Source organism: Mesorhizobium metallidurans STM 2683, assembly GCF_000350085.1.
Classification (GTDB): Bacteria; Pseudomonadota; Alphaproteobacteria; order Rhizobiales; family Rhizobiaceae; genus Mesorhizobium; species Mesorhizobium metallidurans.
In genome coordinates this window covers 1-49,865 of the sequence record NZ_CAUM01000008.1, presented here as the reverse complement: position 1 = coordinate 49,865, position 49,865 = coordinate 1, and the positions used below count along the sequence as shown (strand labels likewise).

At 63.8% G+C, this 49,865-nt stretch carries 41 protein-coding genes; 19 read left to right on the top strand and 22 right to left on the bottom strand.

Translation table 11 applies throughout. The features are described from left to right. Window positions 1-89: 89 nt before the first annotated feature. Window positions 90-512 carry a Cu(I)-responsive transcriptional regulator gene (cueR, locus tag MESS2_RS02265; protein ID WP_008872436.1) on the bottom strand — a complete coding sequence of 141 codons (423 nt, stop codon included), beginning with the start codon at window positions 510-512 and terminating at the stop codon, window positions 90-92. A 228-nt stretch (window positions 513-740) separates the two neighbouring features. Between cueR and MESS2_RS02260 the strand changes: the two genes are divergently transcribed. Then, the gene (locus MESS2_RS02260) at window positions 741-1,358 is read left to right on the top strand and encodes a L,D-transpeptidase (RefSeq protein WP_040591859.1); all 618 of its coding nucleotides are present in this window, start codon (window positions 741-743) and stop codon (window positions 1,356-1,358) included. A 172-nt stretch (window positions 1,359-1,530) separates the two neighbouring features. Here the strand turns inward: MESS2_RS02260 and MESS2_RS02255 are convergent, their stop codons facing one another. From MESS2_RS02255 to MESS2_RS02230, 6 genes are all read right to left on the bottom strand, one after another. Then, window positions 1,531-2,100: a NifU family protein gene (locus MESS2_RS02255; RefSeq protein ID WP_008872432.1), complete on the bottom strand. Its 570-nt coding sequence runs from the start codon at window positions 2,098-2,100 to the stop codon at window positions 1,531-1,533. A gap of 141 nt (window positions 2,101-2,241) precedes the next feature. Then, window positions 2,242-2,733, bottom strand: a complete 492-nt coding sequence (locus MESS2_RS02250) for a universal stress protein (protein WP_008872431.1) — start codon at window positions 2,731-2,733, stop codon at window positions 2,242-2,244. A 106-nt stretch (window positions 2,734-2,839) separates the two neighbouring features. After that, window positions 2,840-3,907 (bottom strand): tryptophan--tRNA ligase, encoded by a 1,068-nt coding sequence (trpS, locus tag MESS2_RS02245; protein ID WP_008872429.1) that lies wholly within the window; start codon window positions 3,905-3,907, stop codon window positions 2,840-2,842. A gap of 118 nt (window positions 3,908-4,025) precedes the next feature. Further along, a complete protein-coding gene (gene murJ, locus MESS2_RS02240) occupies window positions 4,026-5,633 on the bottom strand; it encodes a murein biosynthesis integral membrane protein MurJ (protein ID WP_008872428.1) in 1,608 nt (535 codons plus the stop codon). 66 nt (window positions 5,634-5,699) lie between these two features. Beyond that, the gene (locus MESS2_RS02235; protein ID WP_008872427.1) at window positions 5,700-8,501 is read right to left on the bottom strand and encodes a [protein-PII] uridylyltransferase; all 2,802 of its coding nucleotides are present in this window, start codon (window positions 8,499-8,501) and stop codon (window positions 5,700-5,702) included. 33 nt (window positions 8,502-8,534) lie between these two features. After that, the gene (locus MESS2_RS02230; RefSeq protein WP_040591857.1) at window positions 8,535-9,386 is read right to left on the bottom strand and encodes a glycosyltransferase family 25 protein; all 852 of its coding nucleotides are present in this window, start codon (window positions 9,384-9,386) and stop codon (window positions 8,535-8,537) included. A 190-nt stretch (window positions 9,387-9,576) separates the two neighbouring features. On the opposite strand from MESS2_RS02230, the gene MESS2_RS02225 reads away from it, so the two are divergent. The 3 genes from MESS2_RS02225 (at window position 9,577) to MESS2_RS02215 (ending at window position 13,445) form a co-directional block, all read left to right on the top strand. After that, complete coding sequence (locus MESS2_RS02225) at window positions 9,577-12,081, top strand: heavy metal translocating P-type ATPase (RefSeq protein ID WP_008872424.1); 2,505 nt, start codon at window positions 9,577-9,579, stop codon at window positions 12,079-12,081. Window positions 12,082-12,123: 42 nt separating this feature from the next. Then, a complete protein-coding gene (gene copM, locus MESS2_RS02220; protein ID WP_008872423.1) occupies window positions 12,124-12,504 on the top strand; it encodes a CopM family metallochaperone in 381 nt (126 codons plus the stop codon). Window positions 12,505-12,599: 95 nt separating this feature from the next. Further along, on the top strand, window positions 12,600-13,445 hold the full coding sequence (locus MESS2_RS02215) for an aldo/keto reductase (RefSeq protein ID WP_008872422.1): 846 nt from the start codon (window positions 12,600-12,602) through the stop codon (window positions 13,443-13,445). A gap of 228 nt (window positions 13,446-13,673) precedes the next feature. On the opposite strand, the gene mutS is transcribed toward MESS2_RS02215, so the two are convergent. Continuing rightward, complete coding sequence (gene mutS, locus MESS2_RS02210) at window positions 13,674-16,403, bottom strand: DNA mismatch repair protein MutS (RefSeq protein ID WP_008872421.1); 2,730 nt, start codon at window positions 16,401-16,403, stop codon at window positions 13,674-13,676. Window positions 16,404-16,562: 159 nt separating this feature from the next. Here mutS and MESS2_RS02205 point away from each other — a divergent pair, with 159 nt between their 5' ends. Further along, window positions 16,563-17,756: a glycosyltransferase family protein gene (locus MESS2_RS02205; protein WP_008872420.1), complete on the top strand. Its 1,194-nt coding sequence runs from the start codon at window positions 16,563-16,565 to the stop codon at window positions 17,754-17,756. Window positions 17,757-17,890: 134 nt separating this feature from the next. After that, window positions 17,891-20,170, top strand: coding sequence for an NADP-dependent malic enzyme (locus tag MESS2_RS02200; RefSeq protein ID WP_008872419.1), 2,280 nt, complete (start codon window positions 17,891-17,893; stop codon window positions 20,168-20,170). Window positions 20,171-20,246: 76 nt separating this feature from the next. Here MESS2_RS02200 and MESS2_RS02195 read toward each other — a convergent pair whose 3' ends face one another. Together MESS2_RS02195 and MESS2_RS02190 are read right to left on the bottom strand one after the other, a co-directional pair. Continuing rightward, window positions 20,247-20,900: a hypothetical protein gene (locus MESS2_RS02195; protein ID WP_008872418.1), complete on the bottom strand. Its 654-nt coding sequence runs from the start codon at window positions 20,898-20,900 to the stop codon at window positions 20,247-20,249. 442 nt (window positions 20,901-21,342) lie between these two features. Further along, window positions 21,343-22,335 (bottom strand): adenosine kinase, encoded by a 993-nt coding sequence (locus MESS2_RS02190; RefSeq protein ID WP_008872416.1) that lies wholly within the window; start codon window positions 22,333-22,335, stop codon window positions 21,343-21,345. A 255-nt stretch (window positions 22,336-22,590) separates the two neighbouring features. On the opposite strand from MESS2_RS02190, the gene MESS2_RS02185 reads away from it, so the two are divergent. Both MESS2_RS02185 and MESS2_RS02180 read left to right on the top strand, forming a co-directional pair. After that, on the top strand, window positions 22,591-23,493 hold the full coding sequence (locus MESS2_RS02185; protein ID WP_040591855.1) for a DMT family transporter: 903 nt from the start codon (window positions 22,591-22,593) through the stop codon (window positions 23,491-23,493). A gap of 115 nt (window positions 23,494-23,608) precedes the next feature. Beyond that, complete coding sequence (locus MESS2_RS02180; protein ID WP_051069018.1) at window positions 23,609-24,379, top strand: sulfate transporter family protein; 771 nt, start codon at window positions 23,609-23,611, stop codon at window positions 24,377-24,379. Here MESS2_RS02180 and MESS2_RS02175 read toward each other — a convergent pair. From MESS2_RS02175 to MESS2_RS02155, 5 genes are all read right to left on the bottom strand, one after another. Continuing rightward, window positions 24,310-25,308, bottom strand: a complete 999-nt coding sequence (locus MESS2_RS02175; protein ID WP_008872413.1) for a proline racemase family protein — start codon at window positions 25,306-25,308, stop codon at window positions 24,310-24,312. The genes MESS2_RS02180 and MESS2_RS02175 overlap by 70 nt on opposite strands. A 12-nt stretch (window positions 25,309-25,320) precedes the next feature. After that, window positions 25,321-26,124 carry an isocitrate lyase/PEP mutase family protein gene (locus tag MESS2_RS02170; RefSeq protein ID WP_008872412.1) on the bottom strand — a complete coding sequence of 268 codons (804 nt, stop codon included), beginning with the start codon at window positions 26,122-26,124 and terminating at the stop codon, window positions 25,321-25,323. Between the two features lie 152 nt (window positions 26,125-26,276). Continuing rightward, window positions 26,277-26,933, bottom strand: a complete 657-nt coding sequence (locus MESS2_RS02165) for an HAD family hydrolase (RefSeq protein ID WP_008872411.1) — start codon at window positions 26,931-26,933, stop codon at window positions 26,277-26,279. Window positions 26,934-26,937: 4 nt separating this feature from the next. Continuing rightward, a complete protein-coding gene (gene dut / locus MESS2_RS02160; RefSeq protein ID WP_008872410.1) occupies window positions 26,938-27,423 on the bottom strand; it encodes a dUTP diphosphatase in 486 nt (161 codons plus the stop codon). A gap of 84 nt (window positions 27,424-27,507) precedes the next feature. Continuing rightward, window positions 27,508-27,978 carry an Lrp/AsnC family transcriptional regulator gene (locus MESS2_RS02155; protein WP_008872409.1) on the bottom strand — a complete coding sequence of 157 codons (471 nt, stop codon included), beginning with the start codon at window positions 27,976-27,978 and terminating at the stop codon, window positions 27,508-27,510. Window positions 27,979-28,092: 114 nt separating this feature from the next. Here MESS2_RS02155 and MESS2_RS02150 point away from each other — a divergent pair, with 114 nt between their 5' ends. Together MESS2_RS02150 and MESS2_RS02145 are read left to right on the top strand one after the other, a co-directional pair. Continuing rightward, complete coding sequence (locus MESS2_RS02150; RefSeq protein ID WP_008872407.1) at window positions 28,093-28,347, top strand: DUF6356 family protein; 255 nt, start codon at window positions 28,093-28,095, stop codon at window positions 28,345-28,347. Between the two features lie 592 nt (window positions 28,348-28,939). Continuing rightward, window positions 28,940-30,313, top strand: a complete 1,374-nt coding sequence (locus MESS2_RS02145; RefSeq protein WP_008872405.1) for an amidase — start codon at window positions 28,940-28,942, stop codon at window positions 30,311-30,313. An 88-nt stretch (window positions 30,314-30,401) separates the two neighbouring features. Here the strand turns inward: MESS2_RS02145 and MESS2_RS02140 are convergent, their stop codons facing one another. Then, a complete protein-coding gene (locus tag MESS2_RS02140; protein ID WP_008872404.1) occupies window positions 30,402-31,475 on the bottom strand; it encodes an NAD(P)/FAD-dependent oxidoreductase in 1,074 nt (357 codons plus the stop codon). Between the two features lie 141 nt (window positions 31,476-31,616). Between MESS2_RS02140 and MESS2_RS02135 the strand changes: the two genes are divergently transcribed. After that, on the top strand, window positions 31,617-33,209 hold the full coding sequence (locus tag MESS2_RS02135; protein ID WP_008872403.1) for a peptide chain release factor 3: 1,593 nt from the start codon (window positions 31,617-31,619) through the stop codon (window positions 33,207-33,209). A 45-nt stretch (window positions 33,210-33,254) separates the two neighbouring features. Here the strand turns inward: MESS2_RS02135 and MESS2_RS02130 are convergent, their stop codons facing one another. Then, on the bottom strand, window positions 33,255-33,725 hold the full coding sequence (locus tag MESS2_RS02130; protein ID WP_008872402.1) for a VOC family protein: 471 nt from the start codon (window positions 33,723-33,725) through the stop codon (window positions 33,255-33,257). Window positions 33,726-33,977: 252 nt separating this feature from the next. On the opposite strand from MESS2_RS02130, the gene ilvD reads away from it, so the two are divergent. Continuing rightward, on the top strand, window positions 33,978-35,822 hold the full coding sequence (gene ilvD, locus MESS2_RS02125) for a dihydroxy-acid dehydratase (protein ID WP_008872401.1): 1,845 nt from the start codon (window positions 33,978-33,980) through the stop codon (window positions 35,820-35,822). A gap of 158 nt (window positions 35,823-35,980) precedes the next feature. On the opposite strand, the gene MESS2_RS02120 is transcribed toward ilvD, so the two are convergent. After that, window positions 35,981-37,735 carry an ABC transporter ATP-binding protein gene (locus MESS2_RS02120; protein ID WP_008872400.1) on the bottom strand — a complete coding sequence of 585 codons (1,755 nt, stop codon included), beginning with the start codon at window positions 37,733-37,735 and terminating at the stop codon, window positions 35,981-35,983. A gap of 177 nt (window positions 37,736-37,912) precedes the next feature. Between MESS2_RS02120 and MESS2_RS02115 the strand changes: the two genes are divergently transcribed. Both MESS2_RS02115 and MESS2_RS02110 read left to right on the top strand, forming a co-directional pair. Continuing rightward, the gene (locus MESS2_RS02115; protein ID WP_008872399.1) at window positions 37,913-39,196 is read left to right on the top strand and encodes an amidohydrolase family protein; all 1,284 of its coding nucleotides are present in this window, start codon (window positions 37,913-37,915) and stop codon (window positions 39,194-39,196) included. 118 nt (window positions 39,197-39,314) lie between these two features. Beyond that, window positions 39,315-39,587, top strand: a complete 273-nt coding sequence (locus MESS2_RS02110; RefSeq protein ID WP_008872398.1) for a hypothetical protein — start codon at window positions 39,315-39,317, stop codon at window positions 39,585-39,587. Window positions 39,588-39,589: 2 nt separating this feature from the next. Here the strand turns inward: MESS2_RS02110 and MESS2_RS02105 are convergent, their stop codons facing one another. Then, window positions 39,590-40,135, bottom strand: a complete 546-nt coding sequence (locus tag MESS2_RS02105) for a hypothetical protein (protein WP_157357578.1) — start codon at window positions 40,133-40,135, stop codon at window positions 39,590-39,592. 216 nt (window positions 40,136-40,351) lie between these two features. Here MESS2_RS02105 and MESS2_RS02100 point away from each other — a divergent pair, with 216 nt between their 5' ends. Next, window positions 40,352-41,275, top strand: coding sequence for a DMT family transporter (locus MESS2_RS02100; RefSeq protein WP_008872396.1), 924 nt, complete (start codon window positions 40,352-40,354; stop codon window positions 41,273-41,275). An 11-nt stretch (window positions 41,276-41,286) separates the two neighbouring features. On the opposite strand, the gene MESS2_RS02095 is transcribed toward MESS2_RS02100, so the two are convergent. Further along, window positions 41,287-42,189, bottom strand: a complete 903-nt coding sequence (locus MESS2_RS02095; protein ID WP_008872395.1) for a phosphotransferase family protein — start codon at window positions 42,187-42,189, stop codon at window positions 41,287-41,289. A gap of 114 nt (window positions 42,190-42,303) precedes the next feature. Here MESS2_RS02095 and MESS2_RS02090 point away from each other — a divergent pair, with 114 nt between their 5' ends. After that, entirely contained in the window at window positions 42,304-42,936 is a 633-nt protein-coding gene (locus MESS2_RS02090; protein WP_008872394.1) for a class I SAM-dependent DNA methyltransferase, read from the top strand. Window positions 42,937-42,938: 2 nt separating this feature from the next. On the opposite strand, the gene MESS2_RS02085 is transcribed toward MESS2_RS02090, so the two are convergent. Together MESS2_RS02085 and MESS2_RS02080 are read right to left on the bottom strand one after the other, a co-directional pair. Beyond that, a complete protein-coding gene (locus tag MESS2_RS02085) occupies window positions 42,939-45,392 on the bottom strand; it encodes a GcvT family protein (protein WP_008872393.1) in 2,454 nt (817 codons plus the stop codon). Then, window positions 45,389-46,279: a phosphotransferase family protein gene (locus MESS2_RS02080; RefSeq protein ID WP_008872392.1), complete on the bottom strand. Its 891-nt coding sequence runs from the start codon at window positions 46,277-46,279 to the stop codon at window positions 45,389-45,391. The genes MESS2_RS02085 and MESS2_RS02080 overlap by 4 nt, the downstream gene beginning before the upstream one ends. A gap of 436 nt (window positions 46,280-46,715) precedes the next feature. On the opposite strand from MESS2_RS02080, the gene MESS2_RS02075 reads away from it, so the two are divergent. From MESS2_RS02075 to MESS2_RS02065, 3 genes are all read left to right on the top strand, one after another. Next, the gene (locus MESS2_RS02075; protein ID WP_008872391.1) at window positions 46,716-47,492 is read left to right on the top strand and encodes a DeoR/GlpR family DNA-binding transcription regulator; all 777 of its coding nucleotides are present in this window, start codon (window positions 46,716-46,718) and stop codon (window positions 47,490-47,492) included. A 48-nt stretch (window positions 47,493-47,540) separates the two neighbouring features. Beyond that, on the top strand, window positions 47,541-48,467 hold the full coding sequence (locus MESS2_RS02070; RefSeq protein WP_008872390.1) for a LysR family transcriptional regulator: 927 nt from the start codon (window positions 47,541-47,543) through the stop codon (window positions 48,465-48,467). A 127-nt stretch (window positions 48,468-48,594) separates the two neighbouring features. Next, window positions 48,595-49,749: an ABC transporter substrate-binding protein gene (locus tag MESS2_RS02065; protein WP_040591848.1), complete on the top strand. Its 1,155-nt coding sequence runs from the start codon at window positions 48,595-48,597 to the stop codon at window positions 49,747-49,749. Window positions 49,750-49,865: the final 116 nt, after the last annotated feature.

Here is a 49,865-nt window from a genome sequence, read left to right as displayed (position 1 = left end):
ATAGCGGTGCAGATGGTGTTCGGCGCAATGCTGGTAAACGCCCTTCATGCCGCGCTTGAAGATCGAATAATAGCCTTCGACGGTGTTGCCTACACTGCCGCCGAAGCGCCCTTATTGCCGTCCTCCGCACCACCCGCGATATCATCCAAAATCGGGCAGTCCGGCCGGTCGTCGCCGTGGCAGGCGTGGATCAGTTTCTGCAGGGTCGTGCGCATCGACTGCAACTCGCGCACCTTCTCCTCGATGGCGCTGACATGGGCGGCCGCGATCTCGCGCACGTCGTGGCTGGCGCGGCTGCGATCCTGATAGAGCGCCATCAACTGGCGGCAATCGTCGATGGAAAAGCCCAGGTTGCGCGCGCGGCGCAGGAAAGCCAGCCGGTGGATGTCGTCGCCCGTATAGTCGCGGTAGCCATTGCCGGCGCGCCGGGGACGAATCAGGCCGATCTCCTCATAGTAGCGGATGGTCTTGGCCGGCAGGCCGGAACGGTGGGCAGCATCGCCGACATTCATGGTGACTTCCTCGACTTCCGGCAGCCTTGACGAACTGCCCCCATTGATTTTGCTTCACAATCCCCTGAGGCCTGTTGCCGAAATGCCATAGTAACGTGGTTACCGGCACGTAAGCCCTCGCATATAGGCATCGCGCGCTTGGCAAGCAAAGCAAATGCCAGCATGAATGATGGCGACAAAGCGGCCGTAACGAGCCGCACTATTTTGGGCGGGGCATCGGACCTTTTTATGCGCTTGAAGTCATTTGCAATCGTCGCTGCACTTGCGCTGTCGACCGCTATCAGCGGTTGCAGCACCATCGGCTCGCGGGTGTTCTCTAACGACTATGGCGCGATGACCGATGCCGGTTATTCATTGCCGCGTATTCCGATCGAAAAAGTGCCGTTCAAGTACCGCCGGCAAGTGGTGGATTACGACACCAGGGAAAAGCCGGGCACCATCATCGTCGATACGCAGAACAAGTTCCTCTATTTCGTCATGAGCGACGGCGAGGCGATGCGCTACGGCATCGGCGTCGGCCGCGAAGGCTTTGAATGGAATGGCACCGCCCGCATCGCGCTGAAGCGCGAATGGCCGACCTGGACGCCGCCCGGAGCGATGATCAAGCGCCAGCCCGAGTTGGCCAAGTTCGCCGGCGGCATGGAGCCGGGGTTGAATAACCCGCTCGGCGCGCGCGCCATGTATCTGTTCAACAGGGGCGGCGATTCGGGCTACCGCCTGCATGGCAGCCCGGAATGGAACTCGATCGGCAAGGCGGTGTCGTCGGGCTGCATCCGGCTGATGAACCAGGACATCATCGACCTCTACGACCGCACATCGGTCGGCACCAAGGTCATCGTTTTATAGGACCATGATCCCGAAAAGTGGAAACCGGTTTTCGGAAAAGATCATGGTCAAACAAGAAGATTTTCATACGCGGACCGTCTAGGCAACAACTGACGTCCAAAACAGAAAACCGGGCAATTCGGCCCGGTTTTTTGTTTTGCCCGAAGGCGAATTGTTCCTGGTCGTCTGTCTCTCAGGAGACCTGTTCGACCTGCTGCACTTCGGGCACGAAATGCCGCAAAAGGTTCTGGATGCCGTGCTTCAGCGTCGCCGTCGATGACGGGCAGCCGGCGCAGGCCCCCTTCATGTGCAGGAACACGGTGCCGTTCTCGAAGCCGCGGAAAGTGATGTCGCCGCCATCCTGGGCGACGGCCGGGCGCACCCTGGTATCGAGCAGTTCCTTGATGGTGATGACCAGTTCCTCGTCGGCCTTGTCGTAGAATTCGCCGGTCTGGCTGGTTTCGGCGGCGGGTCCGGCCTTGGCCATTACAGGCGCGCCGGACATGAAATGCTCCATGATGGCGCCGAGGATCGCCGGCTTCAAATGCTGCCAGTCGGGGCCGTCCTTGGTCACGGTGACGAAGTCATAGCCGAAAAAGACGCCGGTGACGCCAGGGATCTCGAACAGCCGGCCGGCCAGCGGGGAGGCAGCAGCGGCGCTGGCGGCGTCGCGAAAATCGGCGGTGCCTTCGACAAGCACTTCCTTGCCGGGCAGGAATTTCAGCGTCGCGGGATTTGGCGTCGATTCGGTCTGGATGAACATAGCCGTCTCCATGCCCGTTTCGGGCAGATAGTTTGGAATAATTCTAAATAGGCTTTATCGGCTGGACATTCAAGCGAAACGCATCGCCGGAATGGCTGGCTGGCGGAATGTTTTGCCAGGGGTCTAATCCCTGCGTCTGCTCTAAGCCAGGCTGTCGATCTCCTCATCGGAAAGATTCTGCGGCACCACGGTCACCGGGATGGGGAAGGCGGCGCCCTTGCCGGCGACCGCGCCGACCAGCGGTCCGGGTCCCTCCTTGCCGGCGCCGGCCGCCAGCACCAGTATGGCGATGTCCTGGTCTTCCTCGATCAATTTGTGGATTTCTTCCGTCGGCTTGCCTTCGCGCACCACCAGTTCCGGCTCGATGCCGAGCTTCTGGCGCACCTTGTTCGCGTAGCTGTCGAGGGCCGCGCGGGCCGTCGCATTGGCCTCCTCGCGCATGATCTTCTCGACGCCCAGCCAGTGCTGGAAATCGTCCGGCTCGATCACGTAAAGCAGCACCAGCACACCGCTCGTGCTCTGCGCGCGCTTCGAGGCGTAGGCGACGGCGCGCTCGCATTCCGGCGTGTCGTCGATGATCGCCAGGAACTTGCGGCGATGGCCGGCTTCGCGGCTGAGGCGTTTGGAGACCATGTCTATCTACTCGGTATCGTGTGGCCGCAATCTGCCACCGCCGCAGACCGGCCGCAAGCGGTCGGCCATTGCTGCGGTATTAGGGGCGGCAATGTCAGGACAGGGGTCAATCCTGCAGCAGGCCGATGATGTCGCGCACCGTCTTCATCGTCGCCTCGGCCAGGACGCCGGCGCGTTCGCCGCCATCCTTCAAGACGGCGTCGACATAGGCGCGGTCGCCGGAAATACGGCGCATTTCGGCAGCGACCGGCGCCAGTCTTTCCACGGCAAGGTCGGCCAGCGCCGGCTTGAACACGGAAAACTGCTGGCCGCCGAACTCCTTGAGCACCGCCTCCTTCGAGATTTCGGCCAGACCCGCATAGATGCCGACGAGGTTTTCCGCCTCCGGCCGGCCAGCCAGGCCGTCCAGTTCGCCCGGCAATGCTTCGGGATCGGTCTTGGCCTTGCGGATCTTCTTCGAAATGGCGTCGGCATCGTCGGTCAGATTGATGCGCGACAGGTCCGACGGATCCGATTTCGACATCTTCTTCGAGCCGTCGCGCAGGCTCATGATGCGCGTCGCCGGTCCGCCAATGACCGGTTCGGTCAGCGGGAAATAGCCGTTCACCGTCTCCTCGCCGACCGGCATTTCCACGCCGACGCCAAGGCGGGCGATGCGATCCGAGAAATCATTGTTGAATTTCTGCGCGATGTCGCGGGTCAGCTCCAGATGCTGCTTCTGATCCTCACCCACCGGCACGTGGGTGGCGCGATAGAGCAGAATGTCGGCAGCCATCAGGCTCGGATAGGCAAGCAGCCCGAGCGAAGCATTCTCGCGGTCCTTGCCTGCCTTGTCCTTGAACTGCGTCATCTTGTTCATCCAGCCGATGCGCGCCACGCAGTTGAAGATCCAGGCAAGCTCTGCGTGCTGCATGACCCGCGACTGGTTGAAGACGATGTGCTTCTTCGGGTCGATGCCGGAGGCGAGGAAGGCAGCGGTGATCGAGCGCGTCTGGTCGGCAAGGTCGTCATGGACGAGCTGCGCGGTCAGCGAATGCAGGTCGACGACGCAATAGATGCAGTTGGATGTGTCCTGCAGGGCGACGAATTTCTTGATGGCGCCGAGATAATTGCCGAGATGCAGGTTGCCGGTCGGCTGGACGCCGGAAAAGACGAGTGGCTTGAAGGCGGTCATGATGTCCTCATGGCTTGTGGAGGGCCGTTTCGCGCGCGGCGAAAGTCTTGCGACGGCGCGCTTATGGACGAGAGCGGCGGCCCGATCAAGACCCGTCGCAGTCGCCGGATCGGGCTGTCTATTCGTCCAGATCGGCTTTTGCGACGGGCGTTGCGTTCGGCGTTCTGCCTCGTTTGATGTTCCGCCTAATCATGCCGAAATCGGCGCCGCCGCTGGCGAAGGCGGTGACGAAGTAGAGCAGCGCTCCGCCGGCGACGAGCGCAAGCAGCGTCGTTGCCTTGATCAACAGCGGTGAGCCAGGGCCGAGCCTGGCGGCAAACCAGTGCTCGGCGAAATAGAGCGCCGCCGCCATCACCGCCGCCGACAGCACCAGCCTGGGAATCCGTTTCAGCAGCGGAACGTCGCGGCCCCAATGGCCGCGCCGGATCAGCACGGCGAGCAGCATCAGCGCATTGACCCAGCCGGCGACGGCCGAAGCGACCGCGATACCCGGCGCGCCCATCGACGGGAACAGTGTCAGCGCGGTGGTGACGTTCACAGCCACCGAGATGGCGGCGAAGATCATCGGCGTGCGCGTGTCCTCGCGGGCGAAATAGCCTGGCGTGAATGCCTTGATCAGCACGAAGGCCGGCAGGCCGAGGCCGAAGATCGCCAGGATCGCCGCCACGGTCGGCGTCGAGTTGTTGGCGGCAAAGGCACCGCGCTCGTAGACCAGCCGCACGATCGGCTCGGACATGACAAGCAAGGCGGCGGCAGCGGGCAAGGTCATGAACAGCGTGAACTCGACCGAGCGGTTCTGCAGATTGGCCGCTTCGATCAGATTGCCCGACTTCAGCGCCCGCGACAGTTCCGGCAACAAAACGATCGCGACGGCGACGCCGACGACACCGAGCGGCAACTGGTAGATGCGGTCGGCATAGGCGAGCGACGACACCGCGCTGTCCTGCGCCGACGCGATCGCGGTGCCGATCAGCTGGTTGATCTGGGTGATGCCGCCGGTGATCGCCGCCGGCAGCGCCAGAATCAAGAGCCGCTTGACGCTGGGCGTCATCCTCGGCCGGCGAAAGCCGATCGAGATGCCGGCATGGCGCACCGCCACCCAGACGATGGCGAGTTGCACCAGCCCCGCCGCCAGCACGCCCCAGGCCAGCCCGAAGCCGACCGTGCGGGCGTCCGATCCCTTGTACCAGGCATAGGCGAGCACGCCGATCAGGATGATGTTGAGGAATACCGGCGCCACAGCAGCCGCGAAATAGCGGCGCAGCGAATTCAGCATGCCGGCCATCATGGCGCCCAGCGACATGCAGATCAGGTAGGGAAACATGATGGTCGCAAGCCGGACCGTCGTCTCGAACTTTCCCGGCGTGTCGGCAAAGCCCGGCGCCACCAGATAGCGCACGATCAGCGGCATCGCCAGTTCCATGGCGATGGTCAGCGCCAGAAGTGCCGTGAACAGCACGCCGAACACTTCTTCGGAAAAGCGCTTGGCGCCGTCGGTGCCGTGGGTCTCGATCTCCTTGGCGAAGAGCGGCACGAAGGCGGCGTTGAAGGCGCCTTCGGCGAACAGCCGGCGGAAGGTGTTGGGAAACTGGAAGGCGGCGTTGAAGGCGTCGGCGATCGGCCCGGTGCCGAGTGCGGCCGCCATCAGCATCTCGCGGCCGAAGCCGAGGGCGCGGCTCATCAGCGTGCCGGAAGCGACGGTGGCGAATTTTTTGACCAGGCTCATTGTTGTGAAGATGGGCTCATTTGTGTGGAGATTGCCTGCGAGATGAGGAAAAATCGAGGACGGCGTTCACTCGGCCGCGGCCTTGGCCTTGCCGCCGCGTTCGGGCGCGGTGCCTTCGAGTGCTGCGACCAGCCTGTTGTGGATGGCGCTGATGCGCGCCGGGCTGTCGATCTTCTGGCCGGTGAGATCGGTGACGTAGAAGGTGTCGATGACCTTCTCGCCGAAGGTGGTGATATGGGCCGATGCGATGTCGAGCGACAGGTCCGACAGCGCCCCGGTGATCTCTGAAAGCAGGCCCGGCCGGTCCAGCCCCTCGACCTCGATCACGGAAAACCGGTTCGACAGCGTGTTGCGGATTTCGGCGCGCGGCGGAATGCGGAACACCTTGGCGCCGCGCCGAGGCTTGGTTCGCTTTTCGATCATCTCGGGCAGCCAGCTCTTGCCCGACAGCACGTCCTCGATCAGCCGGCCGACGCGCTCGGCGCGGCGGCGCTCGTCCTCGTCGCGATCGAACTCCCGCGAGATCAGGATGGTGTCCAGTGCGCGGCCGTCGGACGTGGTGAAGATCTGCGCGTCGACGATGTTGCCGCCGGCTGCCGCGCAGGCGCCGGCAATGACCGAAAGCAGCCGGGGATGGTCCTGCGCCAGAACGGTGATTTCCGTCACCGCCTCGAACTGGTGCGTCTTGACCATGGTGACGAGCTTCTTGCCGGCGGCGTCCGCCTCGCGGATGAACTCGGCATGGCGGAGCTGGTCGGCGAGATCGACCGCCAGCAGATAGTTCTCGTAATGCAGGCCGGCATAACGCTTTCGGGCCTTCTCGGGCCATTCGGCGAGCGCCTCGGCGAGCGCCTCCCGTGCCGCCGCCGTCCGCTTGGCGCGCGACACTTCCGAGAATCCGCCGGTCAGCAACAGCTCGGTCTCGTAGTAGAGCGTGCGCAGCAACTGCCCTTTCCAGCCGTTCCACACGCCCGGGCCGACGCCCCTGATGTCGCAGACGGTGAGGATCAGCAGCAGCTTGAGCCGCTCGACCGATTGCACGACCGCCGCGAAATCCTCGATCGTCTTGCGGTCGTTGAGGTCGCGGGTCTGCGCCGTCATCGGCATGACGAGATGGTTCTCGACCAGCCAGGCGACCGTTTCGGTGTCGGCCGGCGAGAGCCCCATATGCGGGCAGATGCGCCGCGCGATCCGGGCGCCCACCTCGGAATGGTCCTCCGGTCGTCCCTTGGCGATGTCGTGCAGCAGCACCGCGACATAGAGCGCCTCGCGGCTTTTCCGCAAGCCCGGCAACAGCGTGTGCGAGAGCGGATGGAGCTTCTCGCCGTCACCGCGCTCGATCTCGGCCAGCACGCCGATGCAGCGGATCAGGTGCTCGTCGACCGTGTAGTGGTGGTACATCGAAAACTGCATCATGGCGACGATCTTGCCGAAATCCGGGATCAGCTTTGCAAGCAAACCCGCCTCGTTCATGCGCCTGAGATTGAGCTCGGCGTTGCGGTCCGAGGTCAATATGTCGAGGAACAGCCGGTTGGCCTCCTCGTCGCGGCGCAGCGCCTTGCCGACAAGGCCGAGCGACCGGGTCAAAAGCTTCAGCGCATCGGGATGGAATTCCAGCCCGTGCTTGTCGGCGAACCAGAACAGCCTCAGAAGATTGACCGGATCGCGCTCGAACACCTGGTCGTCGGCGATGTTGATGCGGTGGTTGTCGACAATGAAATCGGAGGTGCCGGCAAGCTTGCGCTTGCGGCGCGAGAAGGTGAGGAAGATGCGGTTGAAACCCGGCACATGCTTGGCCTGCTCTTCCTCGAGCGCCGCGCAGAAGATGCGGGTGAGGTCTCCGACATCCTTGGCGACGAGGAAGTAGTGTTTCATGAAGCGCTCGACCGCCGACAGGCCCGGATGGGTGGTGTAGCCCAGCCGCTCGGCGATCTCGCGCTGGATGTCGAAGTGCAGCCGCTCCTCGGCCTTGCCGGTGAGGAAATGCATGTGGCAGCGCACGGCCCACAGGAAATCCTCGGCCTTTTGGAATTCCCGGTATTCGGCGTCGGTGAAGACGCCCTTGTCGACCAGTTCCTCGCCGGTGCGCACCCGGTAGAAATACTTGCCGATCCAGAACAGCGTCTGCAGGTCGCGCAGGCCGCCCTTGCCGTCCTTGACATTGGGTTCGACCAGATAGCGGCTTTCGCCGGCCTTGGCATGGCGCTCGTCGCGTTCGGCAAGCTTCGCCTGCACATATTCGGGGCCGGTCGTGCGCACCACCTCGCGGTCGAAGCGCAGCAAGAGCTCGTCATAAAGCTTCTGCTCGCCCCACAGGAAGCGCGCTTCCAGGATCGAGGTGCGGATGGTGATGTCGGTGCGCGACAGTCTCAGGCATTCGTCGATGTTGCGTGTGGCGTGGCCGACCTTCAGTCCGAGATCCCACAGCATGTAAAGCATGTATTCGACGATCTGCTCGCCCCATGGCGTCTGCTTGTAGGGCAGCAGGAACAGGAGGTCGATGTCGGACCCCGGCGCCAGCGTGCCGCGGCCATAGCCGCCGACCGCGACGACGGCCATGCGTTCGGCCGAAGACGGGTTTTTCACGCGATAGACATGGGTGGCGGCGAAATCGTAGAGCGCGCGGATGATTTCGTCCATGAGATGCGACAGGCGCGCGGCGCAGGCACTGCCGCTGCCATCCTCCATCAGCATGCGTTCGGCGATCGTGCGACCGTCGGCCAGCCTGCCCTTGAGAAGCTGGAGAACGCCCTTACGCGTAGCCTTGCCCGAGCCGTCGCCTGCCGTGGCAGCGGTCAGCGCGGTCATGTCGCGGCGCAAGGCTTCGCCGTCGATCAATTCGTCGAGCTTCAGGGCTATTTTTGCCATAAGTGCTGTTCGGCCTCGCCGTTTCGGCGGCGTCTATAGCGCGTTTTCGCGGCGCTGGGTATGGGGCGGGCGGATACGCTCACCGCGATAGTCGAATGGGATGATCGTCTCTTGCCGCAGCCGGCAGAGGTCGAACATCTGCTCTCCTATCCGCTTGATCTCGGTCCTGATTTTGTTCAATCCAGTCTTCCTGCGTCTTTTGATCATCTCGATTATTTCACGCTGCTCGCCGCGATCCTGCTTGAGCATGCTCGGCAATCCGACGGCAATGTCACCCAGGAACTGGTCCTGCACGCACAGTGCCGGAACGAGCTGGTAGATGGTCTTGCTGGACGACGTTGTCAGGCTTGGATTGAAGACGATGTGGTCGACCGGTATACCGATATCCCCGGTGGCGTCGACGAGATCGCATGCGGCCTGCCTTGAAAGGATGTAGCCGGCTGTCCCGATATGGGTTCGGTGGAGCCTGGAAACGGAAAAGCCGTGGCCTGCCGAAACGCGCTTTCGCGCGATGGTGGTTTTCTTGAAGAACGTCTCCAGCTTGACGATATCGGCATCGGCCGGAATCCAGCCGGTATCGGCAAGCAATGCGCCGGCTTTCGCCGAAAAGACGATATCGTCCTCGAAGATAGCGCCGTAGGCAGCGTCGCCGGTCGCGATGATCGCCCAGCAGGCCCTGTGGCTGAGCAGGCAGGCGATCTCGGCGTCCGTCATGCGCAGCGGCGATTTGCGCTTGACGCGCAGCGGCATAAGGGCGAGGTCGGGCCGATTCCGTGCGTCGATCGCCGCAAACCGTTCGAACCCAACGCCGATCCTGGCAAACTCGGCCGTCATATGGGCGAGCCTGTCGCGGGACCGATCGAGATTGATGACCAGACATTTCATTTTGAACGGGATCGACGCGCGGTTGGCCAAAAGTGGTGGCGTCCATAGCACACCGGCGCAATTGCGTGCGGTTTTTTCCTCCATGCGGTTCTGTGAGGGGCAGGTTCGAAAAATTGAAACTGGCCCCTTGACCTTCCAGTTACTGGAGGCACTACCTCCGCCTTGAGATTGAGACACAGAGGCTTTTCGCATGACCCATTCCGGCCACGATCATCACGCGCATGGCGGTTGCTGCTCGCCGAAAGCAGCTCCGTCCGCCGCGGAAGCTGTCGCCCGCGATCCGGTCTGCGGGATGATTGTCGATCCGGCTGCCGGCAAGCCGACGGCCGGACATGGCGGCCAGATCCTCCATTTCTGCAGCGAGCGCTGCCGCCAGAAATTCGTCGCCGAGCCGCGGAAATATCTGACGGCCACCGATCCCGTCTGCGGCATGAGCGTCGACCGCGCCATCGCGAAGCACTTTCTCCGGCACGAGGGCCAGGGCTTCTATTTCTGTTCGGCTGCTTGCCAGGCGAAATTCGCAGCGGAGCCGGCAAAATATCTCGGCAATAGGCCGGAATCGCCGGCGATGCCTAAAGGAACGCAATACACCTGCCCGATGCATCCCGAAATCGTGCGCGACAAGCCCGGCTCCTGCCCGATCTGCGGCATGGCGCTGGAGCCCATGGGCGTGCCGACCGGCGAAGTGGGCCCGAACCCGGAGCTGGTCGACTTCACCAGGCGCTTCTGGGTAAGTGCCGTGCTGTCCGTGCCGTTGCTGGTCATTGCCATGGCGCCGATGCTCGGTCTGACCTTTCCAGCCTTCATCGACGATCGGACGAAGGTCTGGCTAGAACTGGTGCTGGCGAGTCCGGTGGTGCTGTGGGCCGCCTTTCCCTTCTTCCATCGCGGCTGGGATTCGGTTCTCAACCGCAGCCCCAACATGTGGACGCTGATTTCGCTCGGCGTCGGCGCGGCCTATGTCTACAGCGTCGCCGCCACGCTGTTTCCGGGTATCTTCCCGCACCAGTTCCGCGGTCATGGCGGCACGGTGCCGGTCTATTTCGAGGCCGCCGCCGTCATCGTGACGCTGGTCTTCCTCGGCCAGGTGCTGGAATTGCGCGCCCGGGAAAAAACCGGCTCGGCGATCCGCGCACTGCTCGACCTGGCGCCGAAGACGGCGCGGCGGATCGGCGAGGACGGTTCCGAGAGCGACGTGCCGCTCGATGCGGTCAATGCCGGCGACCGCCTGCGCATCCGTCCCGGTGATGCCGTTCCGGTCGACGGCATCGTGCTCGAAGGTCGCTCCTCCGTCGACGAATCGATGATATCGGGCGAGCCGCTGCCGGTCGAAAAAACTGAAGGCGATGTTTTGACCGGCGGCACGCTCAACAGACAAGGCTCGCTTGTCATGCGCGCCGACAAGGTCGGCGCCGAGACGATGCTGGCGCGCATCGTCGAGCTCGTCGCCAAGGCGCAGCGCTCGCGCGCGCCGATCCAGGGGTTGGCCGACCGCGTCTCCTTCTACTTCGTGCCCGCCGTCGTGCTGGTCGCGATCCTTGCCTTCGTCGCCTGGGCGGTCTTCGGCCCACCGCCCAGCATGATCTTCGCCATCGTCTCGGCGGTCTCGGTGCTGATCATCGCCTGTCCTTGCGCGCTGGGCCTGGCGACGCCGATGTCGATCATGACCGCCACCGGGCGCGGCGCGCATGTCGGCGTGCTGATCAAGGAAGCGGCGGCGCTCGAACGCTTTGCCTCCGTCGATACGTTGATCGTCGACAAGACCGGGACGCTGACCGAAGGCCGGCCGCGATTGACCGATGTCGTCGCTGCCAGAGGCATCGAGGATAATGAATTGCTGGCGCTCGCCGCTGCTTTGGAGAAGGGCTCGGAGCATCCGCTGGCCGAGGCGATCGTCGAAGGCGCCGGCGAGCGGGGATTGAAAATCACTGACGCCAATGACTTCGAGGCGGCCACCGGCAAAGGCGTTTCCGGCACGGTGTCGGGCAAGAAGGTCGCGCTCGGCAATACGGCCATGATGGCCGATCTCGGCATCGACACCGCGCCGCTCGGTGAACAGGCCACGGCACTGCAGGCGGACGGCAAGACGGTGATGTTCGTTGCCGTAGGGGAAAAGCTGGCCGGCATCGTCGCCGTCGCCGATCCGGTCAAGGCGACGACACAAGAAGCGATCAAGGCGCTGCATGACAGCGGGCTGAAGATCATCATGGCGACCGGCGACAATGAGCGCACCGCCAGGGCCATCGCGAAAAGCCTCGGTATCGACGAAGTGCGCGCCGGCCTGCTGCCGGAACAGAAGGGCGCGCTGGTCGAGGAACTGCGCGCCGGGGGCGCCGGGGTGGCGATGGCCGGCGACGGCGTCAACGATGCACCCGCGCTTGCCGCCGCCGATGTCGGCATCGCCATGGGCACCGGCGCCGACGTCGCGGTCGAAAGCGCCGGGATCACGCTGGTCAAGGGTGATCTCAACGGCATCGTCCGGGCCCGCACGCTCGCTCAGGCAACGATCCGCAACATCCGCCAGAACCTGTTTTCCGCCTTCCTCTACAACGTACTTGGCGTGCCGGTCGCGGCCGGCGTGCTCTATCCGCTTACCGGGACGCTTTTGTCGCCGATGCTGGCGGCAGCTGCGATGAGCTTGTCCTCGGTTTCGGTCATCGCCAACGCGTTGCGGCTCAGGACGTTGAAACTCTGAGCCAAGCCCCAGCTAGAAATCCGTTCAAAAAGGAGACAATGAATGACCTTGGCCAAGAAGATCGTGCTGCTGCTGATGGCGGCTGGAATGCTGATTGCCGTTTTCCTCGAAAGCATGCCGGCGCAGTCCCAGGAAATGAAACACGACATGGGCGCGATGAGCGCGCAAAGCCCCTCGACCGACGGCTACAAGGCGGCGATGGACAAGATGCACACCGAAATGATGGCGATCGAATATTCCGGCAATGCCGATGTCGACTTCGCCCGCGGCATGATCCCGCATCACCAGGCGGCCATCGAGATGGCCAAGATCGAGCTTGCCAACGGCAAGGATCCGGAAATGCGCAAGCTGGCCGAAGCTGTCATCGCCGCGCAGGAAGCCGAGATCAAGCAGTTGCAGGCCTGGCTCGCCGCCTATCGGTAGAGTAGGGCCTGCCATGATTCCGGAATCCGGTGGAAGCGCTTTCCGGATTTCTGCCGTCGGCTATGATAAGTTCCGGTCCCGGCTGGAGCACATGGATGCCATCGACGATCAGAACCACCATGCTGCCCTCCGGCGAAGCCGTCCAGGTGCTTGGCCAGGGCACGTGGAAGATGGGCGAGGACGCCCGCAGCCGTGCCGACGAGGTCAACGCCCTCAAGCTGGGGCTGGACCTTGGCGTCACGTTGATCGACACGGCTGAAATGTATGCCAGCGGCGGCGCCGAGGAGGTGGTGGCGCAGGCCATTGCCGGGCGCCGCGCCGAGACCTTCCTGGTTTCCAAGGTGCTGCCGTCCAACGCTTCGCGCGCCGGCGTGGCGCGCGCCTGCGAGAACAGCCTGAAGCGCCTCTCCACCGACCGCATCGATCTTTATCTCTTGCATTGGCCCGGCAGCGTACCGCTGGCGGAAACCGTCGAGGCCTTCGAAGCCTTGAAGAAGGCCGGCAAGATCCGCCACTGGGGCGTCAGCAATTTCGACACCCACGAGATGGAGCAGCTGGTCGACCTGCCTGGCGGCGGCAATGTCCAGACCAACCAGATCCTCTACAATCTGTCCCAGCGCGGCCCCGAATTCGACCTTTCGCCCTGGAGCCGGCAGCGCGGCATGCCGCTGATGGCCTATTCGCCGGTCGATCAGGGCACACTGGCGCGCAACGCCAGGCTCGAAGCCATCGCTGCCCGCCACGATGCCACGCCGGCGCAAATCGCCCTTGCCTGGGTGATGCGCCAAGACGGCGTCATCGCCATTCCGAAGGCCAGCCGGCAGGAGCATGTCCGCCAGAACGTCGCCGCGCTCGACATCAAGCTCACTTCGGAAGATTTCGCCGACCTCGACCGCGCCTTTCCGCCGCCGACCCGCAAGCGCGGGCTGGAGATGATTTAAGGATGACGGCGCGGGACCAGAAGCAAAGGTCGCGTTCCTTCGCGCCCCGCTCTGTCCTGCCGGACATCCCCCTCAAGGGGGGAGATCGGATACCACCTCGGCTTTCGCCAATTACCAGCGTTAAAAGGTGAGCTGAACGTAGAACCTGCCAATCTCCCCCCTTGAGGGGGAGATGTCCGGCAGGACAGAGGGAGGCGCCGTAGAGCGCTATCGGACGAAGCCCACGGTCTACTTCCCCACCATACCCTTCAGCCGGTACAGCACCTCCAGTGCCTCTCTCGGCGTCATCTCGTCGGGGTTGATAGCGCTGAGCGCCTCACCCAGCGCATCGTTCCTGGCCGGCTTGGGCGCCTCCCGCTTCAGCGCCACCGAAAACAGCGGCAGATCATCGACCAGCCGGTTTGCCTTGCCCGAAACTTCGCCGGCTTCGAGCTGGTGCAGCACCTCCTTGGCCCGGCCGACCACGGCTTCCGGCAGGCCGGCCAGGCGCGCCACCTGCACGCCATAGGAGCGGTCGGCCGCACCCTTGCCGACCTCGTGCAGGAAGACGACGTCGCCCTCCCATTCCTTGACCCTCATGGTGACGTTGTGCAGCCGCGGCAGTTTCCCGGCCAGCGCCGTCATCTCGTGGAAATGGGTGGCGAAGATCGCCCGGCAGCGGTTCTTCTCATGCAGATATTCGACCGCCGCCCAGGCGATCGACAGGCCGTCGAAAGTCGCGGTGCCGCGGCCGATCTCATCGAGGATGACCAGCGCGCGCTCGCCGGCCTGATTGAGGATCGCCGCCGTCTCGACCATCTCGACCATGAAGGTCGAGCGGCCGCGCGCCAGATCGTCGGAGGCGCCGACCCGCGAGAACAGCCGGTCGACGACGCCGATATGGGCTGATGTCGCCGGCACGAACGAGCCGGTCTGGGCAAGAATGGCGATCAGCGCGTTCTGCCTGAGGAACGTCGACTTGCCGCCCATATTGGGACCGGTCAGCAGCCAGATCGCGCCGTTCTTCGCTCCACCTTCCGGTGACAGGTCGCAATCATTGGCGACGAACGGGCCTTCGCCCGAACGCCGCAGCGCCTGCTCGACCACTGGATGGCGCCCGCCCGAAATCTCGAAGGCAAGGCTTGCATCCACCACCGGCCGGCACCAGGCCTCGCTTTCCGAGAGCAGGGCGAGCGCCGCCGAGACGTCGAGCACGGCAAGCGCCTCGGCGCCCGCGCGAATCTTGTCCGCTTCGCCGACCGCTTCAGCCGTCAGCCGGTCGAAAGCGGCAAGCTCGATGCTCAGCGCCCGGTCGGCGGCATTGGCGATCTTCGATTCCAGCCCGGCCAGCTCGGTCGTTGTGAAGCGCATGGCGTTGGCCATGGTCTGGCGATGGATGAAGCGCGCCTTCGCCCCGTCGCTGCCGGTCATGATCGAATGGTGGTTGGCGGTCACCTCGATGTAGTAGCCCAGCACATTGTTGTGCCGGATTTTCAACGAGCGGATACCGGTCTCCTCGATCAGCGAGCGCTCCAGCCCGGCGATCACTTTGCGCGATTCGTCGCGCAGCGCCCGCATCTCATCCAGCTCGCCGTGATAGCCGGAGCGGATGAAGCCGCCATCTCGTTTCAGCAGCGGCAATTCCTCGCCGAGCGCCTGTGCCAGATGCGCGGCAAGTGTGCGTGGCAGCGCTTCGATCGCCGCCAGCGCCGACGCCGCTTCCTGGGGCAGAGTGGCTTCTCCGAACAGTTCGGCAATGGTGCCCGCCGCCTCGAAGCCGGCGCGCAGCGCACCGAGATCGCGCGGGCCGCCGCGATTGAGCGCCAGCCTGGACAGCGCGCGCGGCATGTCGGCGACGCTCTTCAGGCTCGCCCGCACCGCCTGGCAGAGCCGAGTCTCGGAGCGGAAGAACGATACCGAGTCCAGCCTGGCGCCGATCGCTGCCGGGTCGGTCAGCGGCGCCATCAGCCGGTCGGCGAGCAGCCTTGCGCCGCCGCCGGTCACCGTGCGGTCGATCGCCTTGAACAGCGAGCCGTCGCGGCTGCCGGACAAGGTGCGCAGCAATTCCAGATTGGCGCGCGTCGCCGGGTCGATGAACAGTGTCGAGCCCTGCTCTTCGCGTTCGGGCCGCGACAGCGGCGGTCGCTCCGCCTTCTGCGTCTTCTCGACATAGGCGATCGCGCCCGAGATCGCCGACAGCTCGGCGCGCGAAAACGTGCCGAAACCGTCCGGCGTCGCCACCGCGAAGAAGCGCGCGATGCGCCCCGCCGCCGAGGCCGAATCGAACAGCGAGGGCGGCTGCGGACTGGCGACGCGGCCAAGCACGTCGAACACCGGTTTCAGCTCCGGGTCATAGAACACCGGCTCGGCGACGATCAGTTCGCGCGGGTCGACGCGGAACACATCGGCGACCAGCCGGTCGGCGGTGGTCTCGGCGACGCGGAAGCTGCCGGTCGAGATCTCGATCCAGGCCAGGGCGAAAGCATGCTCAGCCCCACCCTTGACCCGCCCCAGCGCCATCAAAAAACTCGATTCCGACGGCGCCAGCAATTTGTCCTCGGTGATGGTGCCGGGCGTCACCAGCCGTACCACATCGCGGCGCACCACCGATTTGCCGCCGCGTTTCTTCGCCTCCGCCGGATCCTCGATCTGCTCGCAGACGGCGACGCGGAACCCTTGTCCGATCAGCTTCTGCAGGTAGTCGTCGGCCGCATGCACCGGCACGCCGCACATCGGGATGTCGTGGCCCTGGTGCTTGCCGCGCTTGGTCAGCACGATGCCCAGCGCCCGGCTCGCCTTTTCGGCGTCGTCAAAGAACAGCTCGTAGAAGTCGCCCATGCGGTAGAACAGCAGCGAATCCGGGTTCGCCGCCTTGATCTCGATGAACTGTTCGATCATCGGCGTGGCCCCGCCGGCGGCGGCCGGCATCGGCGTCATGGCCGCCGGGGCGTCGATATCTTTTGGAGTGCGCATATCCATGCCTTGCTCTAGCAGATGTGGCCGGACGGTTTAATGCCGGCGGATTGAAAAACGGGGGAAACCGCGACTGCGAATGCGGGCAATGGGCAGCGCACCGACATTGCCTCGCGCCGGAATGCTCAATATTGATCGTTCGGGATCGGAGCTTGGGCGGGCGCGGTGGACAAGGACAGGCACGAGACATTCGAGGAGATGATCGGTCCCGTCGGGTCGCCGTTGCAGCGCATGCTGCTCAAGGCGGCCCGCCGCGCCAACCGCACCGCCGACAAGCTCAGGCTCTCGGCGCGAAAGCGGTTTCCCTTCATCCTTCCGTCCCGTGGTCCGCTGTCCAACCTCGACGGCGGCATCCAGGTTTCCGTGCATGTGGTCAGCCGCGATCCGCTGGTGTTGTATACGCCGGTGGGCGGGCCTCGCCCGTTTTATTCCGTCGCCGCCATCGGCCGGCGCCTGGCGTCGCAGCGCGCCGCATTCCTGCTGATGCCGAGCTGGACCCTGGAGCGGCCGGCCGTCGTCGACCAGATCGGCCGGGATCTCGCCTGGTATGCCAGGCTTTGCCCCGATCATGAGGTCATCTTCCTCTGCAACACCGACGAGGAGCGCCGGCTGATCGCCGCGGTTGACGGCACGGCGATCTTTTCCAATCACAATCTGATGATATCGGAGGATGTGTTCCGGCCGCTGCCGGACGTGCCGGTCGAGTTCGACGCCGTCTATACCGGCCGCATATCGCATACCAAGCGGCATTACCTCGCCTTAGATATCGAAAGGCTGGTTCACATCGCCACGTCGATCGGCGAACTGCCGCCTTCCGGCGCCCGCGCCTTCATCCATCGCCTGCAGGCGCAATCGCCGCTCCACCGCATCGCCAATCCGATCATCGACGGCATGACCGCAAGCCTGCCGCAGGAAGAAGTCAATCGCGTCTACAACCAGGCCGCGGTCGGGCTCTGCCTTTCGGCAGCGGAAGGCGCGATGTACTCCAGCATGGAATATCTGATGGCCGGGCTGCCGATCGTCTCGACGCCAAGCCTTGGCGGGCGCGACGTCTATTTCGATCCGGACTATTGCCTGATAGCCGAGCCGGAACCAGCGGCGATCCGCAAAGCTGTCGAGACGCTGCGCGACCGCGCCATCCCGCGCGAGGAGATTCGCGCTCGCACGCTGGAAAAGGTGCGCGCGCAGCGGCTGGAGTTGATGGCCTATCTGTCGGCGCTGCTGCGGCGCATGGGCAGCGACGCACCGCCGCTCTCGCAATGGCCGTTTCCCCCAACCGGGGCGCTGATGCGATGGGCGCCGGTGCGCGACCATGCGCGGGAACTTGCCGTGCTAGGCTCCTCGTCTGATCGAGCCTGACTGAAGACGCCTGCGCCTCAACCGCGATTCCGCACCGCTTGGCGGTTTACAGCGGCGGCGTGTGGCCTTAATTCGGAACTCCAAAAAGCACCCGTCTCAAGCGGTGCTGTACCGGCGAGGAAATCAAAAGCATCATGGCCAGGAAAACCGAAAACAATGGCCCCTCCGTCAGCGCTCAGGAGGCGCTCGAATTCCACGCCATGGGCAGGCCCGGCAAGCTGGAGATCGTCGCCACCAAGCCGATGGCGACGCAGCGCGACTTGAGCCTCGCCTATTCGCCGGGCGTCGCAGTTCCCGTCCTTGCCATCGCCGAGGACCCAAGCCGCGCTTTCGACTACACCACGCGCGGCAATATGGTCGCCGTCATTTCCAACGGCACCGCCATCCTCGGCCTCGGCAATCTCGGCGCGCTGGCCTCCAAGCCTGTCATGGAAGGCAAGGCGGTGCTGTTCAAGCGCTTCGCCGATGTCGATTCCATCGATCTCGAGGTCGACACCGAGGATGCCGACGAATTCATCAACTGCGTGCGTTATCTCGGCCCTTCCTTCGGCGGCATCAACCTCGAGGACATCAAGGCGCCGGAATGCTTCATCATCGAGCAGCGCCTGCGCGAGCTGATGGATATTCCGGTCTTCCATGACGACCAGCACGGCACCGCCATCATCTCGGCCGCCGGCCTGATCAATGCGCTGGAGGTCACCGGCCGCGACATGAGGACCACCAGGATGGTCTGCAATGGCGCGGGTGCGGCCGGCATCGCCTGCATCGAGCTGATGAAGGCGATGGGCTTCGCACCGGAAAACATCATCCTGTGCGACACCAAGGGCGTCGTCTTTCAAGGCCGCACCGAAGGCATGAACCAGTGGAAGTCGGCGCATGCGGTCAAGACCGAGGCGCGCTCGCTGGCCGAGGCGCTCGATGGCGCCGATATCTTCCTCGGCCTCTCCGCCAAGGGCGCGCTGACCACCAGGATGGTGCAGTCGATGGCCAAGAACCCGATCATCTTCGCCATGGCCAATCCCGATCCGGAGATCACGCCGGAGGAAGTGGCCAAGATCCGCACCGACGCCATCATGGCCACCGGCCGTTCGGACTATCCGAACCAGGTCAATAATGTGCTCGGCTTCCCCTACATCTTCCGCGGCGCGCTGGATGTGCGCGCCACCACCATCAACGACGACATGAAGATCGCAGCCGCACGAGCGCTCGCCGAGCTGGCGCGCCAGGACGTGCCCGACGATGTCGCCGCCGCCTATCAGGGCAACCGGCCGAAATTCGGCCCCAGCTACATCATCCCGGTGCCGTTCGACCCGCGCCTGATCTCCGCTATTCCGCTTGCCGTGGCCAAGGCCGCGATGGATAGCGGCGTCGCCCGCAAGCCGATCCTCGATCTCGACCGCTACGCGCAGGAGCTGTCGGCCCGCCGCGACCCGATCGCCTCGACCCTGCAGCGCATCTACGACCGTGTGCGCCGCCAGCCCAAGCGCATCGTCTTCGCCGAGGGCGAGGAGGAGCAGGTGATGCGCGCCGCCGTCTCCTATGTGAACCAGCGGCTCGGCACTGCTATCCTGCTCGGCCGCGACGACGTCATCGAGGAGAACGCCAGGCATGCCGGCATCGAGCTCAACAAGCAGGGCATCGAGATCATCAACGCCAGGCTGTCGCGCCGCAACAGCGTCTACACCGACTATCTCTACGAGCGCATGCAGCGCAAGGGCTTCCTGTTCCGCGACTGCCAGCGCCTGATCAACAACGACCGCAACCATTTCGCCGCCTGCATGGTGGCGCTGGGCGATGCCGACGGCATCGTCACCGGCGTCACCCGCAACTATTCGACGGCGCTGGACGACATCCGCCGCGTCATCGACGCCAAGCCCGGCCACCGCGTCATCGGCGCCTCGATCGTGCTGGCAAGAGGCCGCACCGTGATCGTCGCCGATACCGCCGTGCACGACATGCCGAATGCCGAGCAGATCGCCGACATCGCCGAGGAGGCCGCCGGTTTCGCCCGCCGCATGGGCTACGAGCCGCGGCTCGCCATGCTCGCCTATTCGACCTTCGGCCACCCGCAGGGCGAGCGCTCCGAGCGCGTCCAGGAAGCGGTGCGCATCCTCGACAAAAGGCGCGTCGATTTCGAATATGACGGCGAGATGGCCGCCGACGTGGCGCTCAATGCCCGCGCCATGGCGCAATATCCGTTCATCAGGCTCACCGGCCCGGCCAACGTGCTGATCATGCCGGCCTTCCACTCGGCTTCGATCTCGACCAAGATGCTGCAGGAACTTGGCGGCTCGACCGTCATTGGCCCGCTGCTGGTCGGCCTGAACAAGCCGGTGCAGATCGTCTCGCTCAACGCCAAGGATAGCGACATCGTGAATATGGCGGCGATCGCGGCGTATACGGCGGGGGCTTGAGCAACGGCTCGTATTGCGGACGAAAAAGCCATCCCCCGCATGCGGGAGAAGGCCGGATACATGGTGATGAGATAGCTCATTCCTGGCCGCGGCAGCTCTGATAGGCCTGCCGCCAGTAGCGCCAGCCGGTCGTCTTCCACTTCCAGAATTCATAGCCGCAGCCACCGTGATCGGCAGCGACGATCGTCACGCCGCCCCAGAACCAGGAGCCGTGCTTGTTGTGGCCATGGTGATTGCCGTGGTCATGGTCCTTGCCGGGTTTGCATCCGAACACCTTGCAATGCAGCTTGGGCCTATGCTTCAGGATCGGCGGCTTGGCCTTGCAGCCAGTCACGGCGCAGTTGAGTTTCCCCGTTATCTTGGGGCGGATCTTGTCGCCAAGGGACGGCAGTTTGCTTACGGTGCGGCGGATGCGCGTTTGCGGCATCGCCGAATTCTGCTTCACGGCCTGTGAAATACCCTGTTTCACCTTGAACTTGTTTTCTTCGGCCTGGGCGCCGTCGGTGACGGCCATGGCTCCGATGATCGTGGCCAGCAACAGGACGATGCCGGGGAGGCGACGTTCGATCCTGAACATCGATGCCAGGCGCGCCATGCCTTTGGCGGGCACGGCCGATCTTTCCTGACGCGCGCGAGCCATCGCGCCGGTGTAGAGCTTTTCGTGCTGCGTCGGCGTCAACGCGCCGGGACCGACGCCGCTGAAAGCGTCGACCGTTACGGGAGTAAACATCTTCCTGATCCTTCAGTTGGTTGGCGGCCTCGGCCGCGGAGCCGTCCCCACGGGTTCGCTCCATGGCGCGGTTTTTCGCCCTCCGCTGTTTCGGATGAATGCCGAAACTCGACTGAAGTGTTTCAATTGTTGCGGTTCGCCCGTGCTGTGCGATGGCAAAAAGCCACCGCTGTTATGCGGCGACATCCCGTCAAGGGCAGGGCTATCGCAGGTGAAAAGCCGAGGCTTTCGCTCTACGATGGACCCCCACCCCTAACCCCTCCCCACAAGGGGAGGGAGACTTCCGTTGGCGCTGACCTCGGCAAATTGCCAGCCTTTCGGCGCCAAAGAGGAAGCAAAGGCACGCGGCAGCGTTCCCTCCCCCTTGTGGGGAGGGTTAGGGTGGGGGTCCCCATCTTCGCAAGAATCCAAATGCGATAGCCCTGCCCGCAAGGGAAGGTCTCTAAATCAACCCTGCCTGCTCGGCCTCGCGGCGCAGGTTCTGACGCGGCCTTGGGCCGATCTGCTGGATGACCAGCCCGGCCGCCAGCGAGCCGAGATCGCCGCACGCCTTCAGGCTGCGGCCTTGCGTGTAGCCGTAGAGGAAGCCGGCGGCATAGAGGTCGCCGGCGCCGGTCGTGTCGACCAGCTCGCGGATCCTGGTCGCCTGAATGGTGACTGTCTCGTCGCCGCGCACGATCACCGAGCCCTTTTCCGAGCGGGTGACGGCGGCGATCTTGCAGTCCTTGCGGATCTGCGCCAGCGCCTCGTCGAAGGAGGCGGTCTGGTAGAGCGACTTGATCTCGTGGCTGTTGGCAAAGACGATGTCGACGGTGCCCGAGCGCATCAAATCGAGGAACTCGTCGCGGTAGCGGTCGACGCAGAACGAATCCGACAGCGTCATCGACACTTCGCGCCCTGCCGCATGCGCGAGCTTCGCCGTCTGCCGGATCGCTTCCTTGGCGCGCGGCGGGTCCCAAAGATAGCCTTCGAAATAGGTGACCGCCGCACCGGAAGCCTTGTCGGCCTCGACATCCTCCGGCCCGAGCTCGACGCAGGCGCCGAGATAGGTGTTCATCGAGCGCTCGCCGTCCGGCGTCACGAAGATCATCGAGCGTGCCGTCGGCGGCTCGCCCTGAAGCGGCCTGGTGTCGAAGGCGACGCCCTGCGCATGGATGTCGTGGGCGTAGATCTCGCCGAGCGGATCGTTCGAGACCTTGCCGAAGAAGGCGGCGCGGCCGCCGAAGGAGGCGACGCCCGCCGCCGTGTTGCCGGCGCTGCCGCCGGAGGCTTCGATCGCCGGGCCCATGCGGCTGTAGAGAAGCTCGGCGCGGCTTGTGTCGATGAGGTTCATGGCGCCCTTGATGATGCCGTTCGTTTCCAGGAATGCCTCGTCGCACTGGGCGATGATGTCGACAATGGCATTTCCGATGCAAAGCACGTCATAGTCCGGCATCAATATCTCCGCCAAAAACCACCGGCTTTCTGCCACGCCGGCCGCAGGCGGGTCTAGCGATTTGCCGCCACTTTGCCTACCCCGAAAATCATCGCGACGACCTTGGCAGCGAGCCGCTGCTGCAGCCATCGCATCGAACTGGACCATACCGGCCGCGACGCTGGCGGCTATGGTTGCATCCACATCGAAACATTTTTGTTTGGTCATGAGCTAGAAGCAGGTCCAATCGAAGTTTCCGAAGGCGCTGACAAAGCAATGCCAGAAAAGACCAACATGACCACAGAACTGGCCCTGCTCGGCGTGCTGGCCGTTCTGTGGGGCGCGTCCTATTCCTTCATCAAGGTCGGCGTCGAGACGATCCCCCCGGTAACCTTCATCGCGGGAAGAACCCTGATCGCCGGCGGCATCCTGCTCGCGCTCATCCGCTGGCGCGGCCTCGCCATGCCGAGGGATGCGGCAACCTGGCGCCGGTTCATGTTTCAGGCCTGCATGAACAGCGTCGTGCCGTTCACGCTGATTGCCGCCGCCGAACGCACCATCGACGCGGGTCTTGCCACCATCCTCAATGCGACGTCGCCGATCTTCACCTTCCTGTTGACCGCGCTCATCACCCGCCACGAGCCGGTGACCACGCGCAAACTGTTCGGCGTCGGGGCGGGCATCGCGGGCATATGCCTCATTGTCGGCACCCAGGCGCTGGGCGGTCTTGGCCATCAGCTCTGGGCGCAGCTTGCCGTCATCGCCGCCACCGTCAGCTACGCCGGTGCCGCTATTTTCGGGCGCAACTTCAGGGGTCTCGACCCCATGGTGCCGGCGGCCGGCTCGATGATTTGCGGCGCGGCAATCCTCATCCCGCTGAGCCTGGTTTTCGACCGGCCGTGGACGCTCTCGCCGTCGACGGCCTCGATCCTTGCGCTGCTTGGACTTTCGGTGTTTTCGACCGCGCTCGCCTTCTCGATCTTTTTCCGCCTCATCCACACGCTGGGCTCCGTCGGCACCACCTCGCAAGCCTATCTGCGTGTGCCGATCGGCGTCGGCATCGGCGCTCTCTTCCTCGGCGAGAGCCTCGGCCCAACAGCCTGGCTCGGCATGGCCTTCGTCGTCGCCGGCGTGGCGGCGATGACCATTCCCGCCCGCAAGCCGGCGCTCGCGCGATAGGTTTTTACCATCAGCGGTAGTTGTGCTGGTAACCAGCCTTTCCTATCTCGGGGGCGTCCTGCCCATAATGGGCTGCACATATTGGGTTGGAAAAGGTTGGGGGTTTGAAAACGCCGTGATATCAGACGCCGCCCGCGCCGCCTTGAGCCGGCTGTTCTCGCCCGAATTCCGCTCGGTTTTCATCAAGACGCTGGGGCTCACCTTGCTGGCGCTGGTCGCCTTGTGGTTCGGGCTGACCAGCCTGGTGGAATGGCTGGCCCTGCCATGGCTTGAGACACTGATACCTGGCCTGCCGTCCTGGGCCGGCTGGCTGGGCGGCATCATCGCCGCCATCGCTCTTGCCTTCGGGATGGCGCTGCTCATCGCGCCGGTGACGGCGATCATTGCCGGCCTGTTCCTCGACGATGTCGCCGAAGTGGTCGAGCGCACCGACTATCCCGGCGATCCGCCCGGACGTGCCATGCCGGCGCTGCGCTCGCTGGCGCTGGCGATAAAATTCTTCGGCGTCGTCATCCTTGGCAACATCGTCGCCTTGCTGTTGCTTCTGGTGCCGGGCATCAACATCGCTGCCTTCTTCATCGTCAACGGCTATCTGCTTGGGCGCGAGTTCTTCGAATTCGCCGCCATGCGCTTTCGCCCGGAGACCGAGGCGAGGGCGCTCCGCAAGAAATATGCCGGCACGGTGTTCCTGGCCGGCCTGCTCATCGCTGCCTTCCTCGCTGTGCCGTTAGTCAACCTTGTGACGCCGCTTTTCGCCGCCGCCATGATGGTGCATCTGCACAAGGCGATTTCGGCACGCGAGAGCCACGCGCCAATTCAGAACAGCAGAAAGCCGCGTCCCAGCTCATCGTCGGGCTCGACGATGAACTCGACCCGGCCCGAGTAATAGGCGCGGCCGCCGACGCGGGCGATGATCGCGTCATGCGGTCCGGCTTTTGCGGTCCGTGTCACGCTCCCGGAAAAACGCGAGCCGGCGATGCTCTCGAAGGTCCGTTCCTGGCCGATCGCGATCTCGCCCTTGGCATGCATGGCCGCCAGCCGCGCGGTGACGCCCGAGCCGGTCGGCGAGCGGTCGACCTGGGCCTCGGCGAAGACGCAGATGTTTTTTGTCGCGTCGCCGCAAAACGCGTCCTTGCCGTCGGTCAGGATGCTGCCATAGAGAAAGGCGAGATCGGCATGGTCGGGGTGCGACAGCGGGAATTCCGTCTTCAGCGTCTCCGTCAGCACTGTTGCCGCATCGACGAAATCGCGCACGCGGCTCCTGCCGAATTCCAGCTCGAATTGGCGGCAATCGGCCAGTGCGTAGAAGGCGCCGCCATAGGCGATGTCGAAGCCGATCGCGCCGTAGCCCGGCAGCTCGATCTGCCGGTCGCGGGCAAAGAGAAAGGCCGGCACGCTTTCGAACGACACCGCTCCCGCTCTGCCATCGCTGATCTCCACGGAAGCCACCACCAGCCCGCACGGCGCTTCGATGTTGACCATCGTTACCGGCTCTTGCCGGGCCACCAGCCCCTCGTCGACGGCATAGCGGCCGAGCGCGACGATGGCGTGGCCGCACATGGTCGAATAGCCCTCATTGTGCATGAACAGCACCGCGAGATCGGCGCCGGGCAGGTCGGGCTCGACCAGCAGCGCACCATACATGTCGTAATGGCCGCGCGGCTCGAACATCAGGATCTTCCTGAGATGATCGAGGTGATCGCGCACATGGGCGCGCTTTTCCAGGATTGTGCCCTTGGGTATCGCGGGATAGCCGCCGGTGACGATCCTGAGCGGCTCGCCGCCGGTATGCATATCGACGACGGTGAGCGTCATGTGTCGGCCTGTCTAATCTGAAGTTCTGGCAAACAGCGCCTGCAGCTTGCTGAACGGCATGGCGGCACGGGTGAAGCCGAACGTGCCGTCCTGCTGGATCTCGCGTGCCGCCGTTTCCAGCATGCCGAAGGCGAAATTGGTCAGCCAGGGCCCGAGGGAAATGCGCTTGACGCCTGCCAAAGCGAGATCGGCAATGGTGAAGCCGGGCCTCGCCATGACGTTGACCGGCTTGCTCACCGACGAGCAGATGGTCTGCACCGTCTCGATATCACCGATGCCCGGCGCATAGAGCACGTCGGCGCCGGCCTTTTCGAAGGCCTGCAGCCGCTTGATCGTGTCGTCGATGTCGGTCTTGCCCCAGAGGAAATTCTCGGCCCGCGCGGTGAAGACGAAATCAACCTTCAGCGCCCGTGCCGCCTCCGCCGCCGCCGCGACGCGCTCGACGGCATGCGAAAAATCGTAGATCGGCTTGTCGGGTTCGCCGGTATGGTCCTCGATCGAGCAGCCGGCGAGGCCCGCCGCTTCGGCCGCGAAGATGGTCTCGGCGGCACTTGTGGCGCTGTCGCCCTTGCCCTTTTCGAGGTCGGCCGAGACCGGCAGGGTAGTCGCCGCCGTCACCTCGCGGCAGTGATGGATCATGGCGTCGAAGGTCACCGCGCCGTCGGGCAGGCCGCGCGAAAAGGCAAAGCCGGCGCTGGTCGTCGCCAGCGCCTGGAAGCCGAAGGAGGCGAGCAGCTTCGTCGTGCCGACATCCCAGGGATTGGGCATGACGAAGATCGAGGCATGCAGGTCGCGAAAGATCTTGCCCTTGTCCATGAATGCTCCTCTTCAGATGCGAAGATGTGAAGGGGGATTCTAGCGTGCCGATTTGCGCCGGGCAAACGAATGCGATTGGCGCAGAAGCGTTTGGCGTTTTCTGCTGACAATTTGTCCAGTGTCCGTCGTGCAATGAGGCGTTGGCAGTCCGATCAGTGGATCGGCACCAATCCTGCCAACTCGCGCATGTCGTCGAACAGGATGCCGCCGGCTCCGGCAAGGCCGTCGCGGTCGGAATAGGGGTCGCCGTGATAGGAAAACACCCGCATGCCGGCGGCGATGCCGGCTTGCGTTCCGGCGACGCTGTCCTCGATGACGATGCAGTCGGCGGGCGCGAAGCCCATCGTGCTGGCGGCGTGCAGGAACAGGTCGGGAAACGGCTTGCCGCGCGACACCATGGTCGAGCTGAACAGCGCATGTTCAAACAGCGGCAAAAGCCCGGTCTGGCCGAGCGTGATGTGCATTTTCGATACCCGTGCCGAGGAGGCAACGCAGGTGGCAATGCCGGCCGCGCGCACGGCCTCGATGAAGTCCCGGACGTAAGGGATCGCTTCGACGCCATGCGCGAACAGGTCCGGCAGACCGGCGTTCCAGCGCTCGACGAAATCGGCGCCGAGGCTGACGCCGGTCGCCTCGACCTCCTTCTGCACCGAAACCATGCTGCGGCCGGAAAAATGCTTGCGGCAATATTCGAAGCTGGCGGGAAAACCCGCGGCGCTCAGCCACTCGGCGAGGCGTCGATTGGCCAGGTTCTCGGTGTCGACCAGAACCCCGTCGCAATCGAAGATGACGAGTTTGGGTATTTTCATTTCGCTACGCCGTGCCGGTCGATCCGAACCCGCCCGAGCCCCGCGCCGTGCCGCCGGCCAATGTGCGCTCCTCGACCGTCGCCTGCATCACCGATGTAAAGACGATCTGGGCGATCCGCATCCCGCGCGTCACCGCGAAATCCTCGTCGCCGAGATTGATCAGCAACACCTTCACCTCGCCGCGATAGTCGCTGTCGATGGTGCCCGGCGTGTTGAGGCAGGTGAGGCCGTGCTTGAAGGCGAGGCCCGAGCGCGGCCGGACCTGGCCTTCCACGCCCTCCGGGATTTCCAGGATCAGCCCGGTCGGCACCAGCGCGCGTTTCCCGGGCAGGATCAGCATCGGTCGATCGTCCGGCACCGCCGCGCGCAGATCCATGCCGGCCGCACCTGCACTTTCATAGGCCGGCAGCGGCAGGCCTTCGCCATGCGGCAGCCTGACGAAACCGACGGAGGGGCCGATGACGGGAGTGGGATAAAAGGCTGCGCGCATGAGACCGATCCTATCGGCGCTAATGCCGATTAGGTCAACTCGGCCGCGATGCTATCAACGGCTTTCTTTCGCCGTGGTTCCCTGTCAGCGCACCTCCATCGGCACGATCGTCGTCTCCTTGATCTCCTCCATGACGAAGGAGGCCGAAACATCCGACAGCGCCACCTTGGCGATCAGCCGCTGGTAGAGCCGGTCATAAGCCTTCATGTCGGCGACGCGGGCCCTGAGCACATAGTCGAGATCGCCCGACATCCGGTAAACCCCGGTGATCTCGGGGAACCCGGTCACCGCCGCGCGGAATTTCTGCAGCCAGTCCGGATCGTGGTTGGAGGTGCGGATCAGGATGAACACCGATAGGCCGAGCCCAAGCTTGTCGGCGTCGACCAGCGCCACCCGCCCGGTGATTACGCCGTCTTCCTCCAGCCGCTTGACGCGGCGCCAGCAGGCATTGCGCGACAAAGCCACCCGTTCCGACAATTGGTCGACCGACAGCGTGCCGTCGCGCTGTAGTTCGGCCAGCAGTCTTCGATCGATTTCATCGATATCGGGCGCCATTTGGGATGTTTGTCCCAAAACAGCACCGGAAACAAGGACAATTTGAGACCAATGAACCGCGAGCCCGTGCCAGGATACTCGACATCGGGGCTTATCCCGGCAGGAGGGATCACCATGACGACACGGCTTGCAAGTCTCTTCACCTCTCACCCGGCCAAGGTGGGTGAGACCTATTTCAGCCATATGGCCTTTGCCGCGTGGTTCTGTTCGCGCCTGTCCATGGCCGCGGGCGCCGCTTTCGTTCACGCTTTCTTGCCATTTCTGTTTGAGACTACGGCCAGCCGCATCGTTCGTGAACTCTACGAGCGCACGAACAACAGAGGCACACACGCGGTCAAGGAGCCGGCGGCTCTCATGGATCGCGCCTGAGGGAAGATTAAGCGATGTGCCGGTGGGCGGCCTGTCTTGGTGAAGCGGTCTTCCTCGAGGACATCATCGCGGCGCCCTGCCACTCGCTGATCGCCCTGAGCCACTACGCCCAGGAAGCCAAGTTGCCGACCAATGGCGAGCGCCGACGCTCTACACTTCCGCCTTTGGCAAAGGCGCTGGCCGCTGCATCGTATCAGAACCCTTCGACGGCAACGGCGGCGACTGGCAGGCGATCCCGCCATCGAGTTTCGTCACCATCACCAAGACCGGGATGACGATCCGACCGTTCGCGCCGGCACCGGCAAGGCTGGCCCTGGTCGTTTAGTTCTTCGCGGCAAGTCCGCGGGACAGCGCGCGCCTCTGTCCTGCCGGACATCTCCCCCACGAGAGGGGAGATTGGCAGCTTCGCCGACCGCGCCACTCGTTCAACGTTGGAGATTGGCGAAAGCCATCGCGACATCCAATCCGACCTCGACAGACTCCGGCAGCGCAATCCCGATCAAGCGCCAACCGTCCTCGAATGCTGAACATGGCTTGAAGCCGCGCCGCCGTCCGCCATTTGACAAGGCGAGCGCAAGCCGGAGCATCGATCATGGACCTCGTCTTCTCTTCGACCGTCGAACTGGCCGCCGCAATCCGCGATCGCAAGATTTCCGCTGTGGAAGCGCTGGATGCGCACCTGGCCGAGATCGACAGGCACAACGAGGCGGTCAACGCCGTCGTCACGCTCGACCGGGAAGGGGCCCTCGAACGGGCGAAAATGGCCGACGCGGCAGTGGCGCGCGGCGACGTTCTCGGACCTTTGCACGGCGTACCGTTTACGCTGAAGGACATGCACGAGACCGCGGGCATGAAGACCACGGTCGGCTTTCCACCCTTTGCCGGCTATGTCGCCGGACAGGACAGCCCGGTGGTCGTCAGGCTGAGGGCGGCCGGTGGCGTTCTGCTCGGCAAGACCAATGTCGCGACAATGCTGGGAGACTGGCAGTCGGACAATCCGCTGTTTGGCCGAACCAGCAATCCGTGGGATTTGTCGCGCACCGCGGGCGGCTCCAGTGGCGGCGCCGCGGCAGCACTCTGCGCCGGTATGACGGCGTTCGAGGTCGGCACCGACATGCAGGATTCGATCCGTTTGCCGGCTGCCTTCTGCGGCGTCTATGGCCTGAAGCCGACCGAGCATCGCGTCTCGCTCGCCGGTGCCTTTCCCGATCCGGGCGGCGCGGCACGCAGCGTGCGGCTGATGTCGTGCCTAGGGCCGCTGGCGCGCAGCGCCGAGGATCTGGCGCTGATCTATGGAATTATCGCCGGGCCGGATGGCCACGACACCGACCTTGCGCCGGTGCCGGTCGAGGACATGCCGAAGCTTGGCCTCAAGACGTCGCGTATCGCCTTTGCCCCCTCCTTTCCCGGACTTCCGGTGGCTGGCGAGATCAGTGCCGCCGTTGAAAATCTGGCAAGGCGGCTTCATCAGGCAGGCGCGAGCGTCGAGGAAGCAAGACTGCCAAAGCTCGACCTGCACGACGACCTGGCTGAGGGCGGTACGCTGATCGGCATGATGCTGGAGGCCGCGCAGCCGGAGCCGCCTGAGCATCCGACCTCAGTCACGCGCTGGTTCGCGGCACTCGCCCGCCGCGACCGCTCGATCCTTGCCTGGGACCGGTTCTTCGGAAGCTGCGATGCCTTGCTGTGTCCCGTCGCCATGACCACGGCATTCCCGCATTGCACGCCGGGGACGCCGATCGAGGTCGACGGCAAGGAGCAAAGCTACTGGATGCTGCCGGCCTATGGCGCGGTGTTCAACTACAGCGGCCACCCGGCGCTAGCTATGCCGTGCGGGCAGGATAGCGACGGCCTGCCGATTGGCCTGCAACTCGTCGGCCAGCGCTGGTCGGAGTCGCGGCTGCTCGGCATCTCCAAGGCGATGGCGCCGCTGACCGGCGGTTTTATCCGGCCACCTGGTTATTAGAGCGCCGCGCGTCCAACTGGACGCGCAAAGGACGCTCTAACACTTTGAGTTGGCGCATGACCCCGGAAACCGATTCCGGCTTCCGGGGTCATGCGCTAGTGAAGCGTGACAACCCGTAGCGCGCCAACAGCGGGTCGCGTTCACCGTCGACGATCTCCCTAGCAGCGAACAGGCCGACTGCGGGCGCCAGCGTGATGCCGGAATGCATGACCGCGACGTATAGACCGGGCGCGCCCTCGGCGCGGCCGATGACCGGAAAGCCGTCGATCGGCGTTGGCCGGTAGCCGATTGTATGGAAATCCAACTCCAGCCCGTCGGCGCCGCGCAGCATGGCTTTCGTTGCCGCGAAGAGGTCGCGCGCGGTGGCCTCGGCATCCGTGCCCGGATCGCCACCGCCGAAATCGGAGCCGGCGATGATGCGGCCCTCCGCCGTTTGGCGCATATGCAACCGCTCGGCCAGAACCAGGCCGTTGAGCAATTTTTCATAGGGGCGTGAATGGACAATCAGGCCTGGCGGCGTTTCGATCGGCAGTTTTACTCCCGCGGTCGCTGCGATGTCCGGCGACCCGACACCGGCCGCGATCACCACCTCGTCGGCGGCAATCAGCCCCGCGGGCGTGTCCACCCCGACAACCCTGTCTTTGGTCTGCGTCAGTGCGGTCACAACCGTTCCAGTCAGGATGCGAGCACCTCGCCGTTCAACATCAGCCAGCAGTGCGCGCGTGGTGGCGACAGGTTCGGCAACACCTTCCCCAGGCACATAAAGGGCGAAATCAGGAGGTTCGGCCAGATTGGGTTCGATGCGCGCCGCTTGTTCGCGGCCGATACGTTCGATGCCATAGCCCCAGGACAAATGCTCTGTGGCGTAGGCTTCGAGCCTGTCCGCCGGCAGGTCCCAGCACAGGCCGCCGCACCAGACGAGCGGCAGGCCGGGCACGTCCTGCGCCAGCCGCGACCATTCAGCCATGGAACGGGTACGCAGCCGGAAATAGACCTCGGGATTGCCCCAGCTGGCGTTGATCCAGGCAAAGGAATTCCGCGTGGCGAGACCGCCGGCGGCGCTATCGGCAATGACCGTCACTCGCGCTCCGGCCCTCGCCAGATGCCACGCGATAGAGGCACCAACGATGCCGGCACCGATGACGATGACTTGCTTGCTCATGCTGGACCTCTTCGGAACCGTGTCTTCTGATGCCATTGCGGCGAGCCTATCTCAAGTGCGGGCAAGGCCTGTTCGGCCAAAACCGTCGACAGGACGGAAAAGCGCTGCTAGAAGCCCGCGCCACAGACAGGATTCCAGACATTGGCTGAAGACATCGAAAACGCGGTATCGCGCCGCCGCACGTTCGCGATCATCGCGCATCCCGACGCCGGCAAGACGACGCTGACCGAAAAGCTGCTGCTGTTCGGTGGCGCCATCCAACTGGCCGGCGAGGTCAAGGCCAAGAAGGACCGCATCCAGACCCGGTCCGACTGGATGAAGATCGAGCGCGAGCGCGGCATTTCCGTCGTCACTTCGGTGATGACCTTCGAGTATGAGGACAATGTCTTCAACCTCTTGGACACGCCCGGCCACGAGGATTTCGCCGACGATACCTACCGCACGCTCTCGGCGGTTGACTCGGCCGTCATGGTCATCGATGCCGCCAAGGGCATCGAGCCGCGCACGCTGAAACTGTTCGAGGTCTGCCGGCTGCGCGACATCCCGATCATCACCTTCGTCAACAAGATGGACCGCGAAAGCCGCGACCCGTTCGAGATACTCGACGAGATCGAACAGAAGCTGGCGCTCGACACAGCACCCATCACCTGGCCGATCGGTCGGGGAAAAACCTTCTCCGGCACCTACCATCTGGCGCTGAACGCCGTGCGCAAGGGCGACGCCGAGAAGGAGCGGACGCCGGTTAACGGCCCCGATTCCAATCGCGTCGCCGGGCTTTTGCCGGAAAACGAGCGCGAGGCCTTCATCGAGGAACTGGAGCTCGCGCGGGAAGCGTGCAGACCCCTTGATATAGAAGCCTTCCGCGAGGGTCACCTGACGCCGGTCTATTTCGGTTCGGCGCTGCGCAATTATGGCGTGCGCGACCTGATCGAGGCGCTCGGCGCGTTCGGGCCGCCGCCGCGTGCGCAGGAGGCCGACAGCCGCAAGGTCGAGGCGACCGAGGAGAAGATGACCTCCTTCGTCTTCAAGATACAGGCCAACATGGACCCCAATCACCGCGACCGCATCGCCTTCGTCCGTGTCTGCTCGGGCAAGCTCGAGCGCGGCATGAAGGCCAAGCTGGTGCGCACGGGCAAGCCGATGAGCCTGTCGGCGCCGCAATTCTTCTTCGCCCGCACCCGCGTCACCGCCGACGAGGCCTTTGCCGGCGACGTTGTCGGCATCCCCAATCACGGCACGCTGCGCATCGGCGACACACTGACCGAAGGTGAGGAAATCCTGTTCCGCGGTGTGCCCAATTTCGCCCCGGAAATCCTGCGCCGTGTCCGTCTCGGCGATGCGATGAAGGCCAAAAAGCTCAAGGAAGCACTGCATCAGATGGCCGAGGAAGGCGTCGTGCAGCTGTTTTCGCCGGAGGACGGCTCGCCGGCAATCGTCGGCGTCGTCGGCGCCCTGCAGCTCGACGTGCTCAAGGAACGGCTTAACTTCGAATACACGCTGCCGGTCGATTTCGAGATGTCGCGCTTTTCCGTCTGCCGCTGGATCTCTGCCGACGACAAGGCTGAGGTCCAGCGCTTTATCGAGGCGCATCGCGGCGACATTGCCCGCGACCTCGACAACGACCCGGTGTTCCTCGCCCAGCACGCCTTTTCGCTCAATTACGAGGCCGAGCGCTGGAAGGCGATCCGTTTTGCGGCGGTGAAGGATTATCAGGTCCGCGACAAGGCGGCATGAGCTGCGGCCCTTCCCCCTTGTGGGAGAAGGGACGAGCGCGTTCGATCACCCCCTGGCTGCCTCTTCGATCTTGGCGATGTCGATCTTGGTCATCTGCATCATCGCCTGCATGACACGGCCGGCCTTTTCCGTATCCGGGTCCAGCAGCAGCTTCGGCAATTGCTCGGGAACGACCTGCCAGGAAAGGCCGAACTTGTCCTTCAGCCAGCTGCACTGGCTGGGCTCGCCACCACCCTCGATGAGCCTGTCCCAGAAATGGTCGACTTCTTCCTGCGTCTTGCAGTTGATGGAGAGCGAGACTGCCTCGGTGAACTTGAATTGCGGCCCGCCGTTGAGCGCCTGGAATTCGACGCCGTCGAGTTCGAACGAAGTCACAAGAACCTTGCCTTCGCTGGGACTGCCCTCGGGCCAACGCATCACGCTCAGCACCTTCGAATTCTTGAAGATGGAGATGTAGTGGTTCATGGCCTCCTCGGCCTGACCGTCGAACCACAGGCAGGGGGTGATCTTTTGCATGTCTTGCTCCTCGGGCTGTTGCAGTTGGCTATCACAGTGAAACGGCCTGGCTTGGCGTTGGTATTTTGCCCTGCCGTTTGCCCAAGGACGCTCGGGCGGCACGCAATCCGACAGAGTCATCAGATTTTCTCGGGAACATCTGGCGCACCGCAAAATTGTGGCCAGACCAGGCTTCGGCGTCTATAACGCCTGCGGTCCGATTCAGCGCCGCCGCGCCATCCCTCGGCGCGGCCAGCCAGCTAAGGAAAGTTCATGCCCGCCTATCGTTCCCGCACCACCACTCACGGCCGCAACATGGCCGGCGCCCGCGGCCTGTGGCGCGCCACCGGCATGAAGGATTCTGATTTCGGCAAGCCGATCATCGCCGTGGTCAATTCCTTCACCCAGTTCGTGCCGGGCCACGTCCACCTCAAGGACCTTGGGCAGCTGGTGGCGCGCGAGATCGAAAAGGCCGGCGGTGTCGCCAAGGAGTTCAACACCATCGCCGTCGATGACGGCATCGCCATGGGCCATGACGGCATGCTCTATTCGCTGCCGTCGCGTGAGCTGATCGCCGACTCCGTCGAATACATGGTCAACGCGCATTGCGCCGACGCCATGGTCTGCATCTCCAATTGCGACAAGATCACGCCTGGCATGTTGATGGCCTCGCTGCGCCTCAACATCCCGACCGTCTTCGTCTCCGGCGGCCCGATGGAAGCCGGCAAGGTGGTGCTCGCCGGCAAGACGCAGGCGCTCGATCTGGTCGACGCCATGGTCGCGGCCGCCGACGACAAGATCTCCGACGAGGACGTCAAGGTCATCGAGCGCTCGGCCTGCCCGACCTGCGGTTCCTGCTCGGGCATGTTCACCGCCAATTCGATGAATTGCCTGACCGAGGCGCTGGGCCTGTCGCTGCCCGGCAACGGCTCGACGCTGGCGACCCACGCCGATCGCAAGCGTCTCTTCGTCGAGGCCGGCCATCTCGTTGTCGATCTCGCCCAGCGCTATTACGAGCAGGACGACGACACCGCGCTGCCGCGCAGCATCGCCTCCAAGGGCGCCTTCGAGAACGCCATGACGCTCGACATCGCCATGGGCGGCTCGACCAATACCGTGCTGCACATACTGGCGGCCGCGCATGAAGGCGAGGTCGACTTCACCATGGAAGACATCGACCGGCTGTCGCGGCGGGTTCCGGTGCTGTGCAAGGTGGCGCCGGCAAAATCCGACGTCCATATGGAGGATGTCCATCGTGCCGGTGGCATCATGGCGATCCTCGGCCAGCTCGACAGTGCCGGCTTGATCAATCGCGATCTGCCGACCGTGCATACGGCAAGCCTCGGCGAGGCGCTCGACCATTGGGACATTTCGCGCACGACCAGCCAGAATGTCCGCGACTTCTTCCTCGCGGCGCCAGGCGGCGTGCCGACGCAGGTCGCCTTCAGCCAGGACCGCCGCTGGGACGAACTCGATCTCGACCGCGAGAAGGGCGTCATCCGCTCGGCGCAGACGCCTTTCTCGAAAGACGGCGGCCTTGCCGTGCTGAAGGGCAATCTGGCGCTTGACGGCTGCATCGTGAAGACCGCCGGCGTCGATGAGTCGATCCTGAAATTCACCGGGCCGGCGCGGGTGTTCGAAAGCCAGGACGCCTCCGTGAAAGCGATCCTCTCGAACGAGATCAAGGCCGGCGACGTCGTCGTCATCCGCTATGAAGGGCCGCGCGGCGGCCCCGGCATGCAGGAAATGCTCTACCCGACCAGCTATCTGAAGTCGAAGGGCCTGGGCAAGGCCTGCGCGCTGGTCACCGATGGCCGCTTCTCCGGCGGCACGTCAGGCCTGTCGGTCGGCCATGTCTCGCCGGAAGCGGCGGAGGGCGGACTGATCGGGCTGGTCAGGGAAGGCGACACGATCGAGATCGACATTCCCAATCGCACCATTCGTCTTGCGGTCAGTGACGCCGAACTGGCCGCGCGTCGCGCGGCTATGGAGGGCAGGGGTGCCTTGGCCTGGAAACCCGAGGAGAAGCGCAAGCGCAAGGTGACGACGGCCTTGCGGGCCTATGCCGCCTTCGCCACCAGCGCCGACAAGGGTGCTGTGAGGCACGTGCCGGAGTAGGTTGCGCCCTGGCCCCCTCATCCGCCCGCTTCGCGGCCACCTTCTCCCACTGGGGAGAAGAGGCAGGGGCCGGCGTTGGCGATCTCTTCTCCCCTCGGGGAGAAGGTGGCCCGAAGGGCCGGATGAGGGGGCCTGGCTCCCACGTCGGGCAACCCGCCTCACGGCATCAACTGATACTCATAAAGCTTCTGATAAAGCCCGCCCTGCTTGAGCAAGGTTTTGTGCGGGCCGCTTTCCACCACCTTGCCGGCCTCCAGAACCACGATCGTGTCGGCCTGGTGCACAGTCGACAGCCGGTGCGCGATGACGATCGTCGTGCGCCCGACCGTCAGTTGCTGCAGCGCGTCGCGGAACAGCGCCTCGGATTCGGCGTCGAGCGCGCTGGTCGCCTCGTCGAGCAGCAGGATCTCCGCATTGCGCAGCATGGCGCGCGCGATCGAGATGCGCTGGCGCTGGCCGCCGGAAAGCAGCGCGCCGTTCTCGCCCACATCCGTCTCATAGCCTTTCGCCAGGGCATTGATGAAGTCATGCGCATTGGCGGCCCTGGCGGCGGCGATCACCTCGTCGTCGGTGGCGTCCTGACGCCCAAGCCGGATATTGTGCATGATCGTGCCGGCAAACAGGAACGTGTCCTGGCTGACATAGGCGATCTTTTCCCTGAGCGAAGCGATGGTTGCGTCGGAGATGTCCTGGCTGTCGAACAGCACCTTGCCGCTCTGCGGGTCGTACATGCGCATGATCAGATTGAGGATGGTCGACTTGCCGCCGCCCGATGGCCCGACCAGCGCCGTCATCTTGCCGGCCGCCAGCGTCAGGTCGAGCCCCTCGAACACCGGCGGGCTTTCCGGATAGGCAAAGCTGACATCCTCGAACCGGATTTCGCCCGGCCCCGGCCGCAGCGGCTTGGCATCCGGCTTTTCGGCCAGCGTCAGCGGCCGGTCGGCGAGTTGGAACATCATGCGCACGCCGACGATGCCCGTCTCCAGCGATATGCGCACGCGGGCCAGGCGCTTGGCCGGTTCATAGGCAAGCAGCAGCGCCGCGATGAAGGCCATGATGTTGCCCGGCATCTGGCCGCCCTGCAGGACCAGCAGGCCGCTGACCAGAATGGCGCCGGAGATCGCCAGTCCGGCAAGCGTTTCCATCACCGGGCTGGTGGCGGCCTCCAGTGTGGCAATGTTGTTGGCGCGGTTCTCGACATCGGACACCGCCTTGTACATGCGCTTGCGCATCGCGCCTTCGAGACCGAAGGATTTGACGACACGCACGCCGATTGCCGTTTCCTGCATCACCTGCACGATCTGGCCGAGCGAGCGGAATTCCTGCGCGGCGATCTTGCGGACACGCTTCAGGATGCGGTTGACGCCGTAGATGGCTACTGGCCCGACGACGAAGCAGATCAGGGACAGCGCCGGCTGCTGCCAGACCATGACCCCCACCAGGACAAGCAAGGTCAACAGGTCGCGCACATAGGACGTGACGACGAGGTCGAGCACGCTGCGCGCCGCCTGCGCGTTGTTGGTCATGCGGGTGATCAGGTCGGACGACGAGGTCGAATGGTAGAATTCGATGCCTTGCTCCAGGATGCGGTCGTAGATCTTGCGTTGCCGTTCGGCGATGATGCTGTTGCCGACCCGGCTCATGAAGTAGGCCTGGACGAAATTGGCGATGCCCTTGGCGACGAAGATCGCGGCAACCGTCGCGGCAATCCAGTTGACGCGCTCTACCCTCTTGTAGATCACGAATTCATTGGTGATTTCGCGCAGGATCCAGGCGCTGGCGCCCGTCGTCGCGGCCACCACCAGCATCGACGCTATGGCGGCGCCATAACCAAACTTGTGCTCGCGGAAGGATTCCCTGACCAGCCTTGCGATAAGGCGCTGGTTTTCCGTCGAACGGAAGAAGCGAAACAAATGGCTGATCCCATGCCTGGCTAAGACGAATTTCGGATTCGCCACGGGGGCGAAAGGCGGCTTATAGAGCGAGTTGCGTCCGGATGGAACCTTCTACCCCCGTTGAAACAAACGGCTGCGGCAAGCTGTCTTTTGCGCCACGATGACACGGTGATTCCTAGAAGAGGATGGCGACAGATGGATTTCGACCTTATCGTGCGAGGCGGCACGCTGCCCGACGGCACGATTGCCGACATCGGCATTATCGGCGAGACGATCGCGACGATCGAGCCTGAACTGAACGTCACCGCGGGCACGGCGGTCGATGCCCATGGCAATCTGGTCTCGCCGCCCTTCGTCGATCCGCATTTCCACATGGACGCCACGCTCTCCTACGGCATCCCGCGCATCAATGCGTCGGGCACGCTGCTGGAGGGCATCTCGCTGTGGGGCGAGTTGAAGCCGCTGTTGACCCATGAGGCGGTGCGCCAGCGCGCACTCGCCTATTGCGACTGGGCGGTATCCATGGGCCTGCTCGCCATCCGCACCCATGTCGATGTCTGCGACGACAGGCTGCTGGCGGTCGAAGCCCTGCTCGATGTGAAGAAGACGGTCGCGCCCTATATCGACCTGCAACTGGTCGCCTTCCCGCAGGATGGATTCTACCGCTCGCCGACGGCGCGCGACAATACCATCCGCGCGCTTGACCTTGGCGTCGACATCGTTGGCGGCATTCCGCATTTCGAGCGGACCATGGCCGACGGCACGCGTTCGGTGACGGAACTGTGCGAAATCGCGGCAAACCGCGGGCTGATGGTCGACCTGCATTGCGACGAGACCGATGACCCGCTGTCGCGCCATATCGAACAGCTGGCCTATGAAACGCAACGCCTTGGTTTGCAGGGCAGGGTGGCCGGCTCGCACCTCACCTCCATGCATTCGATGGACAATTACTACGTCTCCAAGCTGTTGCCGATGATCGCCGAGGCGGGCGTGTCGGCGATCCCCAATCCGCTGATCAACATCATGCTGCAGGGCCGCCACGACAATTTTCCCAAGCGCCGAGGCCTGACCCGCGTCAAGGAGATGCTGGCCATGGGCATCCGTGTCGGCTGGGGCCAGGATTGCGTGCTCGACCCCTGGTATTCGCTGGGCACCGCAGACATGCTCGACGTCGCCTTTATGGGCCTGCACGTCGCCCAGATGTCGAGCCCCGCCGACATGGCGCGCTGCTTCGACATGGTCACCAATGTCAACGCCGCAATCATGGGCCTTGACTACCTTGGCTTGGCCGTCGGCAAGCGCGCCAACCTCGTTGTCCTCGATGCCGGCAATCCGGTCGAGGCGATACGCTTGCGCCCTGAGCGTCTGTGTGTCATCGCCAGGGGCAAGGTGGTTGCGGAGCGGACGAAGCAGGAGACACGGCTGTCGATCGCCGGCCGGCCGGCGCAGGTGAACCGCAGGCACAAGACGGCCTGTTGAGCCGAACTCGGCAGGCCCAACAGGCCGGCCTCTCTGCGTCAAGGCTCTCCGCTTCGCTTGGTCACAATTAAGTCTACAATAAACCTCCACTTTAAGGTGTTGAGAGGAGGATTATGCGATGTGGCAAAAGACTGTGATGGTGGCCACGCTGGCGCTGCTCTGCACGGGCTGCATGACGGCGCAGGATCGTCGCGCCGCCGATGAGGCGAAATGCCGGTCCTACGGCTTCACCAAGAAGAATGACGCCTTCGCCGAATGCCTGCAGCGCATCGATCTCGAGCGGCGCGCGGAGTTGCGAAGCGCCTCGGCTTTCGATTCGTGGGAGAGGCCGGTGATCTATCGCCCGGTCATCATCCGGCCGCGGCCCCCAGCCGAACCGGCAGCACAATGACTTCAGTCGGGAAGAGCAGCTAATAGGCGCTCAAGATTGACTCCTTGGCCTCCTTGCGCGGTATCTGCCGAAGTCGTCTTACTGCGCCCGACTTCCTTTTGAGCTAGGGAAACAAATTGCCTGACGTTCTCGTAGGCTAGGCGCGCCAGCCGATCTCGCCTTTGGGTGTCAGACTTAAACCAATCTTTTGAGATTTCATGGGCGACTACCAGAGGGTCTAGAATCTTGGGGCGGTAGCCTCTGTAGGCCGCTGGCTTAGCGGCGCCGTATGTGTCAAGAATCTGATTCTTGAAGAAAATTCTCCCTTTTCCGGTCAATATCGACGAATTAAAACACAATTCCACCAGTCGTTCTCTTTTTTGCTTTTCGCTGATGACATCAGTGGGCACTGAAATAACTAGATAGACCTCTTGAAGGTTGGAGATAACGTCATTGCCCCACGCTGTAACGTGGTCGATTCTGTATTCTCCTTTTTTGAACTGGCTCCAGGCAACAAATATCGCCACAGCAGATAGAACTGCTGAAGCTACCGCAGCATAGGATTCCATCAAAACATCCCCCTATAACAATGCATTGCTAGCATTTTTTTGTCTCGTGCGCGAGACCTTGAGAGCTCCCGACAAGCCAACTACACACGAGGATTCAATGAACTGCAGGTCAGTCGAATTTGCATAGTTGGCCTTGTCGGGCAGCTTGATTTCGCTCGCCACGTTGCCGCTGCCGCTGTACCAACCGCCTTACCCGCCCGCCGCCGAAAGGAACTGATGTCGGTCATGGCAGTCACCGAGAAACTCACGATCAGGAATGTGCTGCTGGTGGGCATTCTGCTGATGCTGGCCGGCGATTTCCTGTTTGCGTTGAACGATGCGATGGGCAAATGGCTGGTTGCCAGCTTTTCCGTCGGCCAGGTCGTGCTGATCCGCTCGCTCGGCGCCTTTTTCGTGCTTGGCCCGATGATCGCCAATCAGGGCGCCGGCAAGCTGTTTCGCGTGGAGCGTATCGAATTGCAGGTTTTGCGGGTCGTCATGACGACGCTCGACACCGCGCTGTTCTATGCTGCCGTCGTCTATCTGCCGCTCGCCGACGTCATGAGCTTCTACATGGCCGGGCCGATCTATGTTGCCGCACTTTCCCATCTTCTGCTCGGCGAAAAGGTCGGCTGGCGCCGCTGGGTGGCGATCCTGGTCGGCTTCTGCGGCGTGCTGATCATGCTGAAACCATCGTCGTCGGCGTTTTCGCTGTCCTCGATCTTTGCGGTGGTCGGAAGTATTTCGTTCGCCTTCGCCATCATCCTCAACCGCCGGCTGCGTGGCACCAGCGACACCTCGCTCGTCACCTGGCAGACCATCGGCACGCTGCTGGTCGGTGCGGTGCTGACCATCGGCAATTGGCAGACGCCATCCGCACTTGATTTCGGCGCCATGCTGCTGCTCGGCATCGTCTCCTGCGGCGCGCATCTGATGATCACCAGGGCGCTGAAGCTGGCGCCGGCGTCGACGCTGGCGCCGCTGCACTACACGCTGCTCTTGTGGGCGGTGGTCTTCGGGCTGGTGTTCTTCGGCGACGTTCCCGGCCCCCGCATCCTGATTGGCTCGGGCGTCATCGTTCTCGCCGGCCTGTTCATCTTCCACCGTCAGAAGGTGGTCGACACGGTGCCGCCTGAGAACGTGCCGAAGGGCGTGAATTGAACCGAGCCGGTTTAACCTTCGTGCACCACCGCCAGATGCTTTGAAAACTCAGGCGTTTCCATCAGCGCCTTGCAGCGTGCGAACCGCCCGTCGGCATAGGCGCGGAAATCGTCGACAGGGTTGTTGTTGGCAAGCTGGATCAGCCCCCACAACGTCCACAGGAGATCGCACATCGCCTTGTAGATGACGACACGGCCGCGCTCCGCCGGCGTCGGTTCGCCGTCGAAATAGGCACGCATCATCTCTTCGTCCTGTGTCGCGTCGAACTGTCCTTCGACGCTGAGGTCGCCGAGGTCCCACAGCGGATCGTTCATCCCCGAATACTCCCAGTCGACGATCCACATCCGCTCGCCCGTATCGAGGAAGTTCTCGCACAGCGGATCGCAATGGCAGGCGGCAAGCGGCAGAGGATGCGCTGCAAGCGCCCCCCGCACCGTCCCGGCTTCGCGCACGACGTCGTGGTAGCCGGCGGGCAACGCGACATCCTTCGTCGACAGCACCTTCAGATAGTCGTCGATCATCGCAAACAGCTCGAATCGAAAGGGGAAGACCGCACCCGATGTATGCAGTTTGCGTAAGGCTTCGGCGGCGCGCGCCGGGCTGCCTGGCCGGATCTTGAACTTTTCCGGCGACATCGTCTCGGCGCCGGCGATAAAGCGCGTGACCATGATGCCCGTCTTGCCGTCGGCATGCAGCACTTCGGGGCTGACGCCGGCCTTGGCGGCTTCCTGCGCCGCCACCGCCTCATTGGCGCGGTTGATATATTCCTCGGTGCTCATGCCGGGGATGCGCAGGCAGGCATCTCCGGCCCTGAAGACGAAATTGGTGAGGCCGCCAAGGCGTTCCAGCGGCCCGTTATAGCCGGCCAGCATCGGAATGGCCGCAAGCCTCGCGCGTGCCTCGTCAACCACCACCGCTTCGCCCTTCTTTTCACAGCGTTATTTTCTCGCGGCGACGGTTCCACAATTTTCGCCATTTGGCTATCATTCGGATGGCGTATGAGCCCACGAGTCGGCGGACGGGACCGGATGACGGACAAAAAGAACAAAGGCGCGCTCGCCGCTGCCTATGCGGCGAAGCGGCCCGAGGACGTGGCGGCCCTCTATGACAGCTGGTCCGATACCTACGACGCCGACATGTCGGCGGCCGGTTATCGCCATCCGACAATCTGCCTTGCCTTGCTTGCCCGCCATCTGCCGCGCGGCGCGGCACCGCTGCTCGATGCCGGGGCGGGCACCGGCCTCATCGGCGAATGGCTTGCCATTACGGGCTATCCGCAAGTCGAGGCGCTCGACATTTCGGAAGGCATGCTGGCCCAGGCCACGCGCAAGGGCGTCTATTCGGCGCTTCACTGCCTGGCGCTCGGCGGGCCGCTGCCTTTCGCCGATGATGCCTATGCCGGGATCGTATCGGCCGGCGTCTTCACCTCGGGCCATGTCGGCGTCGAGGGGCTGGACGAACTGATCCGCATCAGCCGGCCGGGTGGCATCATCGTGCTGACGGTCAAGAACACGCTGTGGGACGCAGGATTTGCCGCGCGCATCGCCGAGATCGAGGCGAAGGGCATCATAACGCGAGCCGAGGAAACGCCGCCCTATGTCTCGATGCCGGGTGAGACGGATACCGTGCCCAGCCGCGGCCTCGTTCTGCGCGTAAGCTGAAGCTACGCCTTGACCCTTGATCCGGCTGGATCGTAAAGCGGCTGAAGGTGAATCCGTGCCGGTGTCCGTTCGATCGCCACCACCAGCTCGTAGTCGCCGGAGGCGAGAAAATCATCGCTGACGCCGTCGGCGTTGCGCACATAGCCGTAACCGATGTTCTTGCCGACCGTGTAGCCATAGCCGCCGCTGGTTAGATAACCCACCGGCTCGCCATTGCGCAGGATCGTCTCGCGCCCGAGCAGCACGGTTTCCGGATTATCGACCGTGAAACCGGCAAAGCGTTTTTTCAGCGCCGCACCGTTGATCTTTTCAAGCGCCCGCCGGCCGACGAAATCCGTGTTCTTCCTGAGCTTCACCGCCCAGCCAAGGCCCGCTTCCTCTGGCGTGTCGTTGGGCGTGATATCGGCTCCCCAGGCGCGGTAGCCCTTCTCCAGCCGCAGCGATTCCAGCGCCCGGTAGCCGACGGGGCGGATATTGTATGCCTCCCCCGCTTTCATCAGCGCATCGAAGACCTCGCCCGCCGCCGCGATCGGCACATGCAGCTCCCAGCCGAGTTCGCCGACATAGGTGACACGCAGCGCCCTTATCGTGTGGCCGGCGACAGCAATCTCGCGCGCATGGCCGAACGGGAAGCCGGTGTTCGACACATCCGCAGCGGTTACCGCGGCCAGCACATCGCGGGCGCGCGGCCCCATCAGCGACAGCGTACCGAAATCCTCAGTGACATCGGTGAGCCGGACGTCAAGCTCCTTGCCGACATGGTCGCCGATCCAGGAGAAATCATGCGTGCGGAAAGCGGTGCCGGTGACGATGTAGAATTTCTCCTCGCCGAGCCGCGCCACCGTCAGGTCGGCCTCGATGCCGCCGCGCGTGTTGAGAAGCTGCGTGTAGGTCAACCGGCCGATCGGCTTGGCGACGTCGTTGGCGCAGATCCAGTCAAGCGCCTTCTGCGCATCGGCGCCGCACATCTCGTATTTGGCGAAGGACGATTGGTCGAAAATGCCGACGTTTTCGCGCACATGCCGGTGCTCGTCGCCGACGGCCGAAAACCAGTTCTGCCGGCCCATCGAATAGACGTCCTCAGGCCCGACGCCTTCGGGGGCGAACCAGTTCGGCCGCTCCCAGCCGAGCTTCGAGCCGAACACCGCACGGTGCTCTTGCAGCCGCGCATAGAGTGGCGAGACGATGCGCGGCCGGCCTGAAAGATATTCCTCATGCGGGAAGCCGATCGTGTAGTGCTTGCCATAGGCTTCCAGCGTGCGGTCGCGGACCCATTGCCGGTCGCGGTGCAGGCCCGAAAAACGCCTGATGTCGACCACCCACAGGTCGAGCGGCGCTTCGCCGTCAACCACCCATTGCGCCAGCACCCAGCCGGCGCCGCCGCCGGACGCGATGCCAAACGCGTTGAAGCCGGCGCCGACGAACATGTTGGCGCATTCGGGTGCGACGCCGAGGATGAAATTGCCGTCCGGCGTGAAACTCTCCGGCCCATTGATCATCTGCTTGACGCCGGCGCTTTCCAGCGCGGGAATCCGCGCGATCGCCTGGTTCATATGCTGCTCGAAATGATCGTAATCGTCATCGAACAGCCGGAACTCCCAGGCATCGGGCACATCGCCGCCGGGCAGGCCGGTCGTCCAGGCCTGCGGATTGGGCTCATAGCCGCCCATCACCAGCCCGCCGACCTCTTCCTTGAAATAGGTGCGGCGATCCGGGTCGCGGATGGTCGGCGCGTCGCTCGCCAGTCCCTCGATCTTCGAGGTGATGATGTACTGGTGCTTCACCGCTTGCAGCGGCACGTTGATGCCGGCCAGCGCCCCGACCTGCCGCGCCCATTGCCCGGCGCAGTTCACCACCTTGTCGCAGGCGATGTCGCCCTTGCTGGTCTTCACCGCGCTGATGCGGCCATCCTTCATCTCGAAGCCGGTGACGCGGACATCCTCGAACAGCCTGGCGCCATGCATGCGTGCGCCCTTGGCCAGCGACTGGGTGATGTCGGAAGGGCTCGCCTGCCCGTCGGTCGGCAGCCAGGAGGCGCCGACGAGATCGCCGGTTTCCAGGAGCGGCCACATCGTCTTGACCTCGGCCGGCGACAGCAACTGCATGTCCATGCCGAAGCTTTTCGCCGTCGTCGCCAGCCGCTTGTATTCGGTCCAGCGGTCGGCATTGGTCGCGAGCCTGAGGCAGCCGGTCATCTTCCAGCCAGTGGCCAGCCCGGTCTCGGCCTCCAACCCCTTGTAGAGATCGACCGAATATTTGAGCACGCGCGTGATCGAGGCCGACGAGCGCAGTTGGCCGACCAGCCCGGCGGCGTGCCAGGTCGAGCCCGAGGTCAGCTTGCCCTGTTCCAGGAGCACGACATCGGCCTTGTGGTCGCGCGCCAGATGATAGGCTGTCGAACAGCCGATGATGCCGCCGCCGATGACCACGATCTCGGCATGGCTGGGCAAGGTCATGATGTCTGCATCCCGTATTTTGTTCTGTAGTTCTCCAGCGCGGCGTCCAGCCGCGTCAGGTTTTCGTCGGTGTAGGCGACGTAATCGACGCCGGGCGGCGCGTTGAGATAAAGCTCGGATACCATGCTCCACATCGCCTCGCGCAGCAGCGACGCACATTGCATGGCCGCGTGCGAGCGGCGGATCGCCTCGTCCGGCTCTTTCATGAAATAGGCGGTGAGGAAGGCGAAGGATTCCTCGTCGCTCAGGCCGGCATTGGAGGCAGCCCCCGCAAGGTCGAACATCGCCGTGTTGAAGCCGGCATATTCGAAATCGATCAGCCACAATCTATGGCCGTCGTCGAGAATATTTGCCGGCAGCAGATCATTATGGCCGAAGACGATCGGCAGCAGTTTCTGCGCCCGCTCGAGTTCGTCCGCCAGGGTCAGAAAGCGCGGCAAGTCGCTCAGCTTGCGGCTGCCACCTTCCTCCAGCGTGCGCGCATAGTCGCGGATAACGTGAAACACCCAGAACATGAAACCGGCGCCCGAGACATGATTGGGCATTTCACGGTGGAAGCCGCGCATCAGGGCGGCGACGCGGCCGATATCGGCGCGCACATCCTCCGCGACATAGGCCTTGGCGCCGAGAAATTCCGTCACCAGGATGCCGGGTTCGTCGTAGCGGACGGCCGGCGCGAAACCGGCGGCATGCGCCGCGCGCGCCGTCATCACCTCGCGTTTGCGAAAGACATGGTGGAACGGATAGTCCTGGCCGAAGCGCACGACATGCCGCCCGGCCGCGTCCTTGACCACATAGTTGGCGTTGCTCAGGCCGCCCGGCAGCGGCGCGATCTCGATCATGCCGGTCCAGCAGGGCAGGGCGCGGATGCGGTCTTCGACAGTCAAGGATTCGTCCCTCGTTTGGCGGGGGGTCAACAAGGCCATGGATGACCCGAAGATGGCAGCCGGCGGTAGGGGGTAATGTGAAAATCTCGTCGGTGCGGGATGCCAGGATTGGTATCCCGCACCGCACCGACGAGCCCCTGTGCCGGGTTCTTCGACGCCGGCATCCGCCCCCGCGGATTCCCAAAATTCCATTTCCCCTGTGCCGGGCGCTTTGCAGGCGTTCGGAAAGGCGAATTTTTGTGCGGCTCGGCCATCGTTTTCCCGCAGCAGTTACGAGCCTGTCACAACGATAATCTCGCGCCATCTGGCCTAGCTTGTCAACGAGAATCTGTGGCTTTTTATGTCTTTTTGCCCGAAATAGTACGAGCTTCTTGTAAGTCTGGGCATATTTGCCGTAAAACCGGTCAGAAACGCAACAGTGCGAGCGGAAAGCCCGATGATCCATTCGAAGCGGCATGGTGAGATCCTGCGTCTCCTGCAGGAGGAGGGCACCGTCACCATCGCCAGCCTGGCCGACCGGCTGGGCGTCTCGCTGGAAACCGTGCGCCGCGACGTCAAGCCGCTCACCAGTGACGGCTCCATCCTGAAGATGCACGGCGCGGTAGGCCTGTCGTCCATGGTCGGCGAGGCACCGTTCGAACGACGCATGCGCGAAAACGCCGACGCCAAGCGGACGATCGCGCGCATGGTCGCGACGACCATCCGCGACGGCGAATCGATCATGCTCGACACCGGCACGACCACCTCTTTCCTTGCCCGCGAGCTGCTTGGCCACCGGCGGCTGACGGTCGTCACCAACTCCTCCGACATCGCCCGCACGCTGGCCACCGTCAACGGCAACAAGGTCTACATGGCCGGCGGTGAGTTGCGCAGCGATTCCGGCGCTGCGTTCGGCGTCTCGGCCATCGAGTTCGTCAGCCGCTTTTCCGTCAGCCATGCCGTGATTTCCACCGGCGCCGTCGATGCCGTCACGGGCGTCATGGATTATGATCTGGAGGAGGCCGAATTCGCCCGCATGGTGCTGTCGCGCGGCCAGCGTTCGCTGGTCATCACCGACCACACCAAGTTCGGCCGCCAGGGTCTTGTCCAGGTCTGCGGTTTCGACGGCTTTTCTGAACTCGCCACCGACCGGCAGCCGCCAAGCGATATCGCCGCGGCCCTTGCCCAGTCCGGCGCGCGGCTGAGCATTGCCGGCAGCGAGAGCGGGATCTGACCCTGTACCCCACTTCCCAGCGCCGCCGCGCCGGTGTTTAGTCCAGCCATGGCTTTCACCATCCGCCAGCTGCAGTTCTTCATCGCCGTCGCCGAGCAGGGCACGGTGTCGGGCGCCGCGCAGAACCTGTCTATCTCGCAATCGTCGGTCACCGAGGCGATCAAGGAGCTGGAAAGCGATCTCGGCGTCGAACTGTTCGAGCGCCACCCACGTGGCCTCAACATCACCCATAAGGGCCACCAGTTCCTGCGCCACGCGACCAAGATCCTGGCCGACGTGTCCGATGCGCGTCGTGCTTTCTTCGGCGAGCAGATCGTGGCCGGCGGCCGCCTGCAGCTTGGCGTCACCTCGCTGGTCGCCGGCTATGTGCTGTCGGATCTTCTCGCCCGCTACCGCCGCGCCTATCCGGGCGTCGAGGTGTCGGCCATCGAGGATAATGGCGACTATCTCGAACACCTGCTGATCGGCGGCAAGCTCGACATCGCTGTGATGGTCACCTCGAATCTGCGCGACCGCACCGCGCTGCAATCGGAAATCCTCGAAGTCTCGGCCTATCGGCTTTGGGTGCCGCTCGGCCATCCGCTGGCCGGCGCCGACATCATCGGCATTGGTGATATCGCCTCGGAGCCACTGATCATGCTGACCGTCGACGAGATCGAGGAGAACACCGGAAAACTGCTGGCGGCAATCGGCGCCAAGCCCCATGTCGCATTCCGCACCCGTTCGGTCGAGGCGGTGCGCAGCCTCGTCGCCACCGGCGCGGGTGTGGCGCTGCTGCCCGACCTGGTCTACCGGCCTTGGTCGCTGGAAGGCGACCGCATTGAATCGCGCGATATTTCCGGCGCCTTGCCGGTCGTCCAGGTCGGCATGGTCTGGCGCCGCGGCTCCGGCCTGCCGCAGGCGGCGCGCGACTTTATCGGGCTCGCCCAGTCGCAGCGTATGGTCCGCCAGCGGCCGGACAAGATCGGCCGATAATCTATCGGTAAAACCGATATCGGCGTTCTGATAAATGAATTTGCGAAACCGGGATTTTCGCAGCACTTTCCTTCCAGGGAACCAAAGCCGCCGTCAACAGTGCGGCTTTTCAAACGGGAGATCGATGATGAATTCATTCCTGAAATCATGCACTGCAATGACGGTTGCGCTGACCTTCTCCGGCCAGGCCATCGCCCAGGTCAAGGAACTCGGCAAGGGCGAAGGCGAGGTCAACATCGTTGCCTGGCCTGGCTATATCGAACGCGGCGAAACCGACAAGGGCTACGACTGGGTGACGTCCTTCGAGAAGGACACCGGCTGCAAGGTCAACGTCAAGACCGCCAACACTTCCGACGAGATGGTCTCGCTGATGAACGAGGGCGGCTTCGACCTTGTCACCGCCTCTGGCGACGCCTCGCTGCGACTGGTTGCCGGCAAGCGCGTCCAGCCGATCAACACCGATCTCGTTCCAAGTTGGAAGACGGTTGACGACCGATTGAAGGACGCCCCCTGGTTCACGGTCGACGGCGTCCATTACGGCGTGCCCTACCAGTGGGGACCGAACGTGCTGATGTACAACACCGACGTCTTCAAGGAAGCGCCGAAGAGCTGGAACGTCGTCTTCGAGGAGATGAACCTGCCCGACGGCAAGTCGAACAAGGGCCGCGTGCAGGCCTATGACGGGCCGATCCACATTGCCGACGCCGCCAACTACCTGATGTTCCACAAGCCGGAGCTCGGCATCAAGGATCCCTACGAGCTGACCGAGGACCAGTATAAGGCTGCACTCGACCTGCTGCGTGTTCAGCGCACGCTGGTCGGTCGCTACTGGCATGACGCCGCCATCCAGGTCGACGACTTCCAGAACGAAGGCGTCGTTGCTTCGGGCTCGTGGCCCTATCAGGTCAACACCCTGGTTGCCGCCAAGAAGCCGGTCTCTTCGACCATACCCGAGGAAGGTGTCACCGGCTGGGCCGACACCACCATGATGGGGGCGGACGCCGCCAACCCGAACTGCGCCTATATGTGGCTGGAGCATTCGCTGTCGCCGAAGGTGCAGGGCGATGTCTCGGCATGGTTCGGTTCGCTGCCCGTGGTGCCCGCCGCCTGCAAGGGCAACGAATTGCTGGGTGACGAAGGCTGCAAGACCAACGGCTACGACAATTTCGACAAGATCAAGTTCTGGAAGACGCCGGTGTCGAAATGCGCCACCGGCAACAACCAGTGCGTGCCCTATTACCGCTGGGTGTCGGACTATATCGGCGTCATTGGCGGGCGGTGATTTAGCCCTACTTTGCTGAGTTCGGCGCCGCCCCTCACCCTTACCCTCTCCCCGTGAAGAACGGGGAGAGGGGGTCGCCAGCGTTGCGACCAGCTCCCTTCTCCCCGTCACTATAC

Coding starts and splice junctions, on each gene's coding strand:
- MESS2_RS02145 (WP_008872405.1), top strand. CDS start 28,940: ATGGACCTCGTCTTCTCTTCGACCGTCGAACTGGCCGCCGCAATCCGC.
- murJ (WP_008872428.1), bottom strand. CDS start 5,633: ATGAGCCTGGTCAAAAAATTCGCCACCGTCGCTTCCGGCACGCTGATG.
- MESS2_RS02130 (WP_008872402.1), bottom strand. CDS start 33,725: ATGCAAAAGATCACCCCCTGCCTGTGGTTCGACGGTCAGGCCGAGGAG.
- MESS2_RS02250 (WP_008872431.1), bottom strand. CDS start 2,733: ATGGTCTCCAAACGCCTCAGCCGCGAAGCCGGCCATCGCCGCAAGTTC.
- MESS2_RS02150 (WP_008872407.1), top strand. CDS start 28,093: ATGACGACACGGCTTGCAAGTCTCTTCACCTCTCACCCGGCCAAGGTG.
- MESS2_RS02260 (WP_040591859.1), top strand. CDS start 741: ATGCGCTTGAAGTCATTTGCAATCGTCGCTGCACTTGCGCTGTCGACC.
- MESS2_RS02155 (WP_008872409.1), bottom strand. CDS start 27,978: ATGGCGCCCGATATCGATGAAATCGATCGAAGACTGCTGGCCGAACTA.
- MESS2_RS02225 (WP_008872424.1), top strand. CDS start 9,577: ATGACCCATTCCGGCCACGATCATCACGCGCATGGCGGTTGCTGCTCG.
- MESS2_RS02085 (WP_008872393.1), bottom strand. CDS start 45,392: ATGACCTTGCCCAGCCATGCCGAGATCGTGGTCATCGGCGGCGGCATC.
- MESS2_RS02255 (WP_008872432.1), bottom strand. CDS start 2,100: ATGTTCATCCAGACCGAATCGACGCCAAATCCCGCGACGCTGAAATTC.
- mutS (WP_008872421.1), bottom strand. CDS start 16,403: ATGGATATGCGCACTCCAAAAGATATCGACGCCCCGGCGGCCATGACG.
- MESS2_RS02065 (WP_040591848.1), top strand. CDS start 48,595: ATGAATTCATTCCTGAAATCATGCACTGCAATGACGGTTGCGCTGACC.
- ilvD (WP_008872401.1), top strand. CDS start 33,978: ATGCCCGCCTATCGTTCCCGCACCACCACTCACGGCCGCAACATGGCC.
- MESS2_RS02090 (WP_008872394.1), top strand. CDS start 42,304: ATGACGGACAAAAAGAACAAAGGCGCGCTCGCCGCTGCCTATGCGGCG.
- cueR (WP_008872436.1), bottom strand. CDS start 512: ATGAATGTCGGCGATGCTGCCCACCGTTCCGGCCTGCCGGCCAAGACC.
- MESS2_RS02115 (WP_008872399.1), top strand. CDS start 37,913: ATGGATTTCGACCTTATCGTGCGAGGCGGCACGCTGCCCGACGGCACG.
- MESS2_RS02105 (WP_157357578.1), bottom strand. CDS start 40,135: ATGGAATCCTATGCTGCGGTAGCTTCAGCAGTTCTATCTGCTGTGGCG.
- MESS2_RS02070 (WP_008872390.1), top strand. CDS start 47,541: ATGGCTTTCACCATCCGCCAGCTGCAGTTCTTCATCGCCGTCGCCGAG.
- trpS (WP_008872429.1), bottom strand. CDS start 3,907: ATGACCGCCTTCAAGCCACTCGTCTTTTCCGGCGTCCAGCCGACCGGC.
- MESS2_RS02140 (WP_008872404.1), bottom strand. CDS start 31,475: ATGAGCAAGCAAGTCATCGTCATCGGTGCCGGCATCGTTGGTGCCTCT.
- MESS2_RS02190 (WP_008872416.1), bottom strand. CDS start 22,335: ATGCCGGACTATGACGTGCTTTGCATCGGAAATGCCATTGTCGACATC.
- MESS2_RS02230 (WP_040591857.1), bottom strand. CDS start 9,386: ATGAAATGTCTGGTCATCAATCTCGATCGGTCCCGCGACAGGCTCGCC.
- MESS2_RS02185 (WP_040591855.1), top strand. CDS start 22,591: ATGCCAGAAAAGACCAACATGACCACAGAACTGGCCCTGCTCGGCGTG.
- MESS2_RS02235 (WP_008872427.1), bottom strand. CDS start 8,501: ATGGCAAAAATAGCCCTGAAGCTCGACGAATTGATCGACGGCGAAGCC.
- MESS2_RS02195 (WP_008872418.1), bottom strand. CDS start 20,900: ATGTTTACTCCCGTAACGGTCGACGCTTTCAGCGGCGTCGGTCCCGGC.
- MESS2_RS02165 (WP_008872411.1), bottom strand. CDS start 26,933: ATGAAAATACCCAAACTCGTCATCTTCGATTGCGACGGGGTTCTGGTC.
- MESS2_RS02175 (WP_008872413.1), bottom strand. CDS start 25,308: ATGACGCTCACCGTCGTCGATATGCATACCGGCGGCGAGCCGCTCAGG.
- MESS2_RS02100 (WP_008872396.1), top strand. CDS start 40,352: ATGTCGGTCATGGCAGTCACCGAGAAACTCACGATCAGGAATGTGCTG.
- dut (WP_008872410.1), bottom strand. CDS start 27,423: ATGCGCGCAGCCTTTTATCCCACTCCCGTCATCGGCCCCTCCGTCGGT.
- MESS2_RS02215 (WP_008872422.1), top strand. CDS start 12,600: ATGCCATCGACGATCAGAACCACCATGCTGCCCTCCGGCGAAGCCGTC.
- MESS2_RS02110 (WP_008872398.1), top strand. CDS start 39,315: ATGTGGCAAAAGACTGTGATGGTGGCCACGCTGGCGCTGCTCTGCACG.
- MESS2_RS02170 (WP_008872412.1), bottom strand. CDS start 26,124: ATGGACAAGGGCAAGATCTTTCGCGACCTGCATGCCTCGATCTTCGTC.
- MESS2_RS02075 (WP_008872391.1), top strand. CDS start 46,716: ATGATCCATTCGAAGCGGCATGGTGAGATCCTGCGTCTCCTGCAGGAG.
- copM (WP_008872423.1), top strand. CDS start 12,124: ATGACCTTGGCCAAGAAGATCGTGCTGCTGCTGATGGCGGCTGGAATG.
- MESS2_RS02200 (WP_008872419.1), top strand. CDS start 17,891: ATGGCCAGGAAAACCGAAAACAATGGCCCCTCCGTCAGCGCTCAGGAG.